Annotated in this window: 39 protein-coding genes; 27 read left to right on the top strand and 12 right to left on the bottom strand. The window is 62.5% G+C overall.

What is annotated here, in order from left to right; genetic code table 11:
* The 4 genes from AC1DZ5_RS20635 to AC1DZ5_RS20620 all read left to right on the top strand — a co-directional run.
* The coding region (locus AC1DZ5_RS20635) for a hypothetical protein (protein ID WP_477892543.1) at window positions 1-251 on the top strand (251 nt) is incomplete at its 5' end.
* 77 nt (window positions 252-328) lie between these two features.
* Window positions 329-697 (top strand): DMT family protein, encoded by a 369-nt coding sequence (locus tag AC1DZ5_RS20630; protein WP_310341603.1) that lies wholly within the window; start codon window positions 329-331, stop codon window positions 695-697.
* A 93-nt stretch (window positions 698-790) separates the two neighbouring features.
* Window positions 791-1,438 carry a DUF47 domain-containing protein gene (locus AC1DZ5_RS20625; protein ID WP_310341605.1) on the top strand — a complete coding sequence of 216 codons (648 nt, stop codon included), beginning with the start codon at window positions 791-793 and terminating at the stop codon, window positions 1,436-1,438.
* Between the two features lie 21 nt (window positions 1,439-1,459).
* Window positions 1,460-2,470 (top strand): inorganic phosphate transporter, encoded by a 1,011-nt coding sequence (locus AC1DZ5_RS20620; RefSeq protein WP_477892540.1) that lies wholly within the window; start codon window positions 1,460-1,462, stop codon window positions 2,468-2,470.
* Here the strand turns inward: AC1DZ5_RS20620 and AC1DZ5_RS20615 are convergent.
* Both AC1DZ5_RS20615 and AC1DZ5_RS20610 read right to left on the bottom strand, forming a co-directional pair.
* Window positions 2,451-2,924 carry a TM2 domain-containing protein gene (locus tag AC1DZ5_RS20615; protein ID WP_477892538.1) on the bottom strand — a complete coding sequence of 158 codons (474 nt, stop codon included), beginning with the start codon at window positions 2,922-2,924 and terminating at the stop codon, window positions 2,451-2,453. The two genes, AC1DZ5_RS20620 and AC1DZ5_RS20615, sit on opposite strands and share 20 nt — an antisense overlap.
* Window positions 2,921-3,454 carry an N-acetyltransferase family protein gene (locus AC1DZ5_RS20610; protein WP_477892536.1) on the bottom strand — a complete coding sequence of 178 codons (534 nt, stop codon included), beginning with the start codon at window positions 3,452-3,454 and terminating at the stop codon, window positions 2,921-2,923. The genes AC1DZ5_RS20615 and AC1DZ5_RS20610 overlap by 4 nt, the downstream gene beginning before the upstream one ends.
* 119 nt (window positions 3,455-3,573) lie before the next feature.
* On the opposite strand from AC1DZ5_RS20610, the gene rpsP reads away from it, so the two are divergent.
* The 6 genes from rpsP to AC1DZ5_RS20580 all read left to right on the top strand — a co-directional run bounded on the left by rpsP (window position 3,574) and on the right by AC1DZ5_RS20580 (window position 7,453).
* On the top strand, window positions 3,574-3,825 hold the full coding sequence (rpsP, locus tag AC1DZ5_RS20605; RefSeq protein ID WP_310341612.1) for a 30S ribosomal protein S16: 252 nt from the start codon (window positions 3,574-3,576) through the stop codon (window positions 3,823-3,825).
* 57 nt (window positions 3,826-3,882) lie between these two features.
* Window positions 3,883-4,446 (top strand): ribosome maturation factor RimM, encoded by a 564-nt coding sequence (rimM, locus tag AC1DZ5_RS20600; protein ID WP_477892533.1) that lies wholly within the window; start codon window positions 3,883-3,885, stop codon window positions 4,444-4,446.
* 11 nt (window positions 4,447-4,457) lie between these two features.
* The gene (gene trmD, locus AC1DZ5_RS20595; RefSeq protein ID WP_477892531.1) at window positions 4,458-5,204 is read left to right on the top strand and encodes a tRNA (guanosine(37)-N1)-methyltransferase TrmD; all 747 of its coding nucleotides are present in this window, start codon (window positions 4,458-4,460) and stop codon (window positions 5,202-5,204) included.
* A 114-nt stretch (window positions 5,205-5,318) separates the two neighbouring features.
* The gene (gene rplS, locus AC1DZ5_RS20590) at window positions 5,319-5,690 is read left to right on the top strand and encodes a 50S ribosomal protein L19 (RefSeq protein ID WP_105260385.1); all 372 of its coding nucleotides are present in this window, start codon (window positions 5,319-5,321) and stop codon (window positions 5,688-5,690) included.
* A 121-nt stretch (window positions 5,691-5,811) separates the two neighbouring features.
* Window positions 5,812-6,474: a CoA pyrophosphatase gene (locus AC1DZ5_RS20585; protein ID WP_477892529.1), complete on the top strand. Its 663-nt coding sequence runs from the start codon at window positions 5,812-5,814 to the stop codon at window positions 6,472-6,474.
* A 58-nt stretch (window positions 6,475-6,532) separates the two neighbouring features.
* Complete coding sequence (locus tag AC1DZ5_RS20580; protein WP_477892527.1) at window positions 6,533-7,453, top strand: CobD/CbiB family protein; 921 nt, start codon at window positions 6,533-6,535, stop codon at window positions 7,451-7,453.
* Here AC1DZ5_RS20580 and rsgA read toward each other — a convergent pair whose 3' ends face one another.
* Genes rsgA through AC1DZ5_RS20565 form a run of 3 tightly spaced genes read right to left on the bottom strand, consistent with a single transcriptional unit; the run spans window position 7,454 to window position 10,025 of the window.
* Window positions 7,454-8,383: a ribosome small subunit-dependent GTPase A gene (gene rsgA, locus AC1DZ5_RS20575; protein WP_477892525.1), complete on the bottom strand. Its 930-nt coding sequence runs from the start codon at window positions 8,381-8,383 to the stop codon at window positions 7,454-7,456.
* Window positions 8,384-8,392: 9 nt separating this feature from the next.
* The gene (locus tag AC1DZ5_RS20570) at window positions 8,393-8,731 is read right to left on the bottom strand and encodes a 4a-hydroxytetrahydrobiopterin dehydratase (RefSeq protein WP_477892523.1); all 339 of its coding nucleotides are present in this window, start codon (window positions 8,729-8,731) and stop codon (window positions 8,393-8,395) included.
* Window position 8,732: 1 nt separating this feature from the next.
* Window positions 8,733-10,025, bottom strand: a complete 1,293-nt coding sequence (locus tag AC1DZ5_RS20565) for a M48 family metallopeptidase (protein WP_477892521.1) — start codon at window positions 10,023-10,025, stop codon at window positions 8,733-8,735.
* A 36-nt stretch (window positions 10,026-10,061) separates the two neighbouring features.
* Between AC1DZ5_RS20565 and orn the strand changes: the two genes are divergently transcribed.
* Window positions 10,062-10,643 (top strand): oligoribonuclease, encoded by a 582-nt coding sequence (gene orn / locus AC1DZ5_RS20560; RefSeq protein WP_477892519.1) that lies wholly within the window; start codon window positions 10,062-10,064, stop codon window positions 10,641-10,643.
* A 230-nt stretch (window positions 10,644-10,873) separates the two neighbouring features.
* The gene (locus AC1DZ5_RS20555; protein ID WP_477892517.1) at window positions 10,874-12,829 is read left to right on the top strand and encodes a DEAD/DEAH box helicase; all 1,956 of its coding nucleotides are present in this window, start codon (window positions 10,874-10,876) and stop codon (window positions 12,827-12,829) included.
* Between the two features lie 74 nt (window positions 12,830-12,903).
* On the opposite strand, the gene AC1DZ5_RS20550 is transcribed toward AC1DZ5_RS20555, so the two are convergent.
* Together AC1DZ5_RS20550 and AC1DZ5_RS20545 are read right to left on the bottom strand one after the other, a co-directional pair.
* Complete coding sequence (locus AC1DZ5_RS20550) at window positions 12,904-13,773, bottom strand: NAD(P)-dependent oxidoreductase (RefSeq protein ID WP_477892515.1); 870 nt, start codon at window positions 13,771-13,773, stop codon at window positions 12,904-12,906.
* 105 nt (window positions 13,774-13,878) lie between these two features.
* Window positions 13,879-14,856: a GMP reductase gene (locus AC1DZ5_RS20545; protein WP_477892513.1), complete on the bottom strand. Its 978-nt coding sequence runs from the start codon at window positions 14,854-14,856 to the stop codon at window positions 13,879-13,881.
* A gap of 192 nt (window positions 14,857-15,048) precedes the next feature.
* Between AC1DZ5_RS20545 and AC1DZ5_RS20540 the strand changes: the two genes are divergently transcribed.
* The 4 genes from AC1DZ5_RS20540 to AC1DZ5_RS20525 all read left to right on the top strand — a co-directional run bounded on the left by AC1DZ5_RS20540 (window position 15,049) and on the right by AC1DZ5_RS20525 (window position 21,720).
* Window positions 15,049-17,469 carry a UvrD-helicase domain-containing protein gene (locus tag AC1DZ5_RS20540; RefSeq protein ID WP_477892511.1) on the top strand — a complete coding sequence of 807 codons (2,421 nt, stop codon included), beginning with the start codon at window positions 15,049-15,051 and terminating at the stop codon, window positions 17,467-17,469.
* 26 nt (window positions 17,470-17,495) lie between these two features.
* Window positions 17,496-17,816, top strand: coding sequence for an antibiotic biosynthesis monooxygenase family protein (locus tag AC1DZ5_RS20535; RefSeq protein ID WP_477892509.1), 321 nt, complete (start codon window positions 17,496-17,498; stop codon window positions 17,814-17,816).
* Window positions 17,817-17,831: 15 nt separating this feature from the next.
* Window positions 17,832-19,673: a serine/threonine protein kinase gene (locus tag AC1DZ5_RS20530; protein WP_477892507.1), complete on the top strand. Its 1,842-nt coding sequence runs from the start codon at window positions 17,832-17,834 to the stop codon at window positions 19,671-19,673.
* Window positions 19,674-19,770: 97 nt separating this feature from the next.
* Window positions 19,771-21,720 (top strand): PhoX family protein, encoded by a 1,950-nt coding sequence (locus tag AC1DZ5_RS20525; RefSeq protein ID WP_477892505.1) that lies wholly within the window; start codon window positions 19,771-19,773, stop codon window positions 21,718-21,720.
* Window positions 21,721-21,784: 64 nt separating this feature from the next.
* Here AC1DZ5_RS20525 and AC1DZ5_RS20520 read toward each other — a convergent pair whose 3' ends face one another.
* From AC1DZ5_RS20520 to AC1DZ5_RS20510, 3 genes are read right to left on the bottom strand one after another with little or no spacing between them, the layout of a single operon-like run.
* Complete coding sequence (locus AC1DZ5_RS20520) at window positions 21,785-22,543, bottom strand: FecR family protein (RefSeq protein ID WP_477892503.1); 759 nt, start codon at window positions 22,541-22,543, stop codon at window positions 21,785-21,787.
* Window positions 22,540-23,319: a BPSS1780 family membrane protein gene (locus AC1DZ5_RS20515; protein ID WP_477892501.1), complete on the bottom strand. Its 780-nt coding sequence runs from the start codon at window positions 23,317-23,319 to the stop codon at window positions 22,540-22,542. Before AC1DZ5_RS20515 ends, AC1DZ5_RS20520 begins: the two co-directional genes overlap by 4 nt.
* The gene (locus AC1DZ5_RS20510; RefSeq protein WP_477892499.1) at window positions 23,316-24,311 is read right to left on the bottom strand and encodes a homoserine kinase; all 996 of its coding nucleotides are present in this window, start codon (window positions 24,309-24,311) and stop codon (window positions 23,316-23,318) included. Before AC1DZ5_RS20510 ends, AC1DZ5_RS20515 begins: the two co-directional genes overlap by 4 nt.
* A gap of 59 nt (window positions 24,312-24,370) precedes the next feature.
* On the opposite strand from AC1DZ5_RS20510, the gene polA reads away from it, so the two are divergent.
* From polA to AC1DZ5_RS20455, 11 genes are all read left to right on the top strand, one after another.
* Complete coding sequence (gene polA, locus AC1DZ5_RS20505; protein WP_477892497.1) at window positions 24,371-27,199, top strand: DNA polymerase I; 2,829 nt, start codon at window positions 24,371-24,373, stop codon at window positions 27,197-27,199.
* An 81-nt stretch (window positions 27,200-27,280) separates the two neighbouring features.
* Window positions 27,281-29,104, top strand: coding sequence for a methyl-accepting chemotaxis protein (locus AC1DZ5_RS20500; RefSeq protein ID WP_477892495.1), 1,824 nt, complete (start codon window positions 27,281-27,283; stop codon window positions 29,102-29,104).
* 45 nt (window positions 29,105-29,149) lie between these two features.
* The gene (locus AC1DZ5_RS20495; protein ID WP_477892493.1) at window positions 29,150-30,961 is read left to right on the top strand and encodes a methyl-accepting chemotaxis protein; all 1,812 of its coding nucleotides are present in this window, start codon (window positions 29,150-29,152) and stop codon (window positions 30,959-30,961) included.
* A gap of 93 nt (window positions 30,962-31,054) precedes the next feature.
* Entirely contained in the window at window positions 31,055-31,963 is a 909-nt protein-coding gene (locus tag AC1DZ5_RS20490; RefSeq protein ID WP_477892491.1) for a dienelactone hydrolase family protein, read from the top strand.
* Window positions 31,960-32,757, top strand: coding sequence for a ZIP family metal transporter (locus AC1DZ5_RS20485; protein ID WP_477892489.1), 798 nt, complete (start codon window positions 31,960-31,962; stop codon window positions 32,755-32,757). The genes AC1DZ5_RS20490 and AC1DZ5_RS20485 overlap by 4 nt, the downstream gene beginning before the upstream one ends.
* Window positions 32,747-33,151, top strand: coding sequence for a hypothetical protein (locus AC1DZ5_RS20480; RefSeq protein ID WP_477892487.1), 405 nt, complete (start codon window positions 32,747-32,749; stop codon window positions 33,149-33,151). Before AC1DZ5_RS20485 ends, AC1DZ5_RS20480 begins: the two co-directional genes overlap by 11 nt.
* Before the next feature lie 101 nt (window positions 33,152-33,252).
* Window positions 33,253-33,966, top strand: coding sequence for a CerR family C-terminal domain-containing protein (locus AC1DZ5_RS20475; protein WP_477892485.1), 714 nt, complete (start codon window positions 33,253-33,255; stop codon window positions 33,964-33,966).
* 49 nt (window positions 33,967-34,015) lie between these two features.
* Window positions 34,016-35,434, top strand: coding sequence for an efflux transporter outer membrane subunit (locus AC1DZ5_RS20470; protein ID WP_477892483.1), 1,419 nt, complete (start codon window positions 34,016-34,018; stop codon window positions 35,432-35,434).
* A gap of 47 nt (window positions 35,435-35,481) precedes the next feature.
* Window positions 35,482-36,753, top strand: coding sequence for an efflux RND transporter periplasmic adaptor subunit (locus AC1DZ5_RS20465; protein ID WP_477892481.1), 1,272 nt, complete (start codon window positions 35,482-35,484; stop codon window positions 36,751-36,753).
* A gap of 12 nt (window positions 36,754-36,765) precedes the next feature.
* Entirely contained in the window at window positions 36,766-39,867 is a 3,102-nt protein-coding gene (locus AC1DZ5_RS20460) for an efflux RND transporter permease subunit (protein ID WP_477892479.1), read from the top strand.
* Window positions 39,868-39,872: 5 nt separating this feature from the next.
* A complete protein-coding gene (locus AC1DZ5_RS20455) occupies window positions 39,873-40,451 on the top strand; it encodes a TMEM165/GDT1 family protein (RefSeq protein ID WP_477892477.1) in 579 nt (192 codons plus the stop codon).
* Window positions 40,452-40,456: 5 nt separating this feature from the next.
* On the opposite strand, the gene AC1DZ5_RS20450 is transcribed toward AC1DZ5_RS20455, so the two are convergent.
* Both AC1DZ5_RS20450 and AC1DZ5_RS20445 read right to left on the bottom strand, forming a co-directional pair.
* Window positions 40,457-42,667: an ATP-binding protein gene (locus AC1DZ5_RS20450; protein WP_477892475.1), complete on the bottom strand. Its 2,211-nt coding sequence runs from the start codon at window positions 42,665-42,667 to the stop codon at window positions 40,457-40,459.
* Window positions 42,668-42,724: 57 nt separating this feature from the next.
* The gene (locus AC1DZ5_RS20445; RefSeq protein ID WP_477892473.1) at window positions 42,725-43,594 is read right to left on the bottom strand and encodes a sulfurtransferase; all 870 of its coding nucleotides are present in this window, start codon (window positions 43,592-43,594) and stop codon (window positions 42,725-42,727) included.
* Between the last annotated feature and the right edge of the window lie 327 nt (window positions 43,595-43,921).

The following is a 43,921-nucleotide window of genomic DNA, read 5'->3' as shown; positions in this document are numbered from 1 at the left end:
CCACCGTGTTCTCCACTTCCACCCGCAACTTCCCCAACCGCCTGGGCAAGAACAGCAATGTGTATCTGGGTTCTGCCGAACTGGCTGCCATCTGCTCCAAGCTGGGTCGTATTCCGACCAAGGAAGAGTACTTGGCCGACATGGGCGTGTTGACCGCCGCCAGCGACACGGTGTACCAGTACCTGAATTTTGACAAGATCGGTGACTACACCGACTCAGCGGCCACGGTGACGGAAGGCGTGGCTGCGTAAGCTGCCCACCCATCAAAACCAAAGCCCCGTGGTGCACGCCACGGGGCTTTTCTTTTTTGGGTTGGGATAATGGGGGGATGAACTTTTTGAACAGCATCCCCCTTTCCCTGCAAACCATTCTGCTATTGGTGGCCAGCAATGTGTTCATGACCTTTGCCTGGTATGGCCACCTGAAAAGCCTGGCCACCGTGCCCTGGTACACGGCGGCCCTGGTGAGTTGGGGCATTGCCCTGTTTGAATACCTGCTGCAGGTGCCGGCCAATCGCATTGGCTTTCAGCAAGCCGGTTTTTCGGTGGCCCAGCTCAAAATCATGCAGGAAATCATCACGCTAACGGTGTTTTTGCCATTTGCCATGATTTACCTGAAACAGCCCTTCAAGCTGGACTTTGTCTGGGCCGGGCTGTGCATGGTAGGTGCTGTGTACTTTATTTTTCGCAGCGCCTGATCGCGTCAGATACCCCCGGGTTACGGGCGGTTACACTCCGCGCAGCCCAGATTTGGTCACAAGACTGACATATTTACTCGTTAGGAGCCAGCGATGCTGTTTGGAAAGTTGTTGCCGCGTGAAGGCAATTTTTTTGAGATGTTCAACCAGCACGCGGACCGCATCGTGGAGGCAGCCCAGGCTTTTTCCAAGTTGGTGGCCAACTACAACGACCTGGACTTGCGTGCCAAGTACAACCAGGAAGTGGATGACGCCGAGCGCGCCGCTGACCGCGTGACGCACGATGTCAACAAGGCCATCCACATCACCTTCATCACCCCGATCGACCGGGAACAGATCCACTCCCTGATCAACACCATGGACGACGTGGCCGATTTGATCCAGGACTCGGCCGAGACCATGGCGCTGTACGACGTGCGCCACATGACCGAAGAAATCGTGCGCCTGACCGACCTGAGCGTGAAGTGCTGCGAGCGCCTGCGTGACGCCGTCAAACTGCTGGACCACATTGCAGACCATGCCACAGCAGAAGCCGCCCTCAAGACCTGCGAAGAGATTGACCGCCTGGAGTCTGATGCTGACCGCGTGATGCGCACCGCCATGAGCAAGCTGTTCCGCGAAGAACCCGATGTGCGCGAGCTGATCAAGCTCAAGGCCATTTATGAGCTGCTGGAAACCATCACCGACAAGTGCGAGGATGTGGCCAACGTGATCGAAGGCATCATTCTCGAAAATTCCTGATCCGGACTGCGGTACCTAGTTATGCAAAACGTACAGGCAGCCCTGTGGGTGGTGATGTTGCTGGTGGCGCTGGCCATCATGTTCGACTTCATGAACGGGTTTCATGATGCAGCGAACTCGATTGCGACCGTGGTGTCCACCGGTGTTCTCAAGCCAGGCCAGGCGGTGTTGTTTGCCGCCTTTTTTAACCTGGTTGCCATTTTTATCTTCCATCTGAGCGTGGCGGCCACCGTGGGCAAAGGCATCGTGCAGCCTGGTGTGGTGGACGTGCACGTGGTGTTCGGGGCGCTTGTCGGAGCGATTTCCTGGAACGTGATCACCTGGATTTATGGTATCCCCAGCTCGTCTTCGCACGCGCTGATCGGTGGCATTGTGGGCGCTGTGATCGCCAAGTCGGGTGCCAGTGCCCTGGTTTCCGAAGGAATTCTGAAAACGGTCGCTTTCATCTTCATCTCGCCTTTGCTCGGCTTTGTCCTGGGCTCAATGATGATGGTCTTGGTGGCGTGGGTTTTCCGTCGCGCGCGGCCTTCCCGCATTGACAAATGGTTCCGCCGCTTGCAATTGATTTCGGCAGGCGCCTACAGCTTGGGCCATGGCGGCAACGATGCGCAAAAAACCATTGGCATCATCTGGATGATGTTGATTGCAACAGGGTATGTGGCTGCAGAAGACAAGTCGCCACCCTCATGGGTCATCATCTCCTGCTACATGGCCATTGGCGCAGGCACCATGTTTGGTGGCTGGCGTATTGTAAAAACCATGGGCCAGAAAATCACCAAGCTCAAGCCTGTGGGCGGCTTTTGCGCCGAGACCGGTGGGGCGTTGACTCTATTCCTGGCTACGGCGATGGGTGTGCCCGTGTCGACCACGCACACCATCACGGGTGCGATCGTCGGCGTGGGCTCCACCCAACGCGCCAGCGCGGTGCGCTGGGGCGTGGCGGGCAACATTGTGTGGGCCTGGGTGCTGACCATTCCTGCTGCCGCGTTTGTGGCTGCAATTGCCTACTGGGTCAGTCTGCAGATTTTTTAAGCGGTGCCGGTTGCGACAGCGACTGGGCATCCTCCATCTGGTATTCAAAGTAGCGTTGAAAGCTGAAGGCAATACTGGCCATCAGCACCGTGGTGCCCACGGCCAGCGCGGCACCAACGCCCAGAATGGTGACCCAATGGGTGGCGCCCGCTGGCGCATCTTCTGGGACCTCTGCGTTGAAACGCTGGTTCCATTTCTCGCGTGCCATGAGCCCATAGACGATTGCGTTCAGCGCGCATCCTGCCAGAGTGAAGCCGAGCATAGGTATCAGCAGCCAACTCCACAGGTCATCCACGCCCAGGCTGCGCGCACGCCACACACCGTAGGCCCCCAGCAAGGTTGGAATCGGTAGCAGGCGAGCCAGCGTGTCGTAGCGCCCCAGCAGGTACCAGCGGTGCAGGCCCAGCGCGCCCAGCAAAAAAGTCAGCCACACGGCCAGTGTCTTGTTTTTCATGCGGCCACGTCCGCAGCCGAGGTGCTGTTGCCTGCGCCAATAAAGCGTTCCATGAGCACCACGTCCAGCCAGCGCTCAAATTTCCAGCCACACGCAGACAGCACGCCCACCTGCGAAAAACCGCAGCTACGGTGCACGCCGATGGAGCCCCGGTTGCCAGAGTCGCCGATCACTGCAATCAATTTACGGACTCCGGCGCGTTCGGCCTGGGCCATCAACTCCTGCAACAGCAGGCGGCCCAAGCCACGGCCTGCAGCCGCCGGTGCCAGGTAAATCGAGTCTTCGGCTGAGAATCGGTAGGCCGGGCGAGGCTTGAACCAATTGCAGTAGGCAAAGCCGATCACTCCGGTGGCATCTTCCAGCACCAAGTAGGGCAATCCCTTGGCGAGCACATCGGCCCGGCGCCCCACCATGTCGGCTTCTGTGGGGGGCGTGATCTCAAAAGTACCGGTGCCATGGAGTACGTGGTGGGCGTAAATGGCGGTCATAGCGCTCACGTCGGCATCGGTGCTGGGGCGAATTTTTGTCATTAAGATGGAAAACGTTATAATGGAGAGCTATTCAGAGTGTCACTGGCCGGGTGGTCAGTTGCGTGTCTCAACTTTGAATTTAATGGCTGAATTTTTTTCAGTCACCCAAAGGATAAATCATGGTCGTCATTCGACTCGCCCGTGGCGGTGCAAAAGCTCGCCCGTTTTTCAATATTGTTGTTGCTGACAAGCGCACCCGTCGTGACGGCCGCTTCATTGAGCGCATCGGTTTTTACAACCCCATCGCTACCGCCAATGAAGAAAGCATCCGCATTGCCCAGGACCGCTTGACTTACTGGAAGGGCGTTGGCGCCCAAGCGTCTCCCACCGTGGAACGCCTGATCAACCAAGCTGCTAAAAAAGCAGCCTAATGGGTCCTGTCGGTCGCGTGGCGCAAGCTGCCTGACCGACACCATTTTCCCCGCACCATGCTCGCTGGCCTCGAAGCTGCTGAACTGCCAGCGGACGCCATTGAAGTGGGGCGCATCGCAGATGCGTGGGGGATCAAGGGCTGGTTTAAAGTCCTGCCCTACAGCGCCGACCCCGAGGCGCTTTTTTCTTCCAAGCGCTGGTTTCTGTTGCCGACTGAAAAAGGTGTCAAAACCTTTACCGGTACGGTGCAACTGGCCGTCAAGGAAGTCAAAGAACACTCAGACACCGTGGTGGCCAGTGCCATCGATGTTGATGACCGCAACGCCGCTGAGGCTTTGCGTGGTGCGCGCATCTTTATTTCTCGCGCCAGCTTTCCCAGCGCAGCCAAAGACGAGTACTACTGGGTCGACCTGATTGGCCTGAACGTAGTTAATCGCCAGGATGAAGAATTGGGCGTCGTGCGTGAACTGCTGTCCACCGGGCCACAAACCGTGCTGGTCATCGAGTACCAGCTGGACGGCAAACCTCAGGAGCGCATGATTCCGTTCGTCTCCGCCTATGTGGACGACGTGGACCTGGCGGCCAAGCGTATCCGTGTGGACTGGCTTGCTGATTACTGAGCGACAAGCGCATGCGCTTTGATGTCATCACGCTGTTTCCCGAGCTGTTTGAACCCTTTCTTAAGATAGGCATCACCCGCCGCGCCTATGAGACGGGCCAGGTGCAGGTGCAACTGACCAACCCCCGTGACTTTGCCAGCGGCAACTACCGACGTGTGGATGATCGCCCGTTTGGGGGCGGGCCTGGCATGGTGATGATGGCGGAGCCACTGGAAAAAGCCGTGCAGGCCATACGCGCCAGCCGCAATGACAACGCGCCCGTGCTGCTGTTTTCCCCGATTGGCCAAGCGCTGAACCATGCCGCCGTAGAGCGATGGTCTGCCAGTGAAGGCGCCATTCTGGTGTGCGGCCGCTACGAAGGCATCGACCAGCGTTTTATTGATCGCTATGTCGATGGACAAATCAGTCTGGGTGACTTTGTGTTGTCGGGCGGTGAGATCGCCGCCATGGCCATGCTGGACGCCATTGCGCGCCTGCAGCCCGGTGTGTTGAGCGATGCCGATAGCCACCACCAGGACAGTTTCAACCCCGCATTGGATGGCCTGCTGGACTGTCCGCACTACACCCGGCCCGACACCTGGGCGGACCAGGCGGTGCCCGTTGTGCTGATGTCGGGTCACCATGAGCAGATCGAACGCTGGCGGCGCGAGCAGCGCCTGGCGCTGACTGCGCAGCACCGCCCCGATTTGCTAAATACTGCGCGCCAGCAAGGCTTGTTGGACAAGCGCGACGAGCAGTATTTGGCTGGAAAAAACTAGGCTGCTATAATGGTGGGCTAACCGATCCTCTGCTCGGCCAGGCCACGCTTCTTTGGGAAGACGTTGGTTGGCACCAATTCCGGTGCCGGCGCTTGCAAGATCACGAAGGAAATCATGAACCTGATCCAAACTCTTGAGCAAGAAGAAATTGCTCGCCTGGGTAAAACCATCCCAGAATTCGCCCCCGGTGACACCGTGGTGGTGAGCGTGAACGTTGTTGAAGGCACACGCAAGCGCGTGCAGGCTTACGAAGGTGTTGTGATTGCCAAGCGTAATCGCGGCCTGAACAGCGGCTTCATCGTGCGCAAAATCTCCAGCGGCGAAGGCGTGGAACGTACATTCCAAACCTACAGCCCTCTGATCGCCAGCATCGAAGTCAAGCGCCGTGGTGACGTGCGCCGTGCCAAGCTGTACTACCTGCGTGACCGCAGCGGCAAGTCGGCTCGTATCAAGGAAAAACTGCCAGCAAAGAAGACAGCCGCGTAATTCAACGCACTGTTTTTTGGCAAGAAAGCCGCCCCAGCATTGTCTGCGGCGGCTTTTTTCATGGCCGTTTCGGTTTTCCCTTTCCATGTGATAGGTATGATTTCCCGTGGCCGTCCCTCCCATGTTTGATCCCAGTTTGGTGCCCGTCGTCGGAACGGACCACCACTTGCCGTCAGTGCCCCAGCACGCCTTGCAGAGCGCTGCGTTGCGACTACGCTTCGCCCATCCGCCCGCTTGGTCTCCTCAACTCCATACCGAGCCCAAATTTTCCAGTCGGGCGCCTGCCCATGCCTCGGTGCTGATTCCTTTGGTGATGCACGACGATCAGCTGACGGTGTTGCTGACTCAGCGCACCGCGCATTTGTCCAGCCACTCGGGGCAGGTGGCGTTTCCCGGGGGTAAGGCCGACCCTGAGGACGTCGATGCGGTGGCCACGGCTCTGCGCGAGGCGCAGGAAGAGATTGGCTTGGATCCCAGCCACGTCGAGGTGATTGGCAGCATGCCCACCTACACCACGGGCAGCGCGTATGTGGTGACCCCGGTGGTGGCGCTGGTGCACCCCGGCATGGTCCTGACATTGAATGCCGATGAGGTGGCAGATGCGTTTGAAGTACCTCTGTCATACCTGATGAACCCCGCCCATCACCGCCACCATGCTGTCGAGTGGGAGGGTGCGCGCCGCCATTGGCTCTCCATGCCTTACCAGGATGGGGCGCATGAGCGCTTTATCTGGGGTGCTACCGCAGGCATGCTGCGCAACCTGTACCAATTTTTGCTGCTCTAGCGATGTCGGGGTGCGTCAGGGGACGGTGCTGCGTTGGTCAGGTCGCTATGATTGCCGCATGAGTTTTATCTCCATTTTGTTGGCCTTGTTGTTGGAACAGGCCAAGCCCTTGCCCCAGATTAATCCGGTGCACAACAGCGTGCGCAACTGGGTGCGCTGGGTGATGCGCAATTTTGACGCGGGTAAGCCCCAGCATGGCTGGTTGGCGTGGTCCCTGGCGGTGTCTGGTCCGTCATTGCTGGTGCTGGGTGTGCACTGGTTGTTGGTCTGGCAATTGGGCTGGGCGTTTGCGGTGGTGTGGAACGTGGCCATCCTGTACGCCACCTTGGGGTTTCGGCAGTTCAGCCACCATTTCACGCAGATACGCGACGCGCTGGATGCCGGTGACGAAGCCGCGGCGCGCGAAGCGCTGGCGGGCTGGATGCGCATTGATGCCAGCGCGCTGCCGCGCAGCGAGATCGTGCGCCATGTGATCGAGTACTCGGTGCTCAGTGCGCACCGCCATGTGTTCGGCGTGTTCGCCTGGTATTCGCTGCTTGCGGCCTTGGGCTTGGGCCCTGCGGGCGCGGTGTTCTACCGCGTCAGCGAATACATCTCGGTGTTTGCGAAGCGGCCCACGCGGCCCGAGCTGCCTCCGGTCAGTGATGCCGTGCGTTACCAAGCAGCGCGCGCTTGGGCACTGGTGGACTGGTTGCCTTCACGCGTGACCGCGCTGAGTTTTGCTTTTGTGGGCAGCTTTGAGGAGGCCGTGGACAGCTGGCGCCGCCACGAAGCGGTGCACCCGCTGGACAACGATGGTGTGGTGTTGGCGGCCACTGCCGGCGCCGTGAATGTGCGGCTGGGCCAGGATGACCCTGCGGCCAGTGGCCAAGTGCCCGAGCCCGCCCACTTGCGGGCCGTGGTGGGCCTGGTGTGGCGCACCGTGGTGATGTGGATGGTGTTCTTGGCCCTGCTGTCGCTGGCACGCTTGCTGGGTTGATCAGTAGCGCGTTTGTGAGAGTTCGGCAAATAGATCGCTATAAATTTTGTAGCGATGCGCGCCGATTCCATGGGGGCTAGGGCCCTCTTTGACCTTTGATATCACGCCGCACCCCGGTTCGTGCAAATGACTGCAGTTGTAAAACTTGCACTCTTGCGCATGCGCCTTGATGTCGGGCATCAGGCTGGCCAGGTGCATGGGGTCAATGTGGTTGAGGCCGAACTCCTGAAAGCCGGGTGAGTCGATCACCGCCGTGGTCTTGGCCGCATCCACCCAGTACAGGCTGGTGCTGGTGGTGGTGTGCTTGCCGGAGTTCAGCGCCGTCGATATTTCGTTGGTCAGCACTTGCGCGTTGGGAATCAACCGGTTGATCAGCGTGCTTTTGCCCGAGCCGGACGGTCCCAGCACCAGCGTGGTCTTGCCCAGCATCAGCGGCATCAGCGCGTCCAGCTCGGTGGCGTTGATGCCATCAGCCTTGGGCTTGAGGGCGAGTGGTACCACCTGGTAGCCCATCTCACGGTAGGGCCCCATGCGGTCCCAGGCGCGGCCGAAGGGCTCGGTCAGGTCACTCTTGTTCAGCGCGATGATGGGGCGGATTTTTTCGGCCTCGGCTGCAATCAGGGCGCGGCTCAGTTGGCTCTCGGAAAACTCGGGCTCAGCGGCGATGAGGATCAGTACCTGATCCAGGTTGGCCGCAAACGACTTGGTGCGAATTTCGTCCTGCCGGTAAAACAGGTTGCGACGTGGCAGCACCTTCTCGATGGTGCCTTCGTCCTGCGTGGGCTGCCACAGCACCTGGTCGCCAACCACGGTCTGGCTTTTCTTGCCGCGCGGGTGACAGATCAGGCGGCGGCCATCGGGCGTTTCCACCCATACATGGCGGCCGTGGCCTGCGACGACGATTCCGGGTTCCAGTTGGGGCGCTGCCAAAACGGAGACCTACGCGGGCAGCAGCGCGTCAACCAGCGCTGCGCATTCAAAGTCGGAGCGCGACACGCCATGCACATCGTGCGTGTTGAAGCGTACGCTGCAGCTGCCGTAGGTCACCAGCAGTTCCGGGTGATGGTCTTGTTGGTCGGCGATGAAGGCCACCGCGTTCACAAACGCCATGGTCTTCAGAAAATTGTCGAAGCGGTAGGTCTTCTCAATCGCGATGTTGGCGCCATCGCCATGCAGCTTCCAGCCTTCCACCTTGGTCAGACTCGCTATGATTTGTGTAGCAGTCAGCGCAGTGCGTACGGGGGCTGGAGGCATTTTTTGTTCCGAATTGGCGAGCATGTCAGGTTCCTGCCGCAGGAGACAGCATGCGACCCAGTCGCTCGGAGGCCGGTGGGTGCGAATAGTAGAACTTCACGTACACCGGGTCCGGCGTGAGCGTGGAGGCATTGTCCTTGTACAGCTTGAGCAGGGCGGAGGACAGGTCGGCTCCGCTGGTGTGGGCCACCGCGTAGGCATCGGCCTCGAACTCGTGTTTGCGCGAGAGCTGGGCAAACACCGGCCCCACAAAGCTGCCAAGCAGCGGCAGCACCATCATGAACAGCAGCAGGGCCAGCGCATCGTTGGCGCCCGTCATGCTGGGCGCCACTCCCAGGCCGGTGTAGAACCAGACTTGCTGACTAGCCCAACCTAGCAGCGCAAACCCCAGCAGGCTCAACCCAAACAGCGACACCATGCGCTTGACGATGTGTTTGTGCTTGAAGTGTCCCAATTCGTGGGCCAGCACGGCGTCCACTTCGGCGGGGCTGAGCTGGGCCAGCAGGGTGTCGTAAAACACCACGCGCTTGGAGGCGCCAAAGCCGGTGAAATAGGCATTGGCATGCGCGCTGCGCTTGCTGCCATCCATCACGTAAAAGCCCTTGGAGGTGAAGCCGCAGCGTGCCATCAGGGCGGACACTCGGTCTTTCAGTGCTGCGTCTTCCAGGGGTTTGAACTGGTTGAACAGCGGCGCAATCCAGGTGGGGTAGACCAGCAGCATCAACAGGTTGAAGCCCATCCACACGCCCCAGGTCCAGACCCACCAGTAGGCGCCAGTGGCCCCCATCATCCACACCACGAGGGCCGCAATCGGCAGGCCAATCACAGCACCCACCAGCGTGGACTTGAGTAAGTCCTGCAGCCAGAGCTTGGGCGTAGTCTTGTTGAAGCCAAAGCGCTGCTCCAGCACAAAGGTGCGGTACAGCGTGAAGGGCAGGTCCAACACCGAGCCAATCACCATGAACGCAGCCAGCAAGGCGACCTGCTGCAGCACGCCGGGCGTTATCCATTGCAGCAGCGTCTGGTTCAGCCACGACAGGCCACCCAATAGCGTCCAGCACAGCACCACGGCCGTGCCAAAGGCCAGTTCCAAGAGGCCCAGGCGGCCCTGGGTGATGGTGTAGTCGGCGGCCTTGTGGTGGGCCTCTAGGCTGATTTGCGCGCTAAAGGCGGGGGGCACGGCATCGCGGTGCTGGGCCACATGGCGCACCTGGCGCGTGGCCAGCCAGAATTTAAGTAGCACGCTGGCCAGCAGGGCGACGGCGAAGACCACCGTCATCAGGAGGGAGGAAGAGGCAGCAGGAGAAGCATCGGTCATGGCGCCAGAGTTTAGGCCATCGGCGACAATGCCGGCATGGCTGAATCCAACACCCCCACAAGCGCCGTATTGGCAAAATCCGACAAAAACCTCGTCTGGCTGGACTGCGAAATGACCGGCCTGGAGCCCGATGTGGACCGCATCATCGAGATCGCCGTCATCGTGACCGACCCGAACCTGGGCAACCGGGTGGAGGGCCCGGTGTATGTGATCCACCAGACCGACGCGCAGCTTGACAAGATGGACGCCTGGAACAAAGGTACCCATGGCAAGAGCGGCCTGATCGACAAGGTGAAAGCGTCCACCACCACCGAAGCCGAAGCCGAAGCGCAGCTCATCGCCTTCCTCAGCCAGTATGTGCCGACCAGCGGTTCGCCCATGTGCGGCAACAGCATTGGCCAGGACCGCCGCTTCCTGGTGAAGTACATGCCCAAGCTGGAGGCTTTCTTCCACTACCGCAACCTGGACGTGAGCACGCTCAAGGAACTGGCCAAGCGCTGGAAGCCCAGCGTGGCTGAGTCGTTCAAAAAGCAGCAAAAGCACACAGCGCTGGCCGATGTGCACGAGTCCATCGACGAGCTTGCACACTACCGAGCCCACTTTTTAAAATTGGATTAGGTAGAAACCCGGATTCATGCCATAATCGCAGGCTTCGCTGGTAACGCATGTTGCGGCCAGCGAATTTTGTACATCTCCCTTCATTCACCGGGCTCGCTTTTCCAAGCGATATACGCCCCCAGCACTGAGACCCCACGGCGGGGCAGAGCAGGTTCCGTTTGATGGTTGATGTTTTTTAACCATTGACGGAGCAGTCGCACAACCTGCGGCGCTCGCGTGTGAGAAAAAATATGACTGACGCTTTTGAAGTGACAGGCGAATTCGCGCCTGCCGAAAACATTTCCATGCCCGCAAACACCGTGGAGTCCATCGGCGAAACCGCCGAGCTGGATGCCGCTGATGCGGTTGAAACCATCGAAGCCCCCAACGGTTTCGTCGAACTGGGTCTGGCCCCTGAGCTGGTTCAGGCCTGTAAAGACCTGGGCTATACCCAACCTACCGTGGTGCAAAAGAAGGCCATTCCTTTGGCCATGGGCTCCGACGTGTCCAAGGGTCAAGCTGCCAAGTTCATCGACTTGATGGTGTCCAGCCAGACCGGTAGCGGCAAGACGGCCGCCTTCCTGTTGCCCGTGCTGCACACCCTGCTGACCCAAATGGCCCAAGCCGAAGCCGACGAACGCGCCGAGTTTGAGCGTCTGACCGCTGAAGCCCTGGAAAAAGGTGAACCGGCTCCCAAGCGCGCCAAGCGCAAGGACCCCACCAATGTCCGCAACTTCAAGGCTCCTACTCCTGGCGCTTTGATTGTTTGCCCCACCCGCGAACTGGCCCAGCAAGTGGCGCATGACGCCATCGACCTGGTGCAACATTGCCGCGGTCTGCGCGTAGCCAACATCGTGGGCGGCATGCCTTACCAGCTGCAAATCGCCAAGCTGCAAAACGCCAATCTGGTCGTGGCCACCCCTGGCCGTCTGCTGGACCTGCAACGCTCCATGCAAATCAAGCTGGACCAAGTCCAGTTTCTGGTGGTGGACGAGGCCGACCGCATGTTGGACCTGGGCTTCTCCGATGACCTGGCTGAAATCAACCAGCTGACCATCGACCGCAAGCAAACCATGATGTTCAGCGCCACGTTCGCGCCCCGCATTCAGCAGCTCGCTGCCCGTGTGATGCGTGAACCCCAGCGCGTGACCATCGACAACCCGCAAGAAAAACACGTCAACATCAAGCAAGTGCTGCATTGGGCCGACAACGCCCAGCACAAGCGCAAGTTGCTGGACCACTGGTTGCGCGACACCGGTATCAACCAAGCGATCGTGTTTGCCAGCACCCAGATCGAGTGCGATGGCTTGGCCAACGACCTGCAGCAAGACGGCTTTGACGCCGTGGCCCTGCACGGTGCCCTGAGCCAGGGTCTGCGTAACCGCCGCCTGATGGCCCTGCGCCAAGGCCAGGTGCAAATTCTGGTGGCAACTGACGTAGCTGCCCGCGGTATCGACGTGCCTACCATCACCCACGTGTTCAACTTTGGTCTGCCCATGAAGGCCGAGGACTACACCCACCGCATTGGCCGTACCGGCCGTGCCGGTCGCGATGGTCTGGCCATCACCTTTGCCGAAATGCGCGATCGTCGCAAGATTTTCGACATCGAAGCCTACACACGCCAGCCTATCAAGGCCGAGACGATTCCAGGCCTGGAACCTCAGCAGCGCGCTCCTGAATCTCGCCCCAGCTTCGCTGGTCGTGCCAATCCAGGTGGCGGCTTCGGCGGCGACCGTGACCGCAAGTTCAGCAACGGCCCCCGTGAAGGTGGCTTTGGTGGCAACCGCGGTAACGGTGGCGGCTTCGGCGGACGTCCTCCAGCCGGTGGTGCCCCGCGTGATTTTGGCCACAGCGCACGTGACTTTGGCGGCGCGTCCCGCGAAGGCTTCAGCTACGAACGCAAGGGTGGGTTCAATGACCGCTTTGCTGGCCAAGGCGCTCCCCGCGGTGATGCACGTCCTCCCCGTGCCGACTTCCAACCTCGCGGCGATTTCCAACCTCGCGGCGATTTCCAACCCCGTGGTGATTTCCAGGCACCGCGCGGTGACTTTGGCGCCCCCCGTGGTGACTTCGGTGCACCGCGTGGCGACTTCGCTGCCCGCAAGCCTGCCTTTGGCAAGCCCGCCGGTTTTGCCAAGCCCGGTAACGGTGGCAAAGTGTTTGTGCCCCGTGACGCCAAGAAGCGTCCTGCGCGCAACACCGACTGATCACACCTGACCAGTCCAGCAAAAAGGCCTCGCAAGAGGCCTTTTTTTCGTCCAAGCGAAGCGACTGCCGCCCGTCAGGCCATGCCGTTGCGGCTGGCCAGCTCCACGAACAGGCCAGCGTGGTCCAGATCGGCCAGGCCGTGGTCGATGCCCTGGGCGTACAGCTGCTCAAACAAGGCCGTGATGGGCGCATCAAACCCTACTTCGCTGGCCGTGGCCAAGGCGTTGCGCAGGTCCTTAATTTGCACCGTCATGCGGGCACGCGGTGCGAAGTCGCGGTCCACCATGCGTTGGCCGTGCACCTGCAAAATCCGGCTGTCGGCAAAGCCACCGGTGATGGCTTCCTTCACCTTGCCCATGTCGGCACCACCGCGCTCGCACAGCAGCAGGGCTTCGGCCACCACGCCGATGGTGGCGCCCACAATCATTTGGTTGGCCAGCTTGGTTAGCTGCCCGGAGCCTATGGGCCCCACATGGGTCGGGCGACCGAACACCTTGAGCACCGGCACGGCGCGTTCAAAGTTGCTGGCCTTGCCGCCCACCATGATGGCCAGCGTGCCTTGTTCTGCACCGACCGTGCCACCCGAGACGGGGGCATCCAGGTACTCCACGCCCAATTCGCTCAAGCGTGCTGCGTGGTCCTTGGCTTCAATGGGTTTGATGGATGACATGTCCACCAACAGCGTGCCGGGCTGGATCGCCCCTGCAGCCCCCAGCTCAAACAGCACGTGGCCCACCACGCCGCCGTGGTCCAGCATGAGGATGACGATTTCCGCATCCTTGACGACTTGGGCGGGGGTGTTGTGCACCGTGGCACCCAGGGGAATCAGCTGTTCGGCCTTGCGCCGGGTGCGGTTCCACACGTGAACCGAATGTCCCGCCTCACACAGGCGGCGCCCCATGGGCAGGCCCATGAGGCCAATGCCGAGTAATGCTATTTTCATGGTGACCTTTGTGCTCCTCGGCACAAGAATAGCGCTACCCGCTGCAAGGCGGGTGTCAGGGGGTCAATAAAGGCTGTCGAATCCCTGACAGTTTTAGCCTGCGGCTTACATCAGCAAGTGTTCGCCCGCGTTGTCGCCGCCCAGCGTCACGTAGTTCACCTTGCGGATGTCCATGAGCTTTTTGCCACCGGCGTAGCTGATGGAGCTTTGCACGTCCTGCTCCATCTCCACCAGCGTGTCGGCCAGCTTGCCCTTGATGGGTTCCAGGATGCGCTTGCCTTCGACGTGTTTGTATTCACCCTTGTTGAAGTCGCTGGCCGAGCCGTAGTACTCCTTGAACATGGCGCCGTCCACTTCCACGGTCTTGCCGGGGCTTTCTTCGTGGCCGGCAAACAGCGAGCCAATCATCACCATGCTGGCGCCAAAGCGGATGCTCTTGGCAATGTCGCCATGGCTGCGGATGCCGCCGTCGGCAATGATGGGTTTGGTGGCCACACGGGCACACCACTTGAGCGCAGACAGCTGCCAGCCGCCGGTGCCAAAACCCGTCTTGAGCTTGGTAATGCAGACCTTGCCCGGGCCCACGCCCACCTTGGTCGCGTCGGCACCCCAGTTTTCCAGGTCGATGACGGCCTCGGGTGTGGCCACATTGCCGGCAATCACAAAGCTGTCGGGCAAGTGTTTCTTCAGATAGATGATCATGTCGCGCACGCTGTCGGCGTGGCCGTGGGCGATGTCGATGGTGATGTATTCGGGCACCAGGCCTTCCTTGACGAAGGTGTCTACGGTAGCGTAGTCCGCCTGTTTCACGCCCAGGGAGATGGATGCGTACAGGCCCTTGGCTTTCATGGCCTTGGTGAACTGGACGTTGTCCAGGTCAAAGCGGTGCATCACATAAAAGTAGCCGTTCTGTGCCAGCCATTCGCAGATGGACTCGTCCACCACGGTCTTCATGTTGGCGGGTACGGCGGGGATGCGGAATTTGCGGCTGCCCAGTTCGACGCTGGCGTCGCATTCGGAACGGCTCTCCACCCGGCATTTGCGGGGCAGCAAGAGGATGTTGTCGTAGTCAAAAATTTCCATGGCCCAAGCTCCTATCCAAAGTTTTCAGGTTCAAAAACACTGGGCGCTTGGACTGACACCGGCCATAAAAAAACCGGGTGCCAATTGCTTGGGCCCGGTGCTTGATTCTAGGCGGGTTGGGGGCAGGGCGGTATATGGTTTTTTATATGGGTGCCAAACTGGTGGCGCGCTGCGCCTTTCTACAATCGGGGCATGCATTCCCTCGCCGCCCCTGGCAACACCTCCCCCCTGCTACACAACCTCAACCCCGAGCAACTGGCCGCTGTGACGCTGCCAGCCGAGCACGCACTCATCCTGGCGGGGGCCGGTTCAGGCAAAACCAGGGTGCTGACCACGCGCATTGCCTGGCTACTGCAAAACGGCTATGTCTCGCCCGGCGGCATTCTGGCGGTCACCTTTACCAACAAGGCGGCCAAGGAAATGAAGACGCGCCTGTCCGCCATGCTGCCGGTGAATGTGAATGGCATGTGGATTGGCACCTTCCACGGCCTGTGCAACCGCTTCCTGCGTGCGCACTACAAGAACGCCGGCCTGCCGCAGGCGTTTCAGATTTTGGACACACAGGACCAGCTCAGCGCCATCAAGCGCCTGTGCAAGCAATACGACATTGACACCGAGCGCTTTCCGCCCAAACAACTGGGTTGGTTCATCGGCAACTGCAAGGAAGAAGGCCTGCGCCCCAAGGACGTGGTGGCCAGTGATCCTGATACGCGCAAGAAGATCGAGGTTTACCAACTTTACGAAGAACAATGCCAGCGCGAAGGCGTGGTGGACTTTGGCGAGCTGATGCTGCGCTCTTATGAGCTGCTGCGCGACAACACGCCCATCCGCGAGCACTACCAGCGGCGCTTTCGCCACATCCTGATCGACGAGTTCCAGGACACCAACAAGCTGCAATACGCCTGGGTCAAGATGATTGCGGGGCAGGGCAGCGATGGCCTGCTGAACGGCGACGGTGGCGCGGTACTGGCCGTGGGCGATGACGACCAAAGCATCTACGCTTTTCGCGGTGCGCGCGTGGGCAATATGACGGACTTTGTGCGCGAGTTTGCGGTGCGCCAGCAGATCAAGCTGGAAGAAAACTACCGCAGCTACAGCAACATCTTGGACAGCGCCAACGCGCTGATCAGCCACAACAGCCGCCGCTTGGGCAAGAACCTGCGCACGGCGCAGGGCGCAGGCGAGCCGGTGCGTGTGTATGAAGCGCCGACCGACTTTGCCGAGGCGCAGTGGATGGTGGATGAGATGAAGCAGCTCATCCGTGACGACGTAGAGCGCAAGGAGATTGCGGTGCTCTACCGCAGCAATGCGCAGAGCCGGGTGATTGAAACCGCGCTGTTCAACGCGGCCATTCCGTACCGCGTGTACGGTGGTTTGCGCTTTTTCGAGCGTGCCGAGATCAAGCACGCACTGGCCTATTTGCGCCTGCTGGAGAACCCCAACGACGACACCAGCTTCCTGCGCGTGGTGAACTTTCCGGCGCGTGGCATTGGCGCGCGCAGCATCGAGCAACTGCAGGACCTGGCCAAAGCCACCGGTTGCTCGTTGCACGACGCTGTGAGCACGCTCACAGGCCGCCCCGGTGCGGTGATTGCGGGCTTTGTCGCCAAGCTCGACGTGCTGCGTGAGCAGACCGCGGGCCTGAACCTCAAGGACATCATCAAGCTGATGCTGGAGAACAGCGGCTTGCTGGAGCACTACCGCAATGAGCGCGAAGGCGAAGACCGCGTGGAGAACTTGGACGAACTGGTCAACGCCGCCGAGAGTTTTGTGATGCAGGAAGGCTTTGGCCGCGAAGCGCCGGGTATGTCCGCGCTGGTGAGTTCACCCGACGCACTGACCCAAAGCCCCGCCAGCCAGGGTCTGAGCGGCGACACGCTGAATGCGGCGCCCGACGAATTTGGCGACACCGGCGAAACCCTCTCGCCCCTGCAGGCCTTCTTGACCCACGCCGCACTGGAAGCCGGCGACAACATGGCTGCCGCCGGGCAGGCTGCGATCCAGCTGATGACGGTGCACAGCTCCAAGGGCCTGGAGTTTGACTGCGTGTTCATCACCGGCATGGAGGAAGGCTTGTTCCCCCATGAGAACTCCATGAGCGACCATGATGGTCTTGAAGAGGAGCGCCGCCTGGCCTACGTGGCCATCACGCGCGCGCGCAAGCGCCTGTACCTCAGCCATTCGCAAACCCGCATGCTGCATGGCCAGACGCGCTACAACCTCAAGAGCCGCTTCTTCGATGAGCTGCCCGAAGAGTGCCTCAAGTACCTGACGCCCAAGCAGCAGCCCATGCCCGCTGGAGGCGGTGCGGGCGGCTTTGGAAGCAGTTGGGGTGGTAGTGGCTATGCTACAAATTCAGGAGCTGCTCGCGCATATTCCACGGGGACTGCAGGCCCATTTGGATCTTATTCTGCGCCGCAGAAGGAAGTGACCCGCAAGGAAGACCCCACCGGCCTGCAAAAAGGCCAGAAGGTGTTTCACACCAAATTTGGCGAAGGCACGGTGCTCACGCTGGAAGGCGCCGGTGACGATGCGCGCGCCCAGATCAACTTCCCGCGCCACGGCACCAAATGGCTGGCGCTGAGTGTGGCCAAACTCACACCGGTTCCTTGAACACTGAACTTTCCTAAAGTACCTCTATGAGCCTGGACATTGCCAACACCCCGCCTGCACCGTACTACGCGGTCATCTTCACCAGCCTACGCACCGCAGTAGACGAAGGCTACGGCGACATGGCCGAAAAGATGGTCGCGCTGGCTGCGCAGCAGCCCGGCTTTCTGGGCGTGGAGTCTGCGCGCGATGGCGTGGGTATCACCGTGTCGTACTGGAAAGACCTGGAGTCCATCCGCGCCTGGAAAGCCAACGCCGAACACCAGGTGGTGCAGCATCTCGGCCACGCCAAGTGGTACGCCGCCTTCAAGACCCGCATCGCGCGGGTGGAGCGGGACTACAGTCTGTAGGCTATCGCTCTGCGCATGCGTGATTCCGCCCGTTCACCCTCTCGCTCCTCGCTGCAGGTCGTAGCGGGCCGTTACCAGTTGCTGCGAAAAATTGGCAATGGCGGCATGGGCGCGGTGTACCTGGCCAAGCAGATTGGGGTGGGCAACCAGGTGGCGCTGAAGTTTTTGCCTGCCCATCTATCGGACGACCCGCAACTGCGCAAGCGCTTCGAGCGCGAGGCGGCGCTGAACCTGGAGGTGAACCATCCGGGTGCGGCCCAGTTGCTGGACACGGGCACCGATGCAGACGGCCAGCTCTACCTGGCCTTCGAGTATGTGGAGGGCGATGACCTCTCTACCTTGCTGGACCGGGAAGGCGCGCTGTCGTTTGACGACGCCATCACGCTGACCTGCAAAGTGGCAGAGGTGCTGGCCTTTGCCCATGCCAAGGGCGTGGTGCACCGCGATATCAAGCCCGAAAACATCCGCGTGCGGCGCGATCTGGCGGGTCTGCATGTGAAGGTGCTGGACTTTGGCATTGCCCGCCTGATGGACGGGGTAGGCACCCAGCTCACGGCGGATGGCAGTGTGGCCGGAACGCCGCGCTACATGGCGCCGGAGCAAATTTCTGCAGATGCCATCGATGCCCGCACCGACGTGTACGCATTGGGCTTGGTGCTGTTCGAGGCGCTGAGCGGGCGCGAGGCCTTCACCCGCGACAGCACCTCGCAGTTGCTGTGGGCGCAGCTCCACGATCCTGTGCCTGCGCTCATCGAGGTGCAGCCCCTGCGCGACTACCCGGCGCTGGACGCCGTAATCGCACAGGCCTGCGCCAAGGCGCCAGAAGAGCGTTTTGCCAGCATGCAGGCCTTGGTGGCGGCTCTGCGAGCCCTGCAATCGCCGCTGTGGTGGGGCGTGCCCGTGGCAGTGCCACGGCGGCCGCGTTCGGTGTTCAGTGGATCGGACGCGTCCGCCCGCGAGCCAGTGCAACTGCCACGCCCGGGGCGCAAGACCTTTTTGCAGATTCGTGCGAGTGCCTGGGCGGCCATCGCTGTAGGTGTGTTGGCGGTAGGCTTGGCCAGCACCGCGCTGTGGGTCGCGCTGGACCAGCGCAGCGCCCGCGCGCCTGCGGTGCAGCCGGCCACAGTAGCCGAGACTGCCACGCCGCAGCTTGCCCCAGCATCGTCGCCAACCACAGCGCCTCCAGTTCAGGTTGTGGCTGTTGCCCCGGTCACTGTGGTTCCACCCGCCAAAACGCTGGTGCCCCCCCCTGGCAAAGTGGCACCCACGCCCACCGCTGCGACGGCCACCCCCGCCGCGGTGGCCCCCACCGTTGTTGCTACCAACACAGGCGAGATGCCCGAGTGCGCGCAGCTGGGTGTCTACGACACCCCGATGACGCGGATGACCGTGGCCCAGCTGGAGCAGCTGGCCCGCAACGTGAAGTACATGGCGCCTTCGGTCATTGCCAACCAGATGCTGTCCATCAAGGCCCGTGCCGACAGTTTTCACCCCGATTCGCGGGAGTGCCTCTACCGTTCCATGCTGATCGGCATGGTGCTGAACGAAAAAGTGGTGCTGGCCTCAACCCCCGCGCTGTGGGGCCACAGCCGCAGCGTGCCCGAGCTGGAGCGCCTGTTCATGGAACAGCCTCTGCAGCAGGACTGGACCTCGACCCAGCGCAAAGACGTGCTGCGCCAGATCGAAACCCTGTTCATCGCCAACCTGCAAAAAGACGCGCCTGGCGACGATGTGTACTGGCGCCGCATGTACTACGGCCTGATCTTCATGTGCGAGGCCACCGGCGAGGCGCGAGAGAAAGTCGGCGCCAAGCGGGTGAGCGAAGGCAGTTGCCTCAAACTCAAACCCACGGTCTAGCGATCGGTTTGGCGGCCTGCCACGGTTTGTTCACCAAACTGTCATATTGAGTTTCTAGGATGCGCTCTGTTTGTCCACCTTCGAACGGAAGCCTTTCATGTCGCACACCCCTTTGACCACCCGCCGCTCGGCGCTCAAATTCCTGGCTACAGCCCCCATGCTGCCTTTGGGCGCGCTGGCCTCCAGCTCCCTCTTGGGCGGTTGCGCCACCACCAGCGCCGCGGGATCGAGCGCGCCATTTGCCTCTGCCGCTTTCAGTGCCATGGCAGCCCCTTCGCTGGCCAACCCCGCCGCCATGGCGACCACCACCGTGGCTTCCAGCCTGCAAGTGACCTTGCAAGACGGTAGTACCCGTGCCTACAAGCTGGCCTACGAGCCGTTCTTCATCACCGGCGACCGTGTGCCCGATGGCAATGGCGGCACCATGCTGGCTGGCGGCTATGTGGACATCCTGAACAAGCCCATCATCGACACCTCGGTGCCTGGCAAAGAGCGCCAGTTCTTCTCGGACTGTCCGGACGGCACCTCGCTGCTGCAGCTGCCTACCACCACGGTCAAGGGCATCAAAGGCAAGGCCGTATTTGCCGTGGTGCAGTTTGAATACACCAATGCCGACCAGAGCGGTGCCGATGCCTACGGCACACTGCCATCCCCCATCGCCGTGCTGACACTGGACCAAGACCCCGCCACCGGCAAACTCACGCTGGTGAAGTACCACAACGTGGACACTTCGCAGGCGCAGGGTCTGTGGATCACCTGCGGCTCCAGCCTGTCGCCTTGGGGCACGCATTTGTCCAGCGAAGAGTACGAGCCCGATGCGTTCTTCGTGGCCGAAAACAAGGTGTTCAAATCCTTTAGCAAAAACCTGTTCGGTGAAGAAAGCATCGCCAACCCCTACCACTATGGCCACCAGCCTGAGGTGACCGTGAACCCCGACGGCACGGGCACCCTGGTCAAGCACTACTGCATGGGCCGTCTCTCGCATGAGCTGATCCAGGTCATGCCAGACAACCGCACTGCACTGATGGGCAACGACGCGACCAACAGTGGCTTGTTCATGTTCGTGGCCGATAAGGAAAAGACCCTGTCCGCTGGCACCTTGTATGTGGCCAAGCTGGGCGAGGGCTTCTCCATCGACCCCGCCGCGCCCGGTACCAAACTCAGCTGGATCAAGCTGGGCCATGCCACTAGTGACGAGATTGAAAAACTCGCCAACAAGCTCAAGCCCACGGACATCATGGACGTGCGCAAGACCGACCCGAATGACGCCAGCTTCACCAAGATTTTTTACAACGGCGCGGCAAACTGGGTCAAGGTCAAGCCCGGCATGGAAAAGGCCGCCGCCTTCCTGGAAACCCAGCGCTACGCCTACCTCATGGGCGGCAGCATGGGCTTCACCAAGATGGAAGGCACCACCGTCAACGCGAAGGACAAGATTGCCTACTCGGCCCTGCAGAACATCCAGGACTCCATGGTGAAAACCGGCAAGGGCTGGAACGCAGCCAGCGGCATTGCGCTGGACAAGCCGCTGATTGCCGGCGGCGTGATGGCCCATACCCTGAGCGCTGGCCAGAACGACCAGACCGGTGCCGCCATCAAGAGCGACTGGGTGCCCTCGCTGACCCGCGCGCTGCTGGTGGGTGAAGACATTGCGCCCGATGCGCTGGGCAACCGTGCCAACCCCGACCTGGTGTCCAACCCTGACAACCTGAAGTTCTCCGAAAAACTGCGCACGCTGTTCATCGGCGAGGACAGCAGCACCCACGTGAACAACTTTGTCTGGGCCTACAACGTGGACACCAAGCTGCTCAGCCGCCTGATGTCCATGCCATCGGGCGCCGAAGCCACGGGCCTGGGCGTGGTGGACGACTTGAACGGCTGGACCTACATCACCACCAACTTCCAGCACCCTGGTGATTGGCTGCCAGCGCTGCACGGCAAGGTGCAGGCCACGTTGGACCCGCTGGTGCGTGCCAACTACAAAAACCGCTTTGGCGCTGCCGTGGGCTACCTGACCGGCGCACCCGCAGCGATTAAGCTGGGCTGAGCGGCAACCTCGTGAACAAAAAAACCGGGCAGTGCCCGGTTTTTTTTTATGGAGAAAGCTGCTTTCAGCGCCCCAGCATCTCTGCCGGGTGCATTTGGCCTTCCTTCTCTTCCATATAGCCTTTGCCGTCCTTCACGCCTTTTTTGCCGAGGATCTGCCAGGCGGTTTGCTGGTCCACCAGCTTGGCCAGGTATTCCAACTCTTCGTCGGTGTGGTTGATGGCCTTGGCCGGCGTCAGCATGCGGCCCTCCTTGGGCTGCACCTCGCCCCAGAAGGCCTGGTGGTAGCTGGAGCGGCTCACCGTTTTGTCGTTGCCAGCGGCCATTTCCACCGTGCCGTAGCAGTTGCAGAAGTAGCTGCGGTTGTCTTGGTTGGCGAAAATCTCGGTGTACACGCCGGTGCCGCGGATGCCGGCGGTCATGGTTGGGGTGATGATCTGGCGGCTGGTGCCCTTGCCCCAGACGCTGATGACGGCTCCCGTGATCATGCGCAGCACGCTCACCGCGTTGAGGGTGGCACCACGCTCTACGGTGATGCGTGAGTTTTGCCGCACATGGAATGACGAGCTGCCCACCACAAAGATCAGGCTGGAGCCTGGGCCGGTGACGATTTCATCTCCAGTCTGGATCGGTTGCTGGGCCCGCAGGCGGCCACCATTCAGTGTGGCGTCACCCACCAGTTCCACAATGTTGCTGCGTGACTCGGCCTGCGCCGCAGCAAAGCCGCCCATGGCCGTCCAGCCTGCGGCCGCTTGTAAAAAGCTGCGGCGCTGGAACCACGACACCTCGGATTCGCTACGGCCTTGAAGGGTGTGCTGCGTCATTCGGATGCTCCTGGAGTGACTTCAAACGAGTCTTGGAAGGTGAAATAGATCGACGTGAAAAACATGGCCGCCATGGCCATGCCCGCAGGGAAGAGGATAGCCGTGATCAGCTCCGGGCTGCCCAAAATCGCTGCCATGATGGATACCGTCAGGCCCACGGAGAGGAACACCGCCATCCACACCAGTCCGAACAGCGTGAAGGCCCAGAAGTTGCGCAAGCAGGCCACCATGCTGAAAAACAGGCTTTTGACGGGCGAGATACCGTGCCAGTGCACCAGGGCCGGCGCATGCCAGAACAGGAGAGACAGCGGCAGGTACAGCACCATGGCCACCAGAGCTGCGGTCTGAAAATCGCTTTGCTGCAGCACCTCTACATTGAGTTCGCCGCCCAGCAAGTACAGGCTGGCAAATTTGCCACCATCCACCAGGGCCGACACGCCCATTACCAGCAAAAAGCCCAGCGCATACAGAGCGCCCAACACCAGCATGGCACGCAGCTGCTGGTGCCCGGCGCGAAACGCGCTGACCAGCACCGTGGGCATGGGGAATTTGCCCTTGGTGGTTTCTTCGGTCGCGGCCATCAGGCCCAGTGTGGCGGCAGGCAGCAGGGCCAGCGCAATCGCATTGCCCAGTACGGGCACCAGGCTCAGCACCGACATGGCCGCCATGAACAGAAAGAACAGGCCCGTCAACGCGAGTGGCTGGCGGAAGAAGGTGCGTATGCCCTGGCGCACCCATTGCACCCCGCGGCCAGCTGGAACGAGTTGAAGTTTCATGCGGTGAGGGCGTCGGCGTTGTGCAGCTGTTGCAGCGTGAGCGGGTGGGCCACGCGCTGGCGTAGCACGCGTTCAAAGTGGGTGGGGTCGTGGGCTTGGAGCATGGAGGCCTCGCGGGGCAAGTGCCAATCCCACAGGCGGGAGATCCAGAAACGCAGGGCCCCCGCACGCAGCATGGCAGGCAGAAGTTCGCGCTCTTGTGGGGTGAGCGGGCGCACGCTGGCGTAGGCATCCACAAACGCCGCGGAGCGCTCCAGATCGGCCGCTCCGCTGGGCAGGTCGATGCACCAGTCGTTCAGGCACACGGCCAGGTCAAACAGCCAGGCGTCGGTGCCGGCAAAGTAGAAGTCGAAAAAACCACTCAGCGTGGGCACGCCGTCCACAGTGTCAAACATCACGTTGTCGCGAAACAGGTCGGCGTGGATGGCACCGCGTGGCAGGGCGGTGTAAGCGCTTTGGCTGGCGATGTGGTTCTGGTAGGCCAGCTCGGCCTGCAGCAGCTGGGCCTGGGCGGGTTCCAGGTGGGGTAGTACCACGGGCACGGTCTCGTTCCACCAGGGCAGGCCGCGCAGGTTGGGCTGCTGCATGCTGAAGTCGCGCCCGGCCAGATGCATGCGTGCCAGCATGGCACCCACCTGGCGGCAATGCTCCACGCCGGGGGCCAGTTCGCTCTTGCCTTTGAGGCGGTTCACCACGGCGGCAGGCTTGCCATTCAGGCTGTGCAGCACGTCGCCATCGCGGTTGGCGGCGGGGTCTGGCACGGGAATGCCATGGAAGGCCAGGTGCTTCATCAGCCGCAGGTAAAACGGCAGCTGCTCGGCGCTCAGCCGTTCGAACAGGGTCAGCACATAGGGCGCCTGGTCGGTGGTGACGAAGTAGTTCGTGTTTTCAATACCCCCGGAGCAGCCTTCCAGGGTTTGAAGGTTGCCCAGCTTGAGGGATGTGAGGAAAGTGCTGGCCTCGTCGAGCGAGACCTCTGTGTAAACCGCCATGGGGCAATTGTAGGGGCCAGCCCAACAAAACCGCCGTCCGGCGCAGGCACAATGTCCTTATGAGCGAACCCCGTAAAACACTGCTGCTGGTCGATGGTTCCAGCTACCTGTACCGCGCCTTCTTTGCCGGTGGCGAGACCATGAGCATCACGCTGCCCGATGGCACGGTGCAAAAGACCGGTGCCATTCGCATCATGATCAACATGATGAACAGCCTGCGCAAGGAAGTGCCGGCCGATTACGTAGCCTGTGTGTTCGACGCCAAAGGCCCCACGTTCCGCGATGCCATCTACCCCGAGTACAAGGCCCACCGCGACCCCATGCCCGACGATTTGCGCAGCCAGATTGCCCCCATCCACGAGGTGGTGCGCCACCTGGGCTGGACGGTGCTGGATGTGCCCGGCGTGGAGGCCGACGATGTGATCGGCACGCTGGCCGTGATGGCCGCGCAGCAGGATTTTGATGTGGTGGTGAGCAGCGGCGACAAGGACCTGGCCCAGCTAGTGACCGAGCGCATCACCATCATCGACACTATGAACGGCAAGCGCCGCGACCTGGCCGGCGTGCAGGCCGAGTTCGGCATACCTGCCAGCCTGATGCTGGATTACCAGAACCTGGTGGGTGACACCGTGGACAACGTGCCCGGCGTACCCAAGGTGGGCCCCAAAACGGCCGTGAAGTGGCTGCTGGAATACGGCTCACTGCAGGCTGTGGTGGAGAACGCGGACAAGATTGGCGGCGTGGTGGGCGAGAACCTGCGCAAGACGCTGGATTGGCTGCCCACGGGCCGCGCGCTGCTGACCATCAAGACCGACTGCGATTTGAAGGACTGGTTGCCGAGCCTGCCTGCTATGGATTCTGTAGCTGTCGGCGCAGAGGATACGGGGGCTCTGGTTGGTTTTTATGAAAAATACGGCTTCAAGGGCCTGGCCAAGGCAGCCGGTGCCGCCAGTGGTGGCGACGCTCCAGCGCTCGCGGCAAAGGCACCCAAAGCCTCCAAAGCGGCTGCCGCTGCGCCCGGACTGTTTGATGAGCCCGCCGAGGTTGGGGCTGATGCTGTGCAAGGGACGCCGCCCCGCGCCAGCAACCTGAACTACGACACCGTGCTGACCTGGGAGTCCTTTGACGCCTGGCTGGCCAAGCTGCAGGCGGCGGAGCTGGTGGCGCTGGACACCGAAACCACGTCCCTGGACGAGATGCGTGCCGAGATCGTGGGCATCAGCTTCAGCGTGGCGGTCGGCCACGCCGCTTACATTCCCGTGGCCCACCGCTACCCCGATGCGCCGGACCAGCTGAACCGCGAGGAGGTACTGGCCAAGCTCAAGCCCTGGCTGGAAAACCCGCAGACCAAAAAGCTGGGCCAGCATATCAAGTACGACCGCCATGTGTTTGCCAACCACGGCATTGAGGTGCAGGGCTATGCCCACGACACCATGCTGCAAAGCTATGTGCTGGAAGTGCACAAGCCCCATGGCCTGTCCAGCCTGGCCGAGCGCCACCTGGGCCGCAGCGGCATTACGTTTGAAGACCTGTGCGGCAAGGGCGCCAACCAGATCAGCTTTGACCAGGTGGACATTGCCAAGGCGTCTGAATACTCTTGCGAAGACTCGGACCAGACGCTGGATGTGCACCTGGCGCTGTGGCCGCAGCTGGACGCAGACGACAAGCTGAAGTTCATCTACGAGCTGGAGATCGCCAGCAGCGAGGCGCTGTACCGCATTGAACGCAATGGTGTGCTCATCGATGCGCCCACGCTGGCCACCCAAAGCCACGAACTGGGCCAGCGCATCTTGCAGCTGGAAACCGAGGCCTACGAGATTGCCGGTCAGCCTTTCAACCTCAGCAGCCCCAAGCAGCTCGGTGAAATCTTTTTCGACAAGCTGGGCATGCCCGTGGTCAAAAAGACCGCGACCGGCGCGCGCAGCACCGACGAAGAGGTGCTGGAGAAATTGGCCGAGGACTACCCACTGCCGGCCAAGCTGCTGGAGCACCGCAGCCTGTCCAAGCTCAAGGGCACCTACACCGACAAGCTGGCCCTACTGGCCCTGCCACGCACCGGCCGTGTCCACACGCACTACGCACAGGCCGTGGCCGTGACCGGGCGCCTGAGCAGCAACGACCCCAATCTGCAGAACATCCCCATCCGCACCGCCGAAGGCCGCCGCGTGCGCGAGGCCTTTGTGGCTGCGCCAGGCAGCGTGATTGCCAGTGCCGATTACAGCCAGATCGAGCTGCGCATCATGGCGCACATCAGCGGCGACGAGGCGCTGTTGCGCGCCTTCACCGACGGGCTGGACGTGCACCGCGCCACTGCGGCCGAGGTGTTTGGCGTGGCGGTGGACCAGGTCAGCAGCGAGCAGCGCCGCTACGCCAAGGTCATCAACTTCGGCCTGATCTACGGCATGAGCGCGTTTGGCCTGGCGCGCAACTTAGGGATAGACAACACCGCGGCCAAGAACTACATCGCGCGCTACTTTGAGCGCTACCCCGGCGTGAAGCTCTACATGGAGTCCACCCGCGCGCTGGCCAAAGAGCAGGGCTATGTGGAAACCGTGTTTGGTCGGCGCCTGCAGCTCGCGGGCATCCAGTCGGCCAAGGGCGCACTGCTGGCAGGGCTGGAGCGGGCGGCCATCAACGCACCCATGCAGGGTACGGCTGCCGACCTGATCAAACTCAGCATGGTGCAGGTGCAGCAAGTGCTTGACGCTGAGCACAGAGCGACCAAAATGATCATGCAGGTGCATGACGAACTGGTGTTTGAGGTGCCCGAGGCCGAGGTGGACTGGCTCAAGACCGAGATTCCGCGCCTCATGGCCGGCGTGGCGGCACTCAAGGTCCCTTTGCTGGCCGAGGTTGGGGTTGGCCCTAATTGGGACAAAGCCCATTAAGGTGGACGATGGGCTGGCTGGTGATCCAGTCAATGGGTTGGAACATGGGCTGGTAACGAATAAGAAAGAAGAGGACGACCTATGCGGCTCCATCGCATGAAAATTGCCACCAAGCTGTGGGCGTTCATTTTGCTGGTCATTGGTGCCATTTGCGCTGTCGCCTTGGTGGGTCTGATTCGCAGTGTCGGCATTCTGGCCGAGGGGCGCGCGACACAGGCCAACGCCGTGGACTTGGTGCAGATCGCCACCGAATGGAATGGCCTGACCATGACCAACGCGGCGCGCAACCAGGCGATTTTGCTGAGCCAGGGCCCTGCGGTGGCTGAGGCATTCAAGGAACCCGTCAACGCCACCAGTGCCCAAATTGGCGAGCTGCAGAAAAAAATTGAAGCCATGCCGCTGACCGACGCCGACAAGGCGCAAATGCAGAAGATTGGCGACCTGCGCAAGTCGGTGATTGCACTGCGCGATAAGGCGCGTGAACTCAAGGCCGCTGGCAGCGAGCCGGAGGCGCTTCAGATCCTGGAATCGCAGTACCTGCCCACCATGGGCAACTACATCGCGGCCCAAAAAGAAATGGTGGAGATGCAAAAGCGCCGTGTGGTCGAGGTGGCTGCAGAAACCGAGCGCCGCCGTTCGGCCAATAGCGTGGGCATTCTGGTGGGGCTGGCGGTCATCATCGCCACCATTTTTGCGGGCACGGCCTGGCTGGTGCGCTCCATCCGCGAGCCGCTGGTGCAGGCCAATGCGTTGGCGGCCCGCATCGCGCAGGGCGACCTCAGTTCGGTCATCGATACGAATCGCGAGGACGAGTTCGGTTCCCTGTTGGTCTCGCTGCGCAGCATGAACGAGTCGCTGGCGCGCATGGTGTCCCAGGTGCGTAGCAGCACGGACAGCATCGCCATCGCCAGCGCCGAAATTGCCATGGGCAATAACGACCTGGCCCAGCGCACCGAGCAGACATCCAGCAACCTGCAGGCCACGGCCTCCAGCATGGATGGGCTTACCGCCACGGTGCAACACAGCACGGACAACGCACGTCAGGCCAGTGCCCTGGCGGCCAGCGCTTCCAGCGTGGCCCAGCGTGGTGGTGAGGTGGTCACCCAGGTGGTGAGCACCATGCAGGAGATCGACGCCAGCAGCAAGAAGATTGCCGACATCATCAGCGTGATCGATGGCATTGCCTTCCAGACCAACATCCTGGCGCTGAATGCGGCCGTGGAAGCCGCGCGGGCCGGTGAGCAGGGCCGTGGTTTTGCGGTAGTCGCCAGCGAAGTGCGCAGCCTGGCCGGCCGCAGTGCCGAGGCCGCGAAAGAGATCAAGGCCCTGATTGGCACGTCGGTCGATAAGGTCGAATCCGGCACCAAACTCGTGACCGACGCCGGTGCCACCATGCAGGAGATCGTGCAGAGCGTGCGCCGTGTGGCCGATGTGATTGGTGAGATTACCGCTGCAGCACAAGAACAGAGCGCAGGCATTGCCGGTGTCAATCAGGCCATTGGCACGCTGGACCAGATGACGCAGCAAAACGCCGCGCTGGTGGAGCAGAGTGCCGCCGCTGCCGAAAGCCTGCGCGACCAGGCTGAACGTATGAAGCAGGCCGTGGCGGTGTTCAAGGTGGGTGCGGTGGCCGACTCGGGCCAGGTGCTGGCAGTGGCTCCGGTGCGTTCCAACCAGCCCAAGGCTACGCCGTTCAAGGGCCCCGAGCGCCGCAGCGGTCAAGACAATGGCCCGGCCGCCCGTGCTGCCGCAGCCCCCCCGGCACGCAAGCCTACTTCCGAGGCAACCACGGCCCCCATCAAACCCGCCGCTGCTGCTAAGACAGCGGCTGCACCCAAGCCCACGGTGCACACCAGAACCCGCGTCACTCCTGCAGGTGGTGACGAGGACTGGGAAACGTTTTAGTCCCGGCGCGTCACTTTTTCGAACGATCTACTCACAGGAGCCAACATGGGTTCATTCCTCAACAACCTTTCCATCCGCAGGCGCCTGGGGCTGGCCTTTGCGGCCATCCTGGCTTTGCTGCTGGTGGTCATTCTGGTCAGCATTGGGCGGTTGAATTCGGTGGCTGATGCCACCGAGCTCATGGTGAGCGACCCCATCAAGACCGAACGTCTGGTGGGTGACTGGTACCGCAACATCCATACGGGCGTGCGCCGTACGGCCGCGATTGCGCGCAGTGCCGACCCGGCGCTGGCCGAGTACTTTGCCGAAGACCAGGCGGCATCCAGCAAATCCTCGACCGAGTTCCAGAAGGCCCTGGAGCCGCTTATGACTTCGGTAGAGGAGAAGGCGCTGTACAAGGAAATCGCGGAGCAGCGCAAGATCTACATTGCGGCCCGGGACGAAACGGTAGCCCTCAAAAAAGAGGGCAAGGCGGAAGAGGCCAACAAGGTGCTGGATGAGCGGTTCACGCCGGCTTCCAAGGTGTATCTGGCCAAGATGGATGCAATGCTGCAGAGCCAGCGCAATACCATCGATCAGCTGGCCAAAGATATTCAGGACAACCACACCAGCAGTCGTCGGTTGCTGATTGCGCTGGGCGCGGTGAGTGTGCTGTTCAGCGTGGTTCTGGCCTGGCTGCTCTCCGCCTCCATCACGGGGCCGCTGAGTGAGGCCACCTTGGTGGCGAGAAAAGTGGCGGATGGGGATCTCACAGGGGAAATCCGACATGGTCGCACCGACGAGGTGGGCCAGTTGCTCACCACGTTGCACGACATGCAGGGTAATCTGGTGAACTTGGTGAGCAATGTGCGCAGCGGGTCCGAGTCGGTGGCCACGGCCAGTTCTGAGATTGCTCAGGGCAACCACGACCTGAGCGCGCGCACCGAGCAGCAAGCCAGTGCGCTGGAAGAAACCGCAGCCTCCATGGAAGAACTGGGCTCCACCGTCAAGCAAAATGCCGACAACGCGCGCCAGGCCAACCAACTGGCTATGACGGCATCGACTGTGGCTATTCAGGGCGGCGAGGTGGTGGGCCAGGTGGTCGAAACCATGAAGGGCATCAACGAATCCAGCCGCAAGATTGCCGACATCATCAGCGTCATCGACGGCATCGCGTTTCAGACCAACATCCTGGCGCTGAACGCGGCGGTCGAAGCCGCACGCGCGGGTGAACAGGGCCGGGGCTTCGCGGTGGTCGCGTCTGAGGTGCGCAGCCTGGCAGGCCGCAGTGCGGAGGCCGCCAAGGAAATCAAGAGCCTGATTGGTGCCAGCGTGGAGCGGGTGGAGCAGGGCTCTGCCCTGGTGGACAAGGCGGGCACCACCATGACCGAAGTGGTGACCAGCATCCGCCGTGTGACTGACATCATGGGCGAGATCAGTGCGGCCAGCGCGGAACAAAGTTCGGGCGTGTCGCAGGTGGGCGAGGCGGTCACGCAGATGGACCAGGCAACACAGCAAAACGCCGCGCTGGTGGAAGAGATGGCCGCTGCGGCCAGCAGCCTCAAGAGCCAGGCGCAGGACTTGGTGCAGGTGGTGGCCACCTTCAAGCTGGGCGCGCAGGAGCATGCGGCTGGCCTGCCCGTGGCCAAAGTACGTTCCAGCGCGCCACCCGCCAAGCCCTTCAAGGGCGCAGAGCGCCGTGGGGATGGGGTGCCCAAGCCCGCGCCCCGACCCGCAGCCGCCAAGCCTGCGGCCCCAACGGCAGCCAAGGCCCCCGCACCCAAAGTGCCGGTTGCGGCTGCGGCGCCCAAGCCTGCTGTTCACACCTCCACCCGCGTGACACCAGCGGGCGGTGACGACGACTGGGAAACTTTTTAAGCCAGCGCGGGTCTGTCAAAGTCCCGCCAACCACAGCAGGAATGTGTTGTGCATACACTTCCTGCTGTTTCTATTTCAACCAAGGAGACGCTAGTGCTTGATGATCTGAAAAACGGAATTATTTCCCTGCTGCCCGGTAAGTCGACCGAGGACGGCGCCACACGCCGCACTGCACTGAAGGCCGCACTGGGTGTGGGCTATGCGGCGACTGCCATGCCCATCATGGCGCAGACGGCCATCAAGACCTCCGACGCCGGCCTGGTCACCGGCACCCTGGTGTATGAGGTGGACAACTACCCTGTGCCGTTTTACTTTGCCGCCCCCGCTGGCAAGAAAAACTTGCCGGTGGTGATCGTGGTGCAAGAAATCTTTGGTGTGCACGAGTACATCGCCGACACCTGCCGCCGCTTTGCCAAGGCCGGCTACTTGGCCATTGCGCCCGACCTGTATGCCCGCCAGGGTAACGCCGCCAGCTACACCGACATCGGCAAGCTGCTGTCGGAGGTGGTTGCCAAGGTGCCGGATGCGCAGGTGCTGGCCGATCTGGATGGTGCGGTCGATTGGGCCATCCACAACGGCGGCAACGCGCACAAGATCGGTATCACCGGTTTCTGCTGGGGCGGTCGCATCACCTGGCTGTATGCCGAGTACAGCAAGAAGGTCAAGGCCGCAGTGGCTTGGTACGGTGGCTTGGTGGGAACTCCCAGCGCGCTGAAGCCCAAGAACCCGCTGGATCTGGCAGCTTCGTTGAAGGCGCCAGTGTTGGGCCTGTACGGAGGCGCCGACGGTGGCATTCCGTTGACCAGCGTGAATGAAATGAAGGATGCGCTGGCGGCCGCTGGCGCCAAGGGCAACGCCGCTGCCAAGGCCTCGGAATTTGTGGTCTACCCCGGCGTGGGCCATGCCTTCCATGCAGACTACCGTTCCAGCTACAACAAGGCCGCGGCCGAAGACGGCTTTCAGCGTGCACTCGCGTGGTTCAAAGCGAAGGGCGTGGTTTGACGCTGATTGCAATATTGGCAGGCACCCTGGCGGCCGGCATTGGCAGTGTCTGGCTGGCCGCCGCCCTGAGTTTTGGCGCGCTGGGGCGTTACACCCAGCACATGCTGAGCCTGGCGGCTGGTGCGTTGATGGCCACGGCCTTCATGCACCTGCTACCCGAAGCCTTCGAGAGCCAGGCCGGTGCCCATGACCTGTTCCTCACGCTGCTGATCGGCGTGGTGTTTTTCTTCCTGCTGGACAAGGCCGAGCTCTGGCACCACGGCCACGAGCATCACCATGATGACCACAGCCATGGCCACGACCATGCGCACGGTCAGGGTCACAGCCACGGGGCTCCGTCAGGTTCGGGCTCCTGGGCCGTACTCACGGGTGACAGCGTGCATTGCTTTGGCGACGGCGTGTTGATTGCGTCGGCCTTCATGGCCGATATGCGGCTGGGCGCCATCGCCTCGCTGGCCGTGCTGGCCCACGAGGTGCCCCACCACATGGGCGACTTGATGGTGCTGCGAGCAGGCTCCAGCAACAAGCGCGCGGCCCTGGTCAAGGTGACGCTGGCCGGTGCGGTGACCGCGTTGGGCGGCTTGGCTGGCTACTGGTTGGTGGACCAGATGCAGGACTATTTGCCCTACTTTTTGGTCGTGGCCTCCAGCAGCTTCATCTACGTGGCGTTGGCCGACCTGATTCCGCAACTGCAAAAGCGCCTGACCGCGCGCCAAACCGCGGCGCAAATTGCGTGGCTGGCGGCGGGCATTGTGCTGGTCGCCGTGGTCAGCGGCTTGGGCCATGGCCACTGATCCTGCCGGATTGCGATTCAGTTTTTCCGACTCGGAAGTGTTGCGCCTCGCGTGTGCTTGCGACACGCTGACCGTGCATTTTTCAGTCGCCTGGGTCCAACGCCGTCTACCAGGCGCTGCGCCTTTGACGGGCTACCTGCGGGGCCTGCAGATGCAATTGCAGGGTGTGCCAGAAGGGGCGGCTGTGGACGCCATGGGTCGCCTGCGCAGTGGGCGCGTGTTGCTGGCCTCCACAGATGCCGGGTTCACGCAGTTGGACATCCCGGGCCGCTGGCAAGAGCCTCTGACGCTGGAGTTGGACTTCGCGCAGGGTGCCAGCCTGCGCTGGCGGGCCGCACAACTGGTCTGCACGCTGCAGCTGGGCTGGGACTTCCAGGAGTCGCTGGCCTGCTAATGGACATACGGGGCACAGGCGGGGCAGGGGACTAAGGGAAAGCCCCTACGGATCGTGTAGTTAAATCAATCGTTTGATTTAACTAGCTAGAATTGGCCGCTATGCCGACTCCCGCTGTTCCGCTCCCTCTGCCTCTCGCCCCCGCGGCCGCCAAGCACCTGCGCAGCGACGGGCAAGAAGCGCGCACCCGCCTGCTGGACGCCGCGCTGGTGCTGTTTGCCGACCGGGGTTTTGCCAAAACCTCCACCCGCGAGATAGCGCTAGCCGCCAATGTCAACGTGGCTTCCATCAGCTACTACTTTGGCGATAAGGCTGGCCTGTACCGCGCTGTGTTCACGGACCCGCGCAGCAACCCAAGCCTTGAGCCCTCCAGCATCAACCACCCCAACCAGTCGTTGACCGAGTCGCTGCGCGCCATGCTCGACACCTTCACCGAGCCCATGAAGAACGGTGTAGCCATGCAGAACTGCATGAAGCTGCACATCCGGGAGATGTTGGAGCCCACAGGCCTGTGGCAGGCCGAGATTGACGACCGCATCAAGCCCGCCCACATGGCGTTGGTGCAAACGCTGTGCCGCCATCTGGGTGTCACACAACCCGATGACGATGTGCACCGTCTGGCCTTTTCCATCGTCGGGCTGGGCATGATCCTGCATGTGGGCAGCGACGTGATTCAGGCCATTCGCCCTGAACTGATTGCCTCGCCCGCCGCCATTGACGCCTACGCCGGCCACATGCTGGTAGCCGCCCTGTCCATGGTGGAGGGCGAAGTGCGCCGCCGCCAGGCCCTGTCGTCCGCCCCGGCCACCCCATAAACCGACCCGATTCACACCCATGGCACTTGCATTGCACCCCCGTACCCCTATGAAACCACCTGCTTTGCGCGGCGCCCGGCGCCACCTCTCTGCGCTGGCCCTGTCGGCCTGTGTTCTGGTACTCAGCGGTTGCGCCATCACCATGCCGGCCACCAAAGTGGACGTGGCTGTGGCGCCGCAGTGGCAAGCGCCGCTGCCGCACCAGGGCACCGTGGGCACCCTGAGCCAGTGGTGGCAGCAGCAGGGTGACCCGCTATTGGTGGAGTTGATCGAAGCCGCGCAGGCGGTCAGCCCCTCGGTGGCACAGGCGGTGGCAAGGGTCGAGTCGGCCCGCGCGCAGCGCACCACGGCCAACGCGGCGTTGCTGCCCAAGGTGGATGGTTCCATCGCGGCCAGCCGTGGCGTGAGCCAGCCCAATGTGCCCGTAGCCACCACGCAGACCATAGGCCTGCAAGCCACCTGGGAGCTGGACCTGGTGGGCGCCAACCGCGCCGTGAGCAACGCGGCCGATGCCCAGTTCCAGGGTACCCAGGCCCAGTGGCACGACGCCCGCGTGTCGGTGGCGGCCGAGGTGGCCAGCACCTACTACAGCCTGTCTACTTGCTACCAGTTGCTGGACGTGGCGCGCAAAGACGCCGCCTCGCGCCAGGAGACCGCACGTCTGGCGGACATCAGCGCCAAGGCGGGCTTTACCGCACCGTCGTTCGCCGCGCTGGCGCGGGCCAGTGCCGCCGATGGCAACAGCCGTGTGACCCAGCAGTCCGCCGCCTGCGACATCGACACCAAGGCGCTGGTGGCCCTGACCGGAATTGCTGAGACGGATTTAAGACAAAAACTGGCTGTAGCCCTCGCCAAACCTGCGCAAGCGGCTCCTGTTTTCATAGCAAGCGTGCCGGCCCAGACGCTGACCCAGCGCCCCGATGTGTTCGCCGCCGAACGCGATGTGGTGGTGGCCAGCGCCCAGGTGGGCAGTGCCAAAGCCCAGCGCTACCCGCGCCTGACCCTGAGCGGCAATGTGGGCGCCATGCGCTACAGCAGCATGGGCACCGAAACCAACCTGGACACCTGGTCCTTCGGGCCCCTGGCGCTGACGCTGCCCATCTTTGACGGTGGCCAGCGCAAGGCCAACGTGGTGGCCGCCGAAGCCGCCTACACCCAGGCCGTAGCCGTATACCGCGCCAAAGTGCGCCAGGCCGTGCGCGAGGTGGAAGAGGCCCTGGTCAACCTGCAAAGCACCGACGCACGCAAGCAGGACGCCGAGGTCTCCACCCAAGGCTATGCCGAGTCGCTGGCGGCCACGCAGTCGCGCTACAGCCAGGGACTGGCCAACCTGGTGGAGCTGGAAGACGCCCGCCGCACGGCGCTGGCCTCGCAGTCGGCCCAGCTGTCGTTGGCCCTGGAGCGCAACCGCGCCTGGGTGGCGCTGTACCGCGCTTTGGGCGGTGGCTTTGAGCCCAGCAGCAACTGACCCGAATAGAACCTTTTGTCTGATTGATTTTTAGCGAGATCCTCACCATGAACCGTCTTTTGAACCGCCTGCCTTTTCAACCCCTGACGCTGGGCCTGATGGCCGCGGGATTGCTCACACTGGCTGGCTTGGGCCTGTTCGTCACGCGCAGCCAGGCAGCCGACGCACCCAAGGCCGCTGCCAGCACTGCGGCCAAGCCTTCGCTCACCGTCACCACCACCCAGGCCCAGAGCGGCATGCTGCCGATCAAGCTGGCCGCCAACGGCAGTGTGGCCGCCTGGCAAGAAGCCAGTGTGGGCACCGAGGTGAGCGGCCTGCGCGTGCAGGAGCTGCACGCCGCCGTAGGCGACCATGTGCAACGCGGCCAGGTGCTGGCCACCTTTGCGGCCGAGAGCGTGCAGGCCGACGTGGCCCTGGCCCGCGCGGCCGTTGCCGAAGCCCAAGCCAATGCCGCCGAAGCCCTGGCCAACGCCGACCGGGCCCGCGCTGTGCAGGGCACGGGCGCTTTGAGCGCCCAGCAGGTCAACCAGTACCTCACCGCCGAACTCACCGCCAAGGCGCGGGTGGAGTCGGCCAAGGCCCAGCTTGATTCGCAGCTGCTACGCCTCAAGCACACCCAGCTGCTGTCGCCCGACAGCGGCACCATTTCCTCGCGCACTGCCTCCGTGGGCTCGGTGGTGGGTGCGGGTACCGAGATGTTCAAGCTAATCCGCCAGAGCCGCCTGGAGTGGCGTGGTGAAGTCACCTCGGCTGAACTGGGTCGCATCACCGTGGGCACCAATGCGCTGGTCACCTCGCCCACGGGCGCGCAGCTCAAGGGCCGGGTGCGCATGCTGGCCCCCACGGTGGATGCCGCCACACGCAACGGTCTTGTCTATGTTGACCTGTTGCCCGGGCAATTTTCCGCCGGGCAGCCCCAAGGAAAATTAGCCCCCTCGGGGGGCAGCGCAGCACGCGCAGCGGCAAGCGTGGGGGCCAGTTTCAAACCCGGCATGTATGCACGCGGCGAATTCGAACTCGGTAGCTCCGGCGCATTGACCGTGCCGCAGACCGCGGTGGTGGTGCGCGATGGCTTTAGCTATGTGTACCGCGTGGGCGCGGACAACCGCATTGCCCAGCTCAAGGTGCAGACCGGCCGTGTGGTGGGCGACCAGATTGAAATCCAGAGCGGCGTGAAGCCCGAGGACAAGCTGGTGGCCACGGGCGGCAGCTTCCTGAGCGAAGGCGATCTGGTCAAGGTGGTGGAAGCCCCCAAGGCCGATGCCAAGCAAAAATCCGCTGTAGCCCCCGAAAAGACTGCGCAAGCAGCTACAAAATAAGGAGCGCCTGAGATGAATGTCTCCTCGTGGTCAATTAAAAACCCCATACCGGCGGTCATGCTGTTTGTGCTGCTGACCCTGGCTGGCCTGATGTCCTTCAACGCCATGAAGGTGCAGCAGTTTCCTGATCTGGAACTGCCCACCGTCACGGTGTCCGCCACCTTGCCCGGTGCCGCTCCGGCGCAGCTTGAAACCGAAGTGGCGCGCAAGTTGGAAAACGCCATTGCGCCGCTGCAGGGCCTGAAAAACATCTACACCAGCGTGCGTGACGGCAGCGTGAGCGTGACCGCCGAGTTCCGCCTGGAAAAGCCCACGCAAGAAGCGGTAGACGACGTGCGCAGCGCGGTGCAAAGCGTGCGCAGCGATTTGCCCAGCGATGTGCGCGACCCCATCGTGAGCAAGATGAACCTGTCGGGCGCGCCCATCCTGGCGTTCACCATCCGCTCCAGCAACATGGACGACGAAGCGCTGAGCTGGTTTGTGGACAACACCATTTCGCGCGCCCTGCTGGGCGTGCGTGGTGTGGGCTCGGTGGCCCGCGTGGGGGGTGTCACGCGTGAAGTGCAAGTGGCTCTGGACCCGCTGAAGCTGCAGGCGCTGGGCGCCACCGCGGCTGATATCTCGCGCCAGCTCAAGCAGGTGCAGACCGAGAGTGCCGGTGGCCGTGCCGACCTGGGTGGCTCTGAGCAACCCATGCGCACCCTGGCCACCGTGGCCACGGTGGAAGAGCTGTCGCGCCTGGAACTGAGCCTGTCCAGCGGCAAGCGCGTGCGTCTGGATGAGGTGGCCACGGTCAAGGACACCGTGGCCGAGCAACGCAGCCTGGCCTTGCTCAACGGCAAGCCCGTGGTGGGTTTTGAGATCACGCGCAGCAAGGGCGCCAGTGAAGTGGAAGTGGGCGCTGCAGTGACCAAGGCGCTGGCCGACCTGAAGGCGCAGCACCCTGATCTGGAACTGACGCAGGCCTTTGACTTTGTGACGCCGGTGCAGGAGGAGTTCGACGCCTCCATGACCATGCTCTACGAAGGCGCCGTGCTGGCGGTGATCGTGGTGTGGTTCTTCTTGCGCAGCTGGCGTGCCACGCTGGTCTCTGCCGTGGCGTTGCCGCTGTCGGCCATTCCGGCGTTCATTGGCATGAACTACATGGGCTTCACGACCAACATCGTGACGCTGCTGGCGCTGTCGCTGGTCATCGGAATTCTGGTGGACGACGCGATTGTGGAAGTGGAAAACATCGAGCGCCACCTGCGCATGGGCAAGACGCCCTACCAGGCCGCGATGGAAGCGGCCGATGAAATCGGCTTGGCCGTGATCGCCACCACCTTCGCGCTGATTGCCGTGTTCCTGCCCACCGCCTTTATGAGCGGCGTGGTGGGCAAGTTCTTCAAGCAGTTTGGCTGGACTGCCGTGTTTGCCGTGTTCGCCTCGCTGGTGGTGGCCCGGGTGCTCACGCCCATGATGGCGGCCTACATCATGAAGCCGTCCACCCATGTGCACGAAGAGCCGACCTGGATGCCGCTGTACCTGCGCATCACGCGCTGGACGCTGAGCCACCGCTGGATCACCATGCTCTCTGCCGTCGCTTTCTTCATCGGCTCGCTGTTCCTCGTGCCCCTGATTCCCAGCGGCTTCATTCCGCCGGACGATAACTCGCAAACCCAGGTCTATGTGGAACTGGCCCCGGGTAGCACGCTGACCCAGACCTATGCCGCCGCTGAGCAGGCGCGCAGCATGATTGCCAAGGTGGAGCATGTGAAGAGCGTCTACACCACCATCGGTGGCGGTGCGGTGGGATCGGACCCGTTCCAGGGCGGTGCCACCGCTGAAGTGCGCAAGGCCACACTGACCGTGCTGCTGGACGAGCGCGGTGAGCGCCCCGTCAAGCAGGTGATCGAAAGCCAGATGCGCAGCGCCTTGGCCGATTTGCCGGGTGCCCGCTTCAAGGTCGGACTGGGCGGTTCGGGCGAGAAGTACCAGTTGGCCCTGAAGGGTGAAGACCCCGTGGCGCTGGCACAAGCCGCGGCAGCCGTGGAGCGCGATCTGCGCAAGATTCCTGGCCTGGGCAATATCTCATCCAGCGCCAGCCTGACGCGTGCCGAGATCGCTATTCGCCCCGACTTTGCCAAGGCCGCCGACATGGGCGTGACCAGCAGCGCGATTGCCGAGACCCTGCGCATTGCCACCGTGGGCGACTACGAGTCGGCGCTGTCCAAGCTCAACCTGAGTCAACGCCAGGTGCCCATCGTTGTCAAGCTCGACACCGATGCGCGCCAGGACCTGGAGCTGCTGGGTCGCCTGATGGTGCCCGGCGTCAAGGGCCCGGTGATGTTGAGCCAGGTGGCCGCACTTGAAATGTCGGGTGGCCCCGCCGTGATCAGCCGCCTGAACCGCGTGCGCAACGTGAACTTTGAGGTGGAACTCTCCGGCGTGCCGCTGGGCGAGGTGACCGAGGCCGTGGCCAAGCTGCCCAGCATCGTCAACATGCCCGCGGGTGTGCAGCAGCTGGAGGTGGGCGATGCCGAAGTGCAGGCCGAAATGGTGGCGGGCTTTGGCCTGGCCATGCTGACCGGCGTGCTGTGCATCTACATCGTGCTGGTGCTGCTGTTCAAGGACTTCCTGCACCCCATCTCCATCATCCCCGCGGTGATTCTGTCCTTCGGTGGCGCCTTCATCGGCCTGCTGGTGACTGGCAAGATGCTGTCCATGCCGTCCTTCATCGGGCTGGTGATGCTGATTGGCGTGTCCACCAAAAACTCGATCCTGCTGGTGGAGTACGCCATCATGGCGCAGCGTGAACACGGGCTGAGTCGCTTCGATGCGCTGATCGACGCCTGCCACAAGCGGGCACGCCCCATCATCATGACGACCATCGCCATGGTGGCCGGCATGCTGCCGCTGGTCATTGGCCTGGGCCATGCCGACAACAGCTTCCGCGCGCCCATGGCCGCGGCGGTGATTGGGGGCCTCATCACCTCCACCATCCTGAGCCTGTTGGTGACTCCCAGCTTCTTCACCATCGTGGACGACATTGAACACTTTGTCGGCCGCATCAAGGCCAAGGTGTTGCGCCAGCCTGCGGAGCCAGTGGGCGAGGCGGCCCCTGTGGGCAAGTGAGCGGCATGGAAGCACTTTTAGTCTCTACCGGTGTTGTCGCCCTTGCCGAAATCGGCGACAAAACCCAGTTGCTGGCCTTTATCCTGGCCGCACGCTTCAAGAAACCCTTGCCCATCATTGCCGGCATCCTGGCCGCCACCGTGCTCAACCACGGTCTGGCCGGTGCGCTGGGCGCCTGGATCACCTCGGTGCTGAGCCCTGGCGTGCTGCGCTGGGTGCTGGGTGCATCCTTTCTGGGCATGGCGGCGTGGACGCTGATTCCCGACAAGATTGAGGAAGAAGAAACCCGCATCGCCAGCAAGCTGGGCGTGTTCGGTGCCACCTTCATCACCTTCTTTTTGGCCGAGATGGGCGACAAGACGCAGATCGCCACCATCGCCATGGCTGCGCACTATGCCAACCCGCTGCTCGTCGTCATCGGCACCACGCTGGGTATGCTGATTGCCGATGTGCCCGCGGTGTTTGTGGGCGACCGGCTGGCCGCCAAAATTCCCATGAAGCTGGTGCATGGCATTGCCGCGGCCATCTTTGCGCTGCTGGGGTTGGCTACTTTGCTGGGCGCGGGCGCAAGCCTGGGTTTCTAGGCTACCTAGACCTCGTCGCTGCGCGTGGGCTCGGGTGCCACGCGCGGCAGCGTGATGGTGATGGTGGTGCCCTGGCCCAACACGCTGTGCACCTCCAGCGTGCCGCCCAGCGTGGCCTTCACCAGGTTGTCCACGATGGACATGCCCAAGCCAGTGCCGCCGCTGCCAATGCGCGTGCTGAAGAACGGCTGGAACATCTTCTCCAGAATATCGGGCGCAATGCCGCGGCCGTTGTCGTTGCAGATGAGCGTGACGTGGTTTTCATCGGCCTGCACGCGCAGTTGCACCACGCCATGCTCCATGCCTTCAAACGCATGCAGATAGGCGTTGTTGACCAGGTTAATCACCACCTGGCCCAGCGGGCCGGGGTAGCTGTCCATGCGGATGCCTTCGAGCACATCCAACTCCACCGTATGCGTCTCGCGCTTCAGGCTGGGGGCCAGCGTCAACATCACCTCATTGAGCACCTGGCGCAGGTCGAAACTGCGCCGTTGTTCGCTGGCTTGGTCGGCCGCCACTTGCCGAAAGCTCTTCAGCAGGGCCACGGCACGCTCCAGGTTTCGCAGCAGCAGGGTATTGCCCTCGCGCACCTGCTCTACAAACTGTTGCAGGGTCGATTTGCGCAGCGTGCCCGCGTCCAGCAGCGATTGGAAATGGCGCGCCTGGTCCACCAGCGTGCTGGCGGTCATCAGGCTGTTGCCCATGGGCGTGCCCATTTCGTGCGAGACGCTGGCAATCAGGGTGCCCAGGGTGGCGCGGGCTTCGCTGCGGGCCAGGGCCTCTTGCATGCGCAGCTCCAGTGTGGCGTTGAGCTCCCGGATGCGGGCTTCTGCCTCCTTGCGCTCGGTGATTTCCAGATGCGTTCCCGCCAGCAGCAGCGGTGTGCCGTCGGCTGCGCGTTCCATCAACCGGGCGCGCGCGGCAATCCAGATCCAGTGCCCTTGTTTGTGGTGCAGCCGGTACTCGAAGTTCAGGTGCTCGCTGTGGCCCGCGTAGTGCTGCTCCAGCGCAGCAAAGAAGGCGGCTAAATCATCGGGGTGGACCAACTCCAGCCAGCGCGCGTAGAGGTCATCGCCCAAATCCTGCAGGGTATAGCCAGCCAGAGAGGCCCAGCGTTCGCTCATCCGCAGCTGGCGGGTCTTGTAGTCAAACTCCCAGGTCGCCACGCCCGTGCCTTCGATGATGTTTTGCAGCCGCTTTTGTTCGGTCGCCAACTGTTCGCGCGCTGCCTGCTCGCGCAGCTTGGCGGTCTCAATGCGGCGGCGGTAGCGCTGGGCGCGCCACACAGCCCAGGTCACCAGTGCGGTGGCGGCGAGCGCCCCAGCCAGCAGGTAGGGCGCCTGGCTAGTGGGCAGGCTGCGTTGGAAGGCCGCGCGTGGGCGCAGCACCACCTCCCACGGGCGGGTGGCGATGTCCACGGTAAGTGCATAGTCGTCCAGCTTGGCGTCCACCAGAAAGCTGAAGTGGCGCTGGGTGTCGGCCGCACCGCCATACCAGGTGTAGATGGGCTGGTTGGCCTGTTCGTCTGGGGCGGTGAGGTCAAAAACCAGCAGGTCCATGCCCGCCAGGTCGGCACGGTAGCTGGCCTCACGCAGCAGGGCCTTGAGTGGCACCTCGGCCACCACATAGCCCAGATGGCGTTGCGTGCCACCGCTCAGCGGGTCGCGCTCATACACGGGGGACGACACCGACAGGGCGGAGGCCAGCCCGTTGTCGGGCGGCGTGCTGGCAATGGGGAAGGTCTCCGACGCCACGGGACGCCCCACTACCAACGCATGCTGTTTCGGCTGGGCCAGCGCATCGGGGCTCTGGCCCAGCCCCAATGGGCCATGGTCCTCGGGCCATACGTAGGCGGGTAGGGCGCGCCCGTTCACCAAGGGCTGCCACTGCAGCGCTGACACCGTATGCAAATCGGCCATCACGCGACGCATGTAGGCGTTGAACTGGGGGCGTTGCAGCCGGGGTTGGGTCTCTACCATCAGGCCCGCGTTGTGCGTGGCTTCCACGGTGCGGGTGATGTCTAGCTCCAGTGCGTCGATCACGGTTTTGGCGCTGGCGTTGCGGATCTCCTGGATGCGCAGTGCCTCGGTCTGGCGCAGGCTGTAGAAGATCGCCCCACTGCACAGCAACCCCACCACGACCACAGCGCTGAGCACTACCGCATCGGGCAGGCGCCGGACGGCGGGCAAAGGTGTGGAGGGCGAACGAGACTCCATGGTGCTGCAGTGTAGGCCGCCAAGGGCGGCCGTGCTAGAGGGGCTAGCCGGCAGGACCTAGCCCTGGGCAATGGGGCGGCTAGGGTCGCTGCACCATTCGCTCCAGCTGCCGGCAAACAGGGCAGTGCCGCCCAGCCCGGCAATTTCCATGGCCAGCACATTGGGCACGGCGCTGACGCCGCTGCCGCAGTGGTGCACCACGTCCTGCGGCGCACGCTGGCCCAGCAGGGCTTCAAACTCGGCGCGCAGCTGGGCCGCGGGTTTGAAGAAACCATCCGGCCCCAGGTTGCTGCTGAAGACGCGGTTCAGCGCGCCGGGGATGTGGCCTGCCACGGGGTCTATGGGTTCCATCTCGCCGCGAAAGCGAGGTGCGCCGCGCGCGTCGATGATGTGCTGTGTTCCCTTGTGGAGGTTGCGCAGCACGGTGTCTACGCCCACCAGCGTCACCAGCGGGTCGCCCACTGCAAAGGTGGTTGCGGTGCGGGGCGCCTCGGCACCGCTGGCCAGGGCACCGCCCGCGGCCTGCCAGGCCTGAAAGCCACCGTCCAGCACGGCCACGTTTGCATGGCCCAACCACTTGAGCATCCACCACAGGCGGCCGCAGTAGTTGGCCCCCTGGCGGTCGTAGACCACCACCTGGTCGGTATTCTTCAGGCCCACGCTGCCCAGCCACGCGGCAAACGTGTTGCGAGGGGGCAGAGGATGTCGCCCGCCTGAGGCGGCGCCGGTTACGGCCGGGTCGCCCTTGGCGCTGAGGTTGTTGTCAAGGTGCGCATACAGCGCACCGGCAATGTGGCTCTCAGCGTACTGCGCCGGGCCTTGCGCGGGCTGCATCAGGTCACAGCTGCAGTCAAACACCACGGCGGGTGTGGCACTGGCTTGTAGGGCTTGGAGTTGGGCGACGGAGATCAGGGTGGTGTAGGGCATGGTGTTGTGATTATCTATTCGCCTGCATTCTTGCGTTCGCTGGCCTGTGTGGCGTGTACCCGGTAGCCGATTTGCTGGCCGCGCAGCGGACTGATGAGGCCACCGGGTACACGCCATACTGGCTTGGGGGTTGGTATTCTTGCGGAGTAAGAGACCTCGTCATTGCAGTCTGTTTTGTGGCGGAAGCCGACATCCAAGAAATGACCCGAACGGGGGATATTCAGAGTCCAACTGAGTGGTCAAAATCGAGAGTGAAGACTGCGGTGTTTGTCGCTATTTTTATGAGAGCAGCTCACGCAGACTGGATATGAAAAAATGCCATTTTTT

It is taken from the genome of Rhodoferax sp. P1_F3 (genome assembly GCF_056405715.1).
This window is presented reverse-complemented; position numbering and strand designations above follow the sequence as displayed.

What these genes read in the sequence shown, in the direction of transcription:
- AC1DZ5_RS20520 (WP_477892503.1), bottom strand. Translation starts at nt 22,543, where the DNA reads ATGACGCAGCACACCCTTCAAGGCCGTAGCGAATCCGAGGTGTCGTGG.
- AC1DZ5_RS20625 (WP_310341605.1), top strand. Translation starts at nt 791, where the DNA reads ATGCTGTTTGGAAAGTTGTTGCCGCGTGAAGGCAATTTTTTTGAGATG.
- AC1DZ5_RS20455 (WP_477892477.1), top strand. Translation starts at nt 39,873, where the DNA reads ATGGAAGCACTTTTAGTCTCTACCGGTGTTGTCGCCCTTGCCGAAATC.
- AC1DZ5_RS20445 (WP_477892473.1), bottom strand. Translation starts at nt 43,594, where the DNA reads ATGCCCTACACCACCCTGATCTCCGTCGCCCAACTCCAAGCCCTACAA.
- AC1DZ5_RS20555 (WP_477892517.1), top strand. Translation starts at nt 10,874, where the DNA reads ATGACTGACGCTTTTGAAGTGACAGGCGAATTCGCGCCTGCCGAAAAC.
- AC1DZ5_RS20510 (WP_477892499.1), bottom strand. Translation starts at nt 24,311, where the DNA reads ATGGCGGTTTACACAGAGGTCTCGCTCGACGAGGCCAGCACTTTCCTC.
- AC1DZ5_RS20620 (WP_477892540.1), top strand. Translation starts at nt 1,460, where the DNA reads ATGCAAAACGTACAGGCAGCCCTGTGGGTGGTGATGTTGCTGGTGGCG.
- AC1DZ5_RS20450 (WP_477892475.1), bottom strand. Translation starts at nt 42,667, where the DNA reads ATGGAGTCTCGTTCGCCCTCCACACCTTTGCCCGCCGTCCGGCGCCTG.
- orn (WP_477892519.1), top strand. Translation starts at nt 10,062, where the DNA reads ATGGCTGAATCCAACACCCCCACAAGCGCCGTATTGGCAAAATCCGAC.
- AC1DZ5_RS20530 (WP_477892507.1), top strand. Translation starts at nt 17,832, where the DNA reads ATGCGTGATTCCGCCCGTTCACCCTCTCGCTCCTCGCTGCAGGTCGTA.
- rimM (WP_477892533.1), top strand. Translation starts at nt 3,883, where the DNA reads ATGCTCGCTGGCCTCGAAGCTGCTGAACTGCCAGCGGACGCCATTGAA.
- rpsP (WP_310341612.1), top strand. Translation starts at nt 3,574, where the DNA reads ATGGTCGTCATTCGACTCGCCCGTGGCGGTGCAAAAGCTCGCCCGTTT.
- AC1DZ5_RS20465 (WP_477892481.1), top strand. Translation starts at nt 35,482, where the DNA reads ATGAACCGTCTTTTGAACCGCCTGCCTTTTCAACCCCTGACGCTGGGC.
- AC1DZ5_RS20525 (WP_477892505.1), top strand. Translation starts at nt 19,771, where the DNA reads ATGTCGCACACCCCTTTGACCACCCGCCGCTCGGCGCTCAAATTCCTG.
- AC1DZ5_RS20475 (WP_477892485.1), top strand. Translation starts at nt 33,253, where the DNA reads ATGCCGACTCCCGCTGTTCCGCTCCCTCTGCCTCTCGCCCCCGCGGCC.
- AC1DZ5_RS20495 (WP_477892493.1), top strand. Translation starts at nt 29,150, where the DNA reads ATGGGTTCATTCCTCAACAACCTTTCCATCCGCAGGCGCCTGGGGCTG.
- AC1DZ5_RS20500 (WP_477892495.1), top strand. Translation starts at nt 27,281, where the DNA reads ATGCGGCTCCATCGCATGAAAATTGCCACCAAGCTGTGGGCGTTCATT.
- AC1DZ5_RS20515 (WP_477892501.1), bottom strand. Translation starts at nt 23,319, where the DNA reads ATGAAACTTCAACTCGTTCCAGCTGGCCGCGGGGTGCAATGGGTGCGC.
- AC1DZ5_RS20545 (WP_477892513.1), bottom strand. Translation starts at nt 14,856, where the DNA reads ATGGAAATTTTTGACTACGACAACATCCTCTTGCTGCCCCGCAAATGC.
- AC1DZ5_RS20570 (WP_477892523.1), bottom strand. Translation starts at nt 8,731, where the DNA reads ATGCTCGCCAATTCGGAACAAAAAATGCCTCCAGCCCCCGTACGCACT.
- AC1DZ5_RS20585 (WP_477892529.1), top strand. Translation starts at nt 5,812, where the DNA reads ATGTTTGATCCCAGTTTGGTGCCCGTCGTCGGAACGGACCACCACTTG.
- AC1DZ5_RS20480 (WP_477892487.1), top strand. Translation starts at nt 32,747, where the DNA reads ATGGCCACTGATCCTGCCGGATTGCGATTCAGTTTTTCCGACTCGGAA.
- trmD (WP_477892531.1), top strand. Translation starts at nt 4,458, where the DNA reads ATGCGCTTTGATGTCATCACGCTGTTTCCCGAGCTGTTTGAACCCTTT.
- AC1DZ5_RS20580 (WP_477892527.1), top strand. Translation starts at nt 6,533, where the DNA reads ATGAGTTTTATCTCCATTTTGTTGGCCTTGTTGTTGGAACAGGCCAAG.
- AC1DZ5_RS20470 (WP_477892483.1), top strand. Translation starts at nt 34,016, where the DNA reads ATGAAACCACCTGCTTTGCGCGGCGCCCGGCGCCACCTCTCTGCGCTG.
- rplS (WP_105260385.1), top strand. Translation starts at nt 5,319, where the DNA reads ATGAACCTGATCCAAACTCTTGAGCAAGAAGAAATTGCTCGCCTGGGT.
- AC1DZ5_RS20565 (WP_477892521.1), bottom strand. Translation starts at nt 10,025, where the DNA reads ATGACCGATGCTTCTCCTGCTGCCTCTTCCTCCCTCCTGATGACGGTG.
- AC1DZ5_RS20630 (WP_310341603.1), top strand. Translation starts at nt 329, where the DNA reads ATGAACTTTTTGAACAGCATCCCCCTTTCCCTGCAAACCATTCTGCTA.
- AC1DZ5_RS20610 (WP_477892536.1), bottom strand. Translation starts at nt 3,454, where the DNA reads ATGACAAAAATTCGCCCCAGCACCGATGCCGACGTGAGCGCTATGACC.
- AC1DZ5_RS20540 (WP_477892511.1), top strand. Translation starts at nt 15,049, where the DNA reads ATGCATTCCCTCGCCGCCCCTGGCAACACCTCCCCCCTGCTACACAAC.
- polA (WP_477892497.1), top strand. Translation starts at nt 24,371, where the DNA reads ATGAGCGAACCCCGTAAAACACTGCTGCTGGTCGATGGTTCCAGCTAC.
- AC1DZ5_RS20550 (WP_477892515.1), bottom strand. Translation starts at nt 13,773, where the DNA reads ATGAAAATAGCATTACTCGGCATTGGCCTCATGGGCCTGCCCATGGGG.
- AC1DZ5_RS20535 (WP_477892509.1), top strand. Translation starts at nt 17,496, where the DNA reads ATGAGCCTGGACATTGCCAACACCCCGCCTGCACCGTACTACGCGGTC.
- AC1DZ5_RS20460 (WP_477892479.1), top strand. Translation starts at nt 36,766, where the DNA reads ATGAATGTCTCCTCGTGGTCAATTAAAAACCCCATACCGGCGGTCATG.
- AC1DZ5_RS20615 (WP_477892538.1), bottom strand. Translation starts at nt 2,924, where the DNA reads ATGAAAAACAAGACACTGGCCGTGTGGCTGACTTTTTTGCTGGGCGCG.